Below are 57,671 nucleotides of genomic sequence, written 5' to 3' on the forward strand. Positions count from 1 at the left end.
CTGAGCTATCGTTCGTATTGAACAGTATCAAGATAGTCATTACCTTCGGGATAACACTTATATGTTGCCACATATTTTTAATGTTACCAAGAAAGACTCTCCTGATTATTATATGGCTTGGTAAGGCTACAAGCTATCTTAGGCCCTATCAACCTCCTACAGAAAGACAAGCAGAACCCAAGTATTATAAGTGGCAGTACGGTAGCAGTACGGACTTACATTGAAGAAGCCTTGAACTCAGTATGGTAGGATTAGGAATAAGCTACGCTCAGAACCGAAAGTTAGCTTGTTTTTGTTGTTTATATGGCTGACTTGGGAGTAGATAAAATAGGATCCAGGATGTTTTGTCCTGGATCTGCAGTAGATATGGAGTCATCGAATCCTTAAGTTAAGCAACTTTTTCTGTTTTATAAAGGATGGCTGAACCATCAATAATGCTGGCCGAATCGGCAACAAAACGGTCGATATGTGGCTGGGCGTTGTGCAGGTCTAATCCTTCCTGACTTTCCCAGATCTCATGAAATATAAAAAGGTTTTTGTTTTCCTGATCCTGATGAAGGTCGTATTGAATGCAAGCATTTTCTTTTCTTGATTCAGTAAGTAATTCTAATAATAAGCCCTTCATAGCTGCTTCATTTCCTTCGGTACTTTTTATAATCGCAGTTAAATTAATATTCATCTCTTTCTGTTCTTTTTAATAGAACAAAAGTAATCAGCTTTCTGATATTATGAAAATAACACAAATCATAATGAACTATCATAATTATGAGGATTTGATTCCTTATTCCAAAAGATTAGTTTCATTAATTTAAGGATTTCGTTATAATGTTCAGCGATTTTGGCAAAGCAAAGATATTTAAACTAAATCTGAGTAGGTTTAGTTAACCGGCTCTTCTGTAGGTAGCTGAGCGGGAGAAATTTTCACACACATGAAATTATTTTTTTCTATTCTCTTCTTTTTATTTGCTACAATTGGCCTTTCTGCACAAGTAAAGCCCACAGGGATCAATTGGCCAGTCTTTATGAAACGGCAAACTTTAAACTGGGACAGCATTGGCAATAGCTATTATAGCGGAATTCTTTTGGGAAATGGTCTACTGGGTACAAATATTTATAAGGAAGATGAGCGAACGATCCGGTTTGATATCGGCCGGACAGATGTTACTGATCAGCGGGAACACGAAGGGACCGGGCTTTCAGAACCTCTCATTTCCAGACCACGATTACCAATAGGTCGGATGACCATCAAAACGGTCGGAAAAATTACCGGTGCCAACATGAGTCTGGATATTTACAACGCAATTGCTGAAGGCACAATTTTTACCACTAAGGGAAGCCTGAAATTTAGTTCATTTGTACCTGCCAATACCAATGTGATCTACATTTCCGCGAAAGGAACAGCATCAGAAAAAGATATTGATTGGCAGTTTATTGCGGAAAAAAGTAAAAGTCCGCGGATGAACCAGAAGAATGCTGGAAATCCTGCAGTGTATCCAGAAAACCCAGAGTATCAACTTTCAAAAAATGGTGTGTTTGAAGTTTGTCAGCAGCTTTTACTCAATGGGAGGGGAGGATATGCTACAGTTTGGACAGAGAAGAAAACTGCAAATGAAAGTAAAATGCTGATTTCGGTAGGCTATGATGCCAACGGGAAATTCGATGAGGTTAAAGAAGCCATACAAACGATTCAGCGCTTTGCAAAAGTAAAATACCCGGTGGCTTTTGCCGCACACCAGAAATGGTGGCACCAGTTTTACCAGCAGAGTTTTATTTCTATTCCTGATCAACGGATGGAGAGCTTTTATTGGATTCAACTCTATAAACTGGCTGCTGCGACGAGGGAAAATCTTCCGATGATGGACCTGATGGGACCTTGGTTTAATAGTAAAACCCCATGGCCAGGGATTTGGTGGAACCTCAACACCCAGCTCAGTTATTCCCCAATCTTTACAGCCAACCATCTGGAACTTGGAAAATCTTTGTTCAATACGCTCAACCGGAATCTTCAAAATTTGATCAATAATGTGCCCGAAGCATGGCGGAAGGATGCTGCAGCAATTGGCAGGATCTCTGGTTACGATTTAGTGGCGCCACTTGAATCAGGAAATCAAGCAAATGGACAGTTTGAATTGGGAAATTTAACCTGGACTATGTTCTACTATTATCAATACTATGCCTATTCCAAAGATCATAAAGAATTAAAGCAACACATTTACCCTCTATTGAAAAGATCAGTGAATCATCTTTTGTATCATTTGAAAAAGGATGAGCAGGGCATACTGCATTTACCTTCCTCTTTTTCCCCAGAGTACAAATATGCAGAAGATGCCAATTATGCATTGTCTAGTCTGCGTTGGGGACTGGAGACTTTAGTCAATTTGAATAAAAAAGAAGGAATTCAAGATGCTGATCTTGAAAAATGGGAAGGCGTATTAGAAAACCTGGTGCCTTATCCAGTAAATGAAACCGGATTTATGATAGGTAAGGAGGTAAGTTTAACAAGTTCTCATCGTCATTATTCTCATTTGATGATGATCTATCCTTATCATTTGATTACACCTTTAAATGCAGCAAATAAAGCCTTGATCGAACAATCATTAAATCATTGGCTTTCATTGAAGGGCGCTCTGCAAGGCTATACTTTCACAGGTGCTGCCTCTATCAATGCCATGATGGGTAAGGGCGATCAGGCTTACGAATTGCTCAATCAGCTTTTTGACCAATACATTCAGCCAAATACTTTGTATCAGGAATCCGGGCCCGTAATTGAAACCCCACTATCTGCGGCAACTTCTATTCAGGAATTACTCATTCAGAGCTGGGGAAATAAAATCAGGATATTTCCTGCAATCCCTGAAACATGGCGCGATGTTTCATTTGATCAGCTTCGAACTGAAGGAGGTTTTCTGGTTTCAGCTAGTAGGGCAAAGGGAGAGACGCAATTCATCAAGGTATATAGTAGTAAAGGTGATACCTGCCGATTACAAACTGACCTCAAAGTAAGCCTTGTCAGATCTGATAGAAGAAAAAATTTAGCTTTTTCTGTTTTCCAAAATGAAGGAAAAATGAACATTAGCTTTTCTACCTTACCCGGAGAAACAATTTTTCTTTCTGACGGCTATGAGGAGCATAAATTTAAAGCAGTTCCCGTAGTTTCAACCATTAGAAAAAACTGGAGCTGGGGATTAAAAAAGAAATTTTAATTTTTGTGTTAAAAATTAGGTACGGATTACAGCTTTTCTATTTCTTCAATTGGTAACCCTGTTGTTTTTGAGATGATCTCAATAGAAATCTTTTCCTGCATTAATTTTTGGGCGATAATGATGCTCTTTTTTATTTCTCCTTCCATTTTTGCATAAGCAATTGTCCCTACATAATCATTATAGGATAACCAATCCGCGTCATATCTCTTACGCTCCTCTGTGGTCAGTTTATTGAGTTCTGCCAGTTTTAAAAATTTAAAGAAAACTCCCTCCTGGAGGCTCTTGGGTACTTGAGCGGCCATTGTTTAGCAGGAACTGTCATACATCAAGGTTCTAGTCTAACTTCTATATTTAGAATCAATTAGGCCACTTAAAGTGTAATTATTTTAATATTAATTAATTATGAATGGCTTTATCTGCTTTTTTTATTTGTTTTTATAGTTGTTGTTAACCATAGGATTGTATCTTTAGCCAGGATTGTATTAAATTAGATAATTGAAAATCTGTACCCTTGAGGGGCGTGATTTTACAAAACCTTATGCTGTAAACTGTAATTAAGGGTTTTGTCAGCGTAGGATATCCAAAGTGATTTGTATTTAAAGGAAGAGCTATAAGTGATTTTGATTTTCAGTACCCAATAAAGTAAAATGGATAGGAAGAAAAAGAAACAGGCTGCGGGTAAAACAGCTGCAAATGTGGAGCAGCAGCGTAAGGCTTTGAAGGAGCGTTTTTTTTATCGTACCCGGGAAATCATTATCAAGATCGGTGGCGAAGCATTTTTGAAAAGGTTTCCACCTATTTTTTTGGAAAAAATTTATGAGCATCGTTACCCGGTATTAAAAGCCAAAGCAGCGCCTGATACAGATATTGATAAGAGTAGGATTGTACAGTTTAATAAATTGTTGTTGCAGTTTATGGAAGGTGCTGAAATTACACTGCCTAATGGGAATAAGATGCCCCTGAGTTGGTACCTCTCCGAAGGAATGACTTTGAGGGATTGCCTAGCGGAGTTGGAAACAAATGGTGATCCTGGCTTGGAAGAAATTAAACGTAACTTTTCTTTTTCTTTCCATGATGGTCCCTTTCATCATGAACTGCAAGAGTCGCTTATTGATTTAGTAACTGAGATCAGCACATTTCTGAGTGATTACAATGACCGTATTTATAGGGCTGATCTTTCGTTTACTCCTTACTTTGCGCAATACAACCCGGAAAATAACATCATCATTCACACTTTTAAACCAAAGAAAGAAAAGATAGATACGCAGAAAGGTCCGCGTACTGCTATTCGTCTGGGTTGGCTTTCTTCAGAATTTAAATGGGAGTATTTTAATGTTAAGCCCTCGTTGCTTGGCTTTAAGACTACTGGTCTTGATGTTCCATTAGAAGTATACATCAGTATGCATACTTTGGAGCGCTTGCAGGAAAGAATCAATATTACTCCTGGAATTATGCATCAGATATTGCTGCTTACCTTCTTAGAACCACAGATCGCTCACCGTTGGAATGAAGATGAAAGTCATGTTGATTTCTTGGTCTCAGGTCATAAAGCTGGATATCTTGTCGTAAAATTGGATGGCAGTAAACTGGTTATCCGTACATTCTTATTTCTAACCAATAATGATACTTTCGAAGGTGAAAAATTGGGGCGCCTGTTGAGCGTGGTGAAGGAAGATAAGAAGTATCTGGAAATTGATACACTTCCGGCTTTCAATTCCTATCATATTGACAAAAATGAAGAACTCAGCAAGTTATTTAAGGATGCAGGTTGTGGTTCTCTGTTGAAATTGGGGCATATCCAGGAATTCACCATCAATCAGATTGCAGACAAGGACCCAGAATCCATTCTACATTATTTGGCCGATGCACCATATTTTATGAAAAAAAATGATCAACCCGATTAGATTGTTGTAAGTATTAAATTGATTAAGCTGGATAGGTGTTGAAAGGCCAAAATTCCTTAATCATTTGACAGAAAAATTCAGTTTATTTTCAGTAAATCTGACGTTCTTTGGGTAAACACACCTGAAACCCTTAAAAAAATGAAGCTTTACCGGAATATCGTCCAGGTTGCCCTCAGCAACTCCTTTCTCCTTGCGCTCAGCACGGGGGCTTTCGCTCAGTCTTCTGATGTCAGCATTTACTTTAAAAAACCGGCAGTTACTTTCCAGGAGGCACTGCCTTTAGGAAATGGTCGCATTGGTGCATTGATTGGCGGAAACCCGAACAAAGACAAAATTACCCTGAATGAGATCACTTTATGGTCGGGTGGAGTACAGGATGCCGATAGAGAAAATGCACATCAATATTTGAAACCTATTCAGGACTACCTGTTGAAAGGTCAGAATAAAGAAGCGCAGGAGCTGTTGCAAAAACAGTTTGTGGCCAAAGGAGCAGGTTCCGGAGGTGGGAATGGGAAAAATGACCCTTATGGTGCCTATCAGACCATGGGAAACCTGTTGATCAATTGGAAAGACACTACGGCTGCTTATACCGATTATAGTCGGGTGTTGAATTTAGAAAAGGCCATTGCCACTACAAAATGGAAACGCAATGGCGTAACTTATAGTCAGGAAGCCCTGGTCAGTATCCCGGGGAATGTGATGATGATGAAAATCAGCGCATCGGAAAAGGGAAAGATCAGCTTCAGTACCAGTATCAATAGAAAAGAAAATGCCACTGTGAAAGCGGAAGGGCAGATGTTGATGATGAATGGGCAATTGCCAAATGGAAAAGCAGCCGGACTTCGCTTCGCTGCGGGCTTGACGGTAGAAACTAAAGGCGGACAAAAGATTGTCAAAGGAAATGAAATAGAGGTGATTAATGCAGATGAGGTTATTTTACGCTGGACTGCCGCCACAAATTATAACGTAGCTGATTACAATAAGCCTGGAGCAGATCCCGTAGCTACGGTAAAAAATAACCTGATGAAATCCGGGAATTTAAGTCCGCAGCAAATTGAAAAGGCACACCTAAATGCTTTCGGTAGCTTTTTCAATAGAAACAGGTTTTTACTAAAAGGAGCACCTTCGGAAGTTGCAGCACTAAGCACTCCGGAACGTATGGAGCGTTATGCTAAACAATTGCCTGATCCTCAGTTTCCTGTTTTGTATTATAATTTCGGTCGTTACCTATTGATTTCTTCTTCTCAGCAAGGCAGTTTACCTGCAAATTTACAAGGACTTTGGGCGGAAGAATACCAAACACCATGGAACGGAGATTATCATATGAATATTAACATTCAAATGAACTACTGGTTAGCAGAACCGACTGGTTTAGGTGATCTTGCCGATCCTTTACATCAATTTATTGCAGGTCTGGTGAAACCAGGATCGAAAACTGCAAAAGCATATTACAATGCACCAGGTTGGGTAGCACACGTAATCGCGAACCCATGGGGATATACTTCTCCAGGAGAGGGTGCAGAATGGGGCTCTACTTTAACTGGTGGCGCCTGGTTATGCGAACACCTTTGGGAGCATTATAAATTCACTAACGATAAAGAATTCTTAGCAAAATATTACCCTGTATTTAAAGAAGCAGCAACTTTCCTTTCGGCAATCCTGATTGAAGAACCGAAACATAAATGGTTGGTTACAGCACCTTCAAATTCGCCGGAAAACACTTATATCATGCCAGATGGCTTTAAAGGGCAATCGGCAATGGGACCAACAATGGACATGCAAATTTGCAGGGAAATTTTTGGTTATAGCATTGAAGCAGCAATAATTTTGGGAAAAGACCAGGAATGGGCTAAGGAGTTGTCAGCGATCAGGAATCGCCTTGCACCCAATCAAATTGGGGCTGCAGGTGACATCAATGAATGGTTAGAGGACTGGAAAGATGCAGAACCAACACACCGCCATGTATCTCAACTCTATGGTTTACATCCGTATGAAGAAATTACTCCATGGGACAGTCCGGAATTGGCTAAGGCTGCTCGTGAAAGTTTGATTCAACGTGGTGATGGTGGTACTGGCTGGTCAAAAGCCTGGAAAATCAACCATTGGGCGAGATTAGGAGATGGAGACCATGCGCTAAAATTATTCAAGCAACTGGTTACTTTGGTAGATCCTTCCAGAAAACTAAATATGCATTCAGGTGGAACTTATCCGAATCTGTTTTGCGCACATCCTCCTTTTCAGATTGATGGAAACTTCGGTGGGACTTCAGGAATTGCCGAAATGTTAATGCAGAGTCATGGTAAGGACAATGTGATCCGATTGCTGCCTGCATTGCCATCCGATAAAGACTGGAAAGATGGCTCGATAAAAGGAATGCGTGCAAGAAACGCTTTTGTAGTTGATTTCGACTGGGAAAATGGAGCATTGAAACAAGGAAATGTACTCGCGTTAAACGCTGGGATTTGTAATATTAATTTGCCGGCAAATATGTTAGTCAAAGATAAACAAGGTAAGGTGCTTGGCAGAACCAAAGATCAGCAGGGAGTCGTTAGTTTTAAAGCTTTAAAAGGCGCGAATTATCGCTTCGAAAAAGCATAAAAAAGAATAGAACCAGGTCTAATGTCATATTAAACTACCCTGGAGTGTATGCTTCCGGGTAGTTTTTATTTATAGCTCAATTTACGCAAGCGTTTGCGCGGAATTAGCAGGGGCAAACACGCAGTACAATCATTATATTCGTTTATAACCAAAACAAAGATAAATCAAGTCTAACCAACACAATCAACATCATAAAAAACCACAAATGAAACCTAATCGTAGAAAGTTTTTACAACAACTAGCTATTGGCTCCAGCGCGGTAGCGATGGGCTTACCAGCATTCTCAAAATCACCTACATCCAATGAAACATTATTAAACGAAACGCCTTCACTGTATCCAAATACCAGTGCAGCGAGATTTAATATGTCGGGTTATGCAGCACCAAAAATCGATAAAGTAAAAATCGGTTTTATCGGTCTGGGGATGCGTGGTCCGGGTGCAGTAAGTAGAATGACCTTTATTGAAGGAGTAGAGATTAAAGCACTTTGTGATAAGATCCCAGAGAGAGCTTCAGCAGCCCAAAAATATCTGGAAAAGAAAGGCTTGCCTAAGGCAAAGGAGTATTCTGGTGAAAATGGCTGGAAGGAAATGATCGAAAAGGAAGATCTTGACCTTGTTTACATTTGTACACCATGGCATTTACATACGCCAATGGCGGTTTTTGCAATGGAGCATGGTAAGCACGCAGCAACAGAAGTAGCTGCAGCACTTACTATTGATGAGTGCTGGCAATTGGTAGAAACATCAGAACGTACGCGTAAGCATTGTATGATGTTGGAGAACTGTTGCTATGATTTCTTCGAAATGTTAACCCTGAACATGGTGCGTCAAGGTATGTTTGGCGAATTGATCCATGCAGAAGGTGCTTATATCCACGACCTTTTAGACTTAAACTTCAGTAAGAACGGTTATGATGAGATGTGGAGACTAAAAGAAAACATTGATTATAATGGAAATGTTTACCCAACACATGGTTTAGGTCCGATTGCACAATGCATGAACATCAACAGGGGAGATAAAATGGACTATTTAGTGTCTATGTCTTCTAATGATTTTATGATGGGAGCAGAGGCGAAGAAAAGAGCGGAGAAAGATGCTTTCTACAATCAGTTTGTAGGAAAGAACTTTAGAGGTAACATGAACACTACTACCATCAGAACCAATAAAGGGAAGACGATGATGTTGCAACATGATGTGACTTCTCCTCGTCCATATTCAAGAATTCACGTGTTGAGTGGTACAAAAGCTTTTGCTAGTAAATATCCTGAGCCAGAACGCATTGCTTTTGGACATGAATTTGTAAAAGATGCAGAACTGAAAAAATTATATGATACTTATACTCCTCCATTGATCAAACATGTAGGTGAAATCGCTAAGAAAGTAGGCGGACATGGTGGTATGGACTTCATGATGGACTGGAGATTAATCGATTGCTTACGCAACGGTTTACCTTTAGATCAGGATGTTTATGATGCTGCGGCATGGAGCTGTATTGTTCCTTTGAGTAAGAAATCGGTATCGAAAAGATCAACAAGTATTGATATTCCTGATTTCACCAGAGGAAACTGGACAAGCAACAAACCGGTAAACCTTACCTTGGATGGTGGAGGTACTACCAAATTTAGATAAACGCTTAAAACGATCTCTTAATCGTCATTAAGATATCATAATGAATAGGCTGGGTTAGCGCAAACGTTTGTGTTAACCCAGTTTCATTTCTCTTTTCCTATCTTTGCAGCAATGAAGCTTGTGTTGCAAACCCCAAAATATCTGATAGTTATCGGTCTGGCAGTCTTTCTGTGTATCGCTGGCGTTACCTTTTTTACTGGCCGTTTTCTGGAGAAACGGATCAATACTATCGCTGATTTTGCAGGCACAAATGTGTACCGCCAGAAAGTACTGGTTTATCAGTATGAGTTCGGTAACATTCTAAAAGGCACGCAAGTGGCCGCCACACTTTTTCCTGAATTAAGAAAAGACATCACCGAGGAGAGCTTAATGCAAACTCTGGGAACGGTATTAATGTCGGATGAAAAGGTGAAAAAAGCATGGTACGCCATCATTAAAGGAAAAGATACTTCTTTTGTATACCTGATTCGCAATTCTGCTTCTTTCCAGAAAGTACCGATGCCCAATTATGTAAAGAATTGGGCAAAACAGCAGTTTTTAGCAAATGATACTAGTAATGTGATAGGATCACAAACTCAGGTTTCTCCAGCTTTACATTTGCTAACTGCTAGCAATACCGTAGAATCGGAAAGAGGTCGCCTGTTAACCGGTGTGGATGTTGACCTGCTGGAATTGCAACGTGCTTTTTCTTTTGTTGATGTGAAAGGTCAATCCTATGCTTTAATTGTTGATGAAAATGGGATTTGTATCACCAGTCCTAATGAAAAACAAATCGGCCAGCAATTGTTCCATCCTAAGCAGGATACGCTTTTTAATCAGATCCATCCTTATGGAAAGACAAAGCATGAATTGGTGGAATCCGATTATTTGGGTATGCCTGTGACCAGATATTATATTCCCAATGTGATCAATGGCTTGAACTGGACCATTATCGTCGACGTTCCGGTTATTGTATTAGAGGAAGATTTCGAGGACATCAGAACCTATTCTATTTATATGGGACTGATCTCTGTTACTATTATTTTAGGGTTAATCTGGATTTACCAGCGAAAATGGCAAAAAGAGTTTTTGATGCGTAGAGAAGTAGAAATCAACCGTCAGGAATTGTCTATGGAAAAACAGGAATTAAAGCTTCTTGCGGAAACCCATGAGAAAGACAATGCCATGTTGCAGCTTAGTAAATTAAAAGAAAAGGTGAACCCTCATTTTCTTTTCAATTCCCTAAGCTCTTTAAATGCACTGATTGCAGAAGATACAGAGCTTGCTAAGGCATTTGTAGTGAAGCTTTCGAGAGTATACCGCTACGTGTTGGAGTCTTACCCTAGTGGCCTTGCTCCGGTAGCCGAGGAACTGCGCTTTATGAAGGAGTATTTCTTCTTGTTGAAGATCCGTTTTGGTGATGCCCTGGAGCCATTGGATATCCATATTGAGGAAAACTTGCTAATGGGCGAAATTCCTTTCATGAGCTTACAAACTTTGATTGAAAATGCGGTTAAGCATAACATACTTTCTAAAGAAAAACCACTGAAAATTATCATTCGAAATCAGGGAAACAGGATTGTTGTGAGCAATAACCTCCAATTGCGCACAGATGTCAAAGATTCCGGAAAACAGGGTCTGAACTATCTGAAAAGCACTTATTCCTATTTTGGAAATCAAGGCTTTACCTATGAAAGTGATCAGGAACACTTCAGGTGTTATTTACCTGTTTTAAATTTAACTGAATAGTAATCAGGACAGAATATTAAGTTAACAATAAAAATTTCACTCCTTAAAACCGCGCTTTCACTAAGTATATTGTACGAGTTCACTCCCGAAAATTTCATAATCTGCCAATTATCCCCCACTTTGGAACATGATTTTGAATAAGACTTCATTTTTTTTGGCTGTTTTAGCAGGCTTGTTTACTACACAGGTAAACGCACAAACTCCTAAAAAATTTCCAACTAAAACCACTAAGAAAGTATTAGCGGATTCGCTAAAGAAGAAAAATGCTGCTGACACTACTAAAGGTAAGGAGCTGAAAAGTTATGCCGATTTGCTAAAGAAAGCGAAAACGGTAAATGGACTTTTTAAAGTCCACCAGGTAGAAACTGATTACTACTTTGAGATCCCACTTAAATTAATGGGTAAGGATTTTCTAGTAGTCAACAAAATATCATCCGTACCATTAGCACTTAATGAATCCGGATTAAACAAAGGGATGAACTTTGAAAACAAAGTGATTCGCTTTTCTCAAAATAAACTGGCGAAAACCATCTGGGTAAAAACAATCGTTCCTCAGGTAGAATCACCAGCAACAGATGCGATCACACGCTCTGTAAATGACAACTTCATCGGTTCTGTAATTGAATCTTTCAAAATTGAAGCCTATAGCCCGGATTCATCCGCAATAGTGATCAAAATGAACAGGGTTTTTGACGGTACTGATAAAAGCTTTAATGATGTTTTTACCGATATTGGTTTAGGTACAACTCCTAAAAGTGCATTATCGGCGATAGAGCAGATTAAAAGTTTTCCTCAAAACGTAGTGGTACGTGCTTTATTGAGTACGAGAGTAACGGAAGGTCAAAACAGTATTCCAATCAGTATGGCGGTAACTACTAACATACTTTTATTACCGGAAACTCCAATGAAAGCTCGTTATGCTGATGATAGAGTAGGATTCTTTACCACACCAAGATGGTATTTCTCCGATACGCAGCATAAAATGGAAAAAAGGGAACTGTTAACCAGATGGAGAATGGAACCTAAAGCGGAAGACCGTGCCCGTTACCTTGCTGGAGAACTGGTAGAACCAGAAAAACCAATCATATTTTATATTGATCCATCAACGCCTCCACAATGGAGACAGCAAATCATTGCTGGTGTGGTAGACTGGCAAAAAGCTTTTGAAGCTGCAGGTTTCAAAAATGCAATTCAGGCATTGGAAGTAAAAGACATCGCTGACTATGATGGTGATGACATCCGTTATTCGGAAATCACTTATGCAGCTTCGCCAAAATCTAATGCAATGGGCCCAGCGGTAATCGATCCGCGTTCTGGAGAAATCCTGGAATCAGATGTGATCTGGTGGCACAATGTAATGACCTCTTTGCAAAGCTGGATGAGAGTTCAGACTGGCGTTATTGACGCAGGTGCAAGAGCTAATAAATTTACTGATGCACGTATGGCACACGCCATTCGCTTTGTATCTTCTCATGAAGTGGGTCATACTTTAGGTTTGAAACACAACATGGGTTCTTCTTTTGCTTTCCCTGTAGATTCTCTGCGTTCGGCTTCATTTACTGATCGCATGGGTGGAACAGCTTCCTCCATCATGGATTACGCACGTTTCAATTACGTAGCGCAACCGGAAGACAATGTAACTAGCATTACGCCTAAAATTGGTCAATATGATAAATATGCAATTGCATGGGGATACCGTTGGTTGGATACGAAAGATCCACATGAGGAGATTCCAGTATTGGCTAAATGGATCAAAGACCATGAAAATGATCCCTTGTATTTCTATGGGGAGCAACAAAGTTCTAATGTAATCGATCCAAGATCTCAATCTGAAGATTTAGGTGATGACGCGGTTAAAGCAAGTCGCTATGGTTTGTTGAACTTAAAACGTCTGATTCCTCAGATTTCTACATGGGCAGCTAATCCTGGTGAAGATTATTATCAGGCAGGAAAGCTGTATATGGCGGCTATTTTCCAATGGTTGACTTACGCAGAACACGTAACCGCAAATATTGGTGGTTACTATCTGGAGAAACCAGTAGCTGGCGATAAAAAGAATGCTTATACACCGGTTCCAAAAGCAATGCAAATCAAAGCCCTTGAGTATTTAAAACAAGAGGTAATGGAAGTTCCGGATTGGTTGTTCAACAAAGATTTATTATTGAAAACATTCCCAATCAAGGATTCTCCGGCAGGACCATACGAATATGCTCCATATAATGTAAGACGCGAATTCCAATACGGTGTATTGTATAGCTTGGTAAGCCAGGAGCGCTTGTTGAGAATGATGGAGATGGAAGTGTTACTAGGTAAAGACAGCGTGTATACTGCTAATGAATTGCTAAAAGAAGTAAGAGAAACAGTCTTCGCGAAAACTCAACGTGGTAAAACACTTTCGATTACCGACCGCATGTTACAACAAAACTACGTAGATGTATTATTGGTTAGCACCGACAAAATGTTGGAGAAGATCACTAAAACATCACTACAAGACAATAAACTAAAAATGCAAAATCAATTGCAAGTGTGTGATTTCAGTAATGATGGTAAATCAGTTGTAGGGGCTGAGGAAACTTCATTAAGAAATATTCAGGTGAGTTCTATGAGCAGAACCTCTGATGTAGCAGCTGCGAAACGCAGTGAGTTACTTCAGATTCTTACGATCCTGGAAAAAAACAAAGGCAGAGGCGATGATGCAACAAAAGGTCATTACTTAGACTTGATCCTTAGGATCCGTCAGAGTTTAAGAATGAACTAAGACAACCAAACAACTATATAATATTTTAAAAAGGGGACATGAATAAACAATTAATGCTAATTTTAATCCTGCTAGGTTTCGGCTTTGCGGGTTTTAGCCAGACCACCACGACCATCACTGGTCAGGTGCTGGACGAAAAAGATGGTTTGCCAATACCTGGCGCTTCGGTATTTGTAGACAAAGCCATGATTGGCGAGCAAAGTGGTGTTCCTGGAGTGATTCAGAACACAGTTGTAGGGACTGTAACTGATGGAGATGGTAAATTCTCTTTGAAAGTACCTGAAGGAACCACTGCATTGAGAGTAACCTATTTGGGTTATGAATCAGCTCAAATCAATATCATTAATAAATCTCACATCACAGTTTCTTTAAAGAATGCTGACAATACCTTGGGGGAGGTAGTAGTGAATGGTTATACTGATATTGCAAAGCGTAAAAATACGACAGCAACTGTAAAACTGGATTACGAAAAAGTACGTCAGACCGGTGTATCTGGGATCGACCAGATGTTACAAGGACAAGTAGCTGGTGTTTCCGTAGGAAATGTTACAGGCGGTCCTGGTGCTGCTCCGCAGATTAGAATCCGTGGTACATCTTCATTGAATGGTACTCAAGATCCTTTATGGGTTTTAGACGGGCTTCCTTTGGATGGTACTGATTTGCCAAATACGATTAAAAAGGACGAAATTGATGCCTTACGTAACTTGCCGATCGCAGGGTTAAACCCTGACGATATCGCTGATATTACTATTCTTAAAGATGCTGCAGCTACCGCTATTTACGGTGCAAGAGCTGCAAACGGAGTAATTGTGATCACGACCAAAAAAGGTAAAAAAGGTCCAATGGCGATTAATTTCTCTGCAAACTCTTTCGTTGCACAACGTCCGGATTTAGGCAAACTGAACCTGATGAATTCAACTGAAAAAGTTGATTTTGAATTGGGATTGGCTTCTAGATCTGATCTTACTTATAGGGATAATCAGGGTGCTATTGCCAGGATTTTAAATAAAAGTGGTGAACTAAGTCAGTTCAGAACTGGTGGTTTTTCAGCATTGAGTCCAGCTACTCAGGAATCAATTAACGGCTTAAGGGAGCAGGGGACTGATTGGGGTAAAGAATTATATCAGAACGCCATCAATCAACAATATACTTTGGGTTTATCAGGCGGATCAGATCAGGCTTCTTATTATTTCTCTGGTGGTTATTATAATGAAAAAGGTACGACTAAGCAGACTGGCCTGGAACGTTACAATATTACGTTGAAAACAGATTACAACCTGACTCAAAAGTTGAAAGCAGGGGTAGCCCTTTTTGGTTCTAAAACCAGACGTGATAACTACCTAACTGATGCAGATGCAATTACCAATATCAGCAGCTATACCAGAAATGTAAACCCTTACTTAACTGTGAGAAATGCTGATGGTGGTTTTAGTTATGATCCGGATATTTTCGGAAACGTGAATGGTGATGTTTATCTTCCTTTTAATATGTTGGAAGAGCGTCAAAATACCCGTTATACTTTGGGAAATAAAAGTTTGAAAGCGATCATGGATTTGAGTTACCAGATCAATAAAGACTTGAATATTCGTACTGAATTTGGTCTTCAATTTGAAGATACAGACGTAGAAAAATATGCTGGACAAGAATCATATTACAACCGTAAAATGAATCAGGCCAGTAGATATTATAATTCTACCAGCAAAGAATTTGAATACTTCATGCCAGTAGGTGGTGTGATTCAAAATCAAGGTGCTTCTGCTTTCCAATACAACTGGAAATCAATATTAGAATATAAGAAAGTTTTTGCTGAAAAGCATGAGATTGAAGCTTTGGCTGGTTCAGAAATCAGAAGAAATACAAATGAAACGATTGCTACGAAAGGATTTGGTTTCAACGAACGTACTTTGACGAACCAGAACATCATCTTTCCAAATGCAAATTTCGCTAAGGAATCAACTTGGCGTACATATCAGAAGCAAAGAACTGAGAATGCTTTTGCATCCTTCTATGGTACCTTATCCTATACGTATGATAGAAAATACACCTTATATGGAAGTATTCGTTATGATGGATCTGATCTGTTTGGGGTAGACCCTAAATACAGATACCTTCCAATCTATTCGGTATCTGGTGCATGGAATGCAAGTGAAGAAAAGTTTATTAAAGACATTAGCTGGATTTCAAGTTTACGTGTACGTTCGTCTTTTGGCTTACAGGGAAATATAGACAAAAACACTTCTCCTTTTGTGGTAGGTGATTACAGTAATTCTCCGATTCTCCCAGGTGGTAACCAACCAACCATTTCTGTAGGTAGTCCCCCAAACAATAAGTTGAGATGGGAAAAGACTTCTACCTTTAATGCTGGTGTAGATTTTGGTATCTTGAACAATGCTGTACAAGTTACTTTTGACTATTATAACCGTTTAAGTAAAGACCTGATTGGGATAGAGGAACTACAATTGGAAAATGGATTTAATTTCACCAATTCCAACTTTGCACAAATCAGAAACAAGGGTTTAGAATTAACTGTTTCCACAAGAAATATCAGCACAACTAATTTCCAATGGTGGACGGATTTCAATATTGCCCATAATAAAAGCAAGGTGTTGAAAGAAAAGGCACGACCAAATCAGTTTACTCCATCAAGAGAGGGATATCCTGTAAATGGAATCTGGGTAATCAAAACTGATGGTTTAGATAAAGACGGAATACCTCAGTTTAACAGAGATGGTAAAACAGTCTCACTGGAAGAGTTTTATAAGTTATATGATCCATACGCAGATTTCCTTCCAGGTGAATTGGTACAAAGTGAATTGGTTGGAAAAGATTTCCAGAGCTTGTATACCTATATGGGTAATGGTGATCCTCAGTTTACGGGTGGCTTAACCAACCGTTTCCGCTATTCAAACTTTGATTTGTCGATCTCAGCGATATTTAACATCAATCAATTGGTGAAAACTCAACCAGTTTACAATCCTTCTCAGGTAGACCGTGGTAGAAACTACTCAAGAGAGATTCTGAATGCATGGTCTCCATCAAATACTGGAAGTTATTTACCTGCGATCTATGGTAATGACAGTTATGATGGCGAAAGATGGATGGCTAATAAATGGCAGAATGGTAATGACCCTGCTAATACTTATAAGGATCTTGACATTTTTGTAAAGAAAATGAGCTATGTACGTATCAATAGCATGCGTTTAGGTTATACTATGCCATCGGCTATTGCTGGTAAGATTAAGGCCAATTCGTTGCGAATTAGTTTGGAAGCAAGAAATCCTTTTGTATTTGGTAGCAATTACAAAGGATACTTTGATCCGGAAACTTATGGTAATATTTATGCACAACCAATCACTAGAAGTATTTCTATTGGTTTAAATGCCACTTTTTAATTAATAATCTGATGAATAAGATCATAAAATTAACAGCATTGTGTCTCCTGATGATCTCAGCGAGCAGCTGTAAGAAATTTCTAGATATAGAACCGGTAGGAAGAGTAATTCCTACCACTGCCGAGGATTTTAGAGCATTGTTAAATTCAGGATATGCAGGATTTGCAGAGCATAAAGCTTATTTAGCCTTGCGTACTGATGAATTGGTATTGAATGAATATGCACAGGATGCACCTGCATTTCGCGATATGTATAAGTGGAATGATGCCGCTCCGGATGCCGCTTCTTTTCAATATCCTTATATTGACTTTTACAAGTCGATTTTCTATACAAATTCAGTGATTGCAGATATAGAAACACGTGCTGGTAAAACAGCAGAAACTGCGCAAATTAAGGGTGAATCCTATTTACTACGTGCATATAATCATTTTGAATTGTTGAATGTATATGCAAAACCATTTAATCTAAATACAGCAGCAACTGATCGTGGTGTTGCCATTGCTTTAGGAATTGATCTGGAGGCTAATTATAAACCAGCTACGATTGCCGCAGTTTACGCGCAGATCTTTTCAGATATTGCTGCAGGACAAGCATTATTGAATGTAGAGAATTATCCTTCAGGTACGAATTACCGATTTACTAAACGTGCGGCTTTTGCTTTTCTAGCCAGAGTACATGAATTTAGAGGCGAATGGGCTGAAGCTTTAAAAGCAAGTCAGGATGCTCTCGCTTTAGGGGATCAACTGGAAGACTTAAATGCTGTCACCGGTGTGGTATTGCCAAACCATTATCAATCGAAGGAAAGTATAATGGCAATGGAAGAAACAATCAATAGTAGCGTAAACGGAGTTGCTTATGTATCTCCTCATTTGATCAGCACTTATGATCAATTGAATGATAAAAGATTTGCTCTTTATTTCAGCAAATCCGGAAGCCGTTATGTAGGTAAAAAGGGAGCTAGTGATGCGCTTAAAGTGTCTTTCCGTAATGGAGAGTTATACCTGATCCAGGCAGAAGCTGCTTTACAATCTGATAACCTGAATCTTGCTTTATCAAGTCTGATGGCATTAAAAGCTAAGCGTTTGACACCTGCGTATTATGCAACGGAACAAACCAGAATTTCAGCATTGAATAAGGCTGATTTGTTAAAGGAAATCTTAAATGAAAGAGAACGAGAATTGGCATTGGAAGGTCACCGTTGGTATGATTTAAGACGCTATGGACAACCTACTTTGACTCACGAAACCGATGGTCAAGTATATACTCTGGAGCATAATGATCCAAGATATACTGTGCGTTTCCCTAAAGATGCGATTCAGAACAATCCGAACCTTCAATAGCATTAATAATATAAAGAACGATATTGTGGTTGATTAACTCCGGTCTGTTTTACAGACCGGAGTTTTTTTTTACTTTTGCATCCAAGCAAGATCAGGATGAAAGTAGCAATTATAGAGGATGAGGAGTTGGCGGCGGTTACATTACGGAAGATGCTGGTCCAGTTGAATCCGGATATTGAAGTAATGGCTACTCTAGCTACCGTAGAGGCAGCGGTGGAATGGCTGAGTACCAATAATCCCGACCTCTTGTTTATGGACATCCATCTGGGGGATGGCGAAAGCTTCCAGATATTTGAACAGGTAGAGGTAGACTGTCCGGTGATCTTCACCACAGCTTACGATCAATACACCCTCAAAGCTTTTAAAAACCAAGGCATCGATTACCTGCTCAAACCTTTTGATGAAGAAGATGTGGCAGCGGCATTAACGAAATTGAAAGGTATTCGCAAGATCTCTGAGATCGGCCTTCCGCAGTTTAGCTACCAGACACAAGGACCTTCTCCTAAAATCCGTAACCGTTTCATGGTGAAATTAGGTAAGTTGATCAAGACGGTACAGTCTGAGGATGTGGCTTATTTTATGGCCGAAGGTAAATACCTGTTCCTGGTAACCAATGATAAACAGAATTACATCATTGAAGAAACAATAGGCAGTCTGGAACCCCAACTGGACAGCTCCGACTTTTTCCGTATCAACCGCAAGTTCATCATCAACATCAAAGCTGTTCGTGAGATGTACAAGCTTTCCAGAAACCGGGTAAGGATTGTATTGGAACCTGCTCCTGTAGAAGGACTGGAAGTGGTTGTAAGCGAAGAAAGAGCAGATGCATTTAAGAACTGGTTGAATCAATAACAAATTCTCTAAGCGCTTCTTTTATATCCAATTTATCATAATCTCTTCTCTTGATTGTGTGTTTTCTATTTTTAATAATTGCATTTAAAATATCCATTCTTGTTTAGTTATTTCTCTTTGTGAGAAATAACTAATCTTATTTATTAGTAATAATTTCTTTTAATATGTTTTGTGAGTATATTTACCTTAACTGAGGGTGTGATTTTTCTATTTATTCGTAAATTATGCTCAATTCTATTAATCTAAATTAGAAGAGGCTGTTGCTTCATCATTATGAGCGAAACAAACCGAATAGAATACAAGCAAGAACTTACTGATTCATTAGAGAAGGAAGTCGTTGCCTTTTTAAATTATAAAGAAGGAGGTATAATTTACATAGGTATTAATAAAGCTGGTTCCACGAAAGGGCTTGCAGACAGTGATGGTGACCAGCTTAAAATAAAAGACCGCTTAAGACATAATATTGCACCATCTTGTATGGGCTTGTTTGATGTGGTAAGCCTGCAAAAGGATGATTTATCTATCATCAAAGTTATTGTAGCAAGTGGAACTGGGAAGCCATATTTCCTTAAAAAATATGGCATGACAGAGAAGGGTTGTTATATTCGGATTGGTACAGCATCAGAACCTATGCCTCAAAAAATGATTGATACTATGTTTGGAAAGCGAACAAGGGATTCAATTAGCAAAATCAAGTCTAATCAACAACATTTAAGCTTTGAGCAGTTGCAGATCTATTATGATGCGGCAAATAAAAGGCTCAATGAGAAATTTGCTAGCAATTTGGAACTTCTCAATGAGGATGAGCATTATAATTATGCTGCTTATTTGATGTCAGATAAAAATAGTACTTCAATAAAGTTTGCCAAATACAATGGTACTAGTAGGGTTAATTTGGTAGAAAGTAACGAGTATGGTTATGAATCTTTGGTTAAAGCGACTAAACAGGTTTTAGATAAGATTGAGTTAGAGAATAAAACCAACACCCAAATTACCTCCAGAGAAAGGAAAGAAACTAGATATTGGGATGCTATTGCTTTACGTGAGGCAGTAATCAATGCTTTTGTTCATAATGATTATACGTCGGAGGTTCCTCCAAAATTTGAATTGTTTGATGATAGGATCGAAATTACTTCCACTGGTGGCTTACCAGAAGGCTTGAGTCAGGAAGAGTTTTTCGAGGGTTTCTCCATTCCTAGAAATAAAGAAATTATGCGTATTTACAAAGATTTGGATCTTGTAGAGCAATTGGGCTCAGGGATTCCCCGTATTTTGGAAAGTTATGAGAAGGAGTGTTTCAAGTTCTCAGATAACTTTTTAAGAATGTCTTTTCCTATATATAAAGAGATTCTTGTTGATCTATCTTTAGGTGGTCCAATAGGTGGTCCAATAGGTGGTCCAATGGGTGGTCCAATAGGTGGTCCAATAGGTGGTCCAATAGGTGGTCCAATAGGTGGTCCAATAGGTGGTCCAATAGGTGGTCCAATGGGTGGTCCAATAGGTGGTCCAATAGGTGGTCCAATGGGTGGTCCAATAGATAGTCCAATCTCTGAATTAACCCAAAGGCAAATGGAAGTGCTTCGTTTGGTAAATGAGAATAATAAACTAACAAAAAGGGACTTAGGTAAACTGTTAGGTGTGAATGTTTCAGCAGCTCAAATGCATATAGACATCTTAAAAGAAAGGGGATATATAACCCGCATTGGTGGGACAAGGGGTCATTGGCAAGTTCTGAAGTGAAAAACCGGCTGAATCAATAATTCTTGAGGGTTTTTGGTAGGGAAGATAATTTTTATATACTTTTACCCCTAACCGAATATTACAATATACTGCGATAAAAAGCAGAATCTTGTGCAAGAATAATAAAATGAACCACTATAAACTATTGCTTCTGGGCTTGCTGTTTTCCTATCTAGGGAGTACTGCGCAACAAAAAAGCATTAGCTTTAATCACCTTACTGTAGAGAATGGCTTATCGCAAAGTAGTGTTTTATCGATAACACAAGACAGTTTGGGTTTTATGTGGTTTGGCACTAAAGATGGACTCAATAAATTCAATACTCAGAACTTCGAGGTTTATAAATACCATAAAAAAGATACGACTACTTTAACGAGTAGTATGAACATCAATGCTTTGCTGACTGATAGCAAGGGGAATGTATGGGTGGGGACGCAAAAGGGCCTCAATTTATACCTGCCGAAAACGAATTCTTTTAAGCGGTTTCAATACCATTCTAAACAAAAGCATAGTCTGAGTAATAACATTATCAGGAGTATCTATGAAGACCGACAAGGTTTTATTTGGGTGGCTACGGACAGTGGCTTGAACAAACTGATTACTCCTGATAAATTTGAGCGTTTCATGACTTCTAATGATCCGCAAAAAGGACCAGTACATCATTTGATTAAGTCGGTATATCAAGACCACAATAATGTAATGTGGGTAGGCACTCTGCAAGGATTGACCAGTATGGTGTTGAAAAATGGGAAATATGTATATCGGTCCTATGTTCATGACCGGAATCAGCCGGGAAGTTTAAGTGATAATGACATTAGTTCCATCCTTGAAGATCACAAGCATAATTTATGGATCGGAACACATAGCGGCGGACTAGAACTGATGGATCGTGCAAGTGGTACATTTAAGCATTTCCGTTTTAAAAAGGGACAGCCAAATAGCATCAGTAGTAATGTGATCCGAAAAATGATGCAGGCAAAGGATGGTAAACTTTGGGTCTCGACTTTAAATGGTATCAATATTATTGATGTAGAAACCTATGCGATTAAAGTGCTGAATCATCTTCCAGATGATCCTTCCAGTTTGAACCAGAATTCTATATACGACCTGATGCAAGATGCGGCCGGTTCCATTTGGGTAGGTACTTATTATGGGGGGGTAAATGTTTATCATGCCAATTCTACTCCTTTTAGAGAGTATAAATCCAAGATTGGGAAAAATGGATTGAGCAGTAATGTAGTCAGTGCAATCGTAGAAGATTCAAAAAATAACCTTTGGATTGGAACCGAAGCAGAAGGACTCAATTATTACGATCGTAATTCAGGTAAGTTCAGCAGTTTCAGACATGATCCTGAAAACCCCTCTTCGCTCAGTTCGACTCTGGTAAAAGCTGTCTCTATAGACCAAAAGGGAAGAGTCTGGCTCGGTACTTATGAAGGTGGATTGGACTTGTACCTCCCCGCCACAAAAAGCTTCCGTCATTATGCGCCAAATCCAACAGATTCTACTGCTTTAAATTCTAACAGGATTGTGTCTTTACTACATGATCGTCAGCAACGATTCTGGATAGGTACCCGTGCGAGCGGCCTTTTTCTTTATGATGAGGAAAAAGATAACTTTTATCCGTTTTTAGGTGGACAGGATAAGCACGATTTAAAAGTAGTGAGGTGCTTATTCCAGGATTCAAAAAATAACATTTGGATCTGCTGTAATTCCGGAACTTATATTCTGGAACCCAATGCGACGAAGGTTAGGCGGTTTAAAAATTATGATGACCGGATGTTGTTCAATGACATCAATTTTGTGCAGGAAGATTCCAGAGGCTATATCTGGTTGGGAGGTTATGAATCTGGCCTGATCCGGTATCGATCTCAAAATAAAACGATCCGTTCTTTTAAAAAGGAAGATGGCTTACCCAGCAATGTGGTTTTGGGAATGCTGGAAGATGATAAAGGGAATCTATGGATCAGTACAGACAATGGCTTATCAAAATTTGACCGGAAGACTTTTAAAACTTATACTGTAAGGGATGGTCTTCCAGGAAATGTATTCAATTACAATTCTTTCTTTAAAGACAGTAGGGGAGAGTTTTTCTTCGGTGGCTTTAATGGATTGGTTAGCTTTTTTCCAGATCAGATTAAAGACAATAACAGGATACCAAAAGTGGTATTCACACGTCTTAAACTTTTCAATAAGCCAATTGCGATCAATGATGAAACGCAATTGTTGAAAGAGAACATTAGTTTAACGAATGAACTTACCTTCTCTTACCACCAGAATATTTTTACGGTAGATTTTGCCGTGTTGAATTATATCAAGTCGGAGAAAAACAGGTATGCTTATAAACTCGAGGGTTTTGAAAAAGACTGGAATTATGTGAACAGTCCTTCCGCTACTTTTACCAATCTTCCATCTGGTACTTATACTTTGTTGATCCGTGGCTCTAACAACGATGGGGTTTGGAATCCTGTGGCCAGTAAACTCCTGATCCATGTGAATCCACCATTCTGGAAAACCTGGTGGGCTTACCTGATTTATTTATCGGTTTTTGTAGGCTTGTTGTTCCTATTCTCCAGGTTCCTGTGGATCCGGGCGCTCCTGAAACGTGAGCAGGATGTATATCAGATGAAACTGGATTTCTTTACCAATGTTTCTCATGAGATCAGGACGCCACTTACGTTGATCGAGGGGCCTTTAGAAAGCCTGATCAATGAAACGCAAGAGTCACCGGCATTAAATAGAAAACTACTTACGGTAAGAAGAAATGCAGGACGCTTAACCAGATTGGTGAACGAGTTATTGGATTTTAGAAAAGCAGAATCCGGAAAGCTAAGCCTCAATATTTCGCCGGGGAATATCGTGTCCTTCGCAAAAGAGATTTACCTTTCTTTTACAGATCTGGCCATTAAACAGCGGATCGATTATCAGTTTTTATCTGAAGAAACCCAGATTGAAGTCTATTTTGACAATGAACAACTGGAAAAGGTATTGTATAACCTCTTATCAAATGCGTTTAAATGTACACCGGATGGAGGAAAGATTCGTTTATCGGTATTAAAAACAGCTGATGGTTTTGTAGAACTCCGTACTTGCGACAATGGAAAAGGTATTCCGGAAGAAAGCAGAGAGAAGCTGTTTACCAATTTTTATCAGATCAAAGATCCGCTATCCAGAAACAGTGGTACGGGAATAGGATTGGCCCTTTCTAAAAAGATTGCCGAGCTGCACCATGGTAATTTGTTTTTAGCGGAAGAAAAAGATATTCCAGAAGCTGGTATCCGTACCTGTTTCTGTTTGAAGTTGAAATTGGGACAGTCGCATTTTTCAAAAGAAGAACTGGTAAAGGACTTCTTGAATAGTGAAAATCCAGCGCATTATCAGTCTGCCGATAACCCAGTAGAAGAGCAAGTACCGCTATTGCAGAATGTCGAAAGCAGAGATGAGCAGGTGACCATTTTGATTGTGGAAGATAACCATGAGGTCCGAGAGTTTATCGTACAATCCTTGCGCTCGTTTTACCTCGTACTGGAAGCATCGAATGGTGCGGAAGGTGTAGAAATGGCTATAGAGAAAATACCAGATCTGATTGTGAGTGATGTGATGATGCCGGTAATGGATGGATTGGAATTGTGCCGGACTTTGAAAACTGATGTCAGGACGAGTCATATCCCTGTGATTCTTTTAACGGCGAGAACTGGAAATATCCATGAAGTGAATGGCTTGAAAACTGGAGCAGAAGCTTACCTGACCAAGCCTTTTAGCATCAGTAGTTTACAACTGACGATCTCCAATCTGTTGATGCTTCAGGCAAATATGAGGCGTAAATTTAGTCAGCAGATTACCTTGCAACCTGCCAACATTCTCATAGAGTCTTCTGATGAAGAATTCCTGAACAAGGTCATGACTTTGATTGAGCAAAATTTTACGACGCCCGATTTTAGCGTTAACACCCTGGCTTCAGACTTAGGGATGAGTACGCCCATTCTTTATAAAAAGATAAAAGTGTTGACTGGCCTTACCGTTAATAATTTCATTAAATCTGTCCGCTTGAAAAGGGCGGCTCAGCTCCTCCGACAAAAGGTGTACACTGTTTATGAGATTGCTTATATGGTAGGCTTTAATGACCCTAAATATTTCAGTAAAGAGTTTGTGAAACAATTTGGCAGAACCCCTTCTGATTATGTCCTGGAGGAATAATTGTGGGCCATTTAAGAATTTCCCCCCTTAAACTTAAGAATTTCCCCCCTCAGAGAATAGTAGTCACACTACATTAGCAAAACCAAGTATAATTTATCTGTAAGACCAATTGATCTAATGAACGAGCATTCTATGATTTCTTGTCCTGTATTTTCCGCCTATTGGGATGTTTTTCAGGATTCTTCAAAGCCACTGTTGCCATTGCTACTCAGGTCTCTTGATTTTAGGGTTAACATTTCTTGGATTTCAACTAAATAACTATTGATTATGAAAGCACAATTACTAAAAGTATCGATGGCTCCTGCTCAATCATTTAGTGTCAGACAGGATGTCGAACCCTTTGTGAATAACAAATGGCATTACCACCAGGAGCTGGAATTGATTTACTTTAATGAAGGTAAAGGCACTCAGTTTATCGGTGATAATATTCAATCGTTTAATTCCGGAGATATTGTTCTTGTTGGCGCACACCTGCCACATTACTGGAGATTTGAAGATGCCTATTTTGAAGGCGGTTCAAAGAGTGGAACAGCCGACGTAAAAGTGGCTCATTTTAGCGAAGATCTTTGGGGAGATTTCTTTTTGAACCTACCGGAAAATAAGGCACTCAAAGATGTAATGGAGAAATCCAGAAGAGGCGTTAAAATCACTGGAAAGAATAAAGCGCAAGTCGCGATATTGCTGGGTAGAATGCTGGAAGCGGAGGGAACGGAAAGGATCATCCTGTTGATGCAGGCTTTACTGGAAATTTCCAAATGTGTGGAGCTGGAAACTTTGGCATCTGTAGGATTTCAATACGACCTGGAGCAGGTAGAGAAAGACCGAATCAGTGATATCTACGAATATACTTATGCCAATTTCAGGAATAAGATCTGTCTGGAAGAGATTGCTGATGTGGCCAAAATCAGTCCTAATTCTTTTTGCCGTTATTTTAAATCGCGCACCAGAAAAACCTATTCTCAGTTCCTGACGGAGATTAAAGTAGGGCAGGCCTGTAAGTTATTAATTGAAGCGCACCTCAACCTCAAACAAATCTGCTACAATAGTGGCTTTAATAATTTTGCCAGTTTCCATAAGTGTTTTAAGAAAGTAACCGGGAAAAGTCCACTCTGTTATCAGCGGGAATTTGTAACCGAATATATGAACTAAATCTGGAGCCAATTCTGTTGACAACTACGCCAAACCGACCGACTGATTCCTGAAAAATAATGCGTCCCTTAGCTTAACCAAATATAAAACTTAAACGAACCAACAATGAAAATGACCACCACAAAGAGCCATTGGGGATATATGGCTGCTACCTCCTGATCAGCATGATGACCGGATTCCCGGATTAATAAGCTGAAGATCAATTAAAATATTTACTCATTTTTAAAACTGAAGTATGAAGGAAATTTATACTATGAACCTCTATTTGTCTGACAAATGGAAAGTGTACACGATCAGGAAGGTTGGCATAATTGTTTTACTAGCCATAGGGATATTGTTTTCCCCTTCTGCATTTGCACAGAAAGTAATTAACGTGAAAGGCGTAGTGAAGGATGATAAGGGTGTGCCACTTCCGGGTGTAGGGGTGAAAGCCAAAGGGACTACCATCGGTACTTCTACAAATGGAGACGGGGCATACAGTCTGAACGTACCTAGTGAAAGTACAGTGCTGGTATTTAGTTATATCGGTTATTTGTCGCAAGAAGTAACAGTAGGCAGTAAAACAACCATGAACATCAGTCTGAAAGAAGATTTTTCAGACCTGGAAGAGGTAGTGGTAACTGGTTACGGTGGGATTGCTAAAAAGAAAGATCTGACGGGGGCCAGTTCTTCTGTAAATGAAAAAGCCATTAAAGAACGACAGCCAATTAACCTTTTTGATGCTTTGCAAGGCCAGGCAGCAGGGGTTTTAATTGTGAATGATGGTGGTGGCGCTCCAGGGGCAACGGGTTCCATTCAGATTCGTGGTACTTCTACTTTGAATGGTGGAAACGGGCCTTTATATATTGTAGATGGCGTGATTGATCCGAATGGGGCAAACATTAACCCTGCTGATATGGCCGGCATCGAGGTATTAAAAGATGCAGCTTCTGCTTCTATTTACGGTTCACGAGCTGCAAATGGGGTGATTTTGATTACCACTAAAAGAGGGCAGGAAGGAAAACCTTCTATAGACCTGACTTATAACCATGTATTTGGACGTTTAGCACATAGCATTCCGATCAGTAACTCGGCGGAAGTACGCGCATTCAGAACCATTCAAGGTAGAACAAATGCTACAGATTCGTTGAATCCAAGTTTCAATGCAGATAATGATTTACAGGAAATTCTTTTAGGGAACCTGGCACAGAAGAAAGAGATTAAACTAGGAATCAGTGGTGCTAATAAAGGATTGAATTATTATACCAGTTTAAACTATCTGGATGATAAATCGATCATCATGAACAGTTGGGCCAAGCGCTTACAGTCGAGGATTAACATTGGTTACCAGGTTTCTCCGAAGTTCAAATATTCGAACAATATGTCATTTGTATGGTCGAAAGGAAATGCAATTCCAGTGGGCAATACGGTAAGGGTGGTAATTGACCGACCTGCTTATTCCTTATTGTATTATCCTGACGGTACTTTAACGAGTTATATTGCGTCAAAAAGGAATCCTATTGCTCAGGCTTTATACGAGCGGGATGAAGATGAAGTGTATTCTGCACAGCTGAATAACCAGATTGACTATTCCTTTACCAAAGATCTGAGGTTTACCACCTTGTTCAATGCAACATTCGACAATGCTCAGAACATGTATTTCTCACCACGATTACTTTCTGCCAATAAGGATCAGAATTCGGGAAGGAATGAGATGACTAAAACATTTCGCTGGGAATATCAGGCTTACCTGAATTATAACAGAACGGTGCTGACCAACCATAATTTTTCTGGTTTACTGGGTTTCAGTGCAGACCGTAGGAAATTTGATCGGGTACATACCGAGTATTTAAACAGTGTGAACGAGGAGATCTTTGTAACGCTTCCGGATTATTTGAATGCTTCAAAAAGTTATACCGATGGAACGGCAAACTCTACTGCTTCTATTTTTAGTCGTTTGGGTTACAATTATAAAGGACGATACATTTTACAGGGAACTTACCGTAGAGACGGATCTTCAAGATTCGGACCGGAAAATCGTTGGGGTAATTTCTTCTCTGCATCTGCGGCATGGCGTTTCTCAGATGAGAAATTCATGAACTTTGCTAAACCTTACCTGGAAGATGCGAAGCTGCGCTATAGTTTCGGTCAGCTAGGAAATGATAAAATTGGTGATTACGAGTCCTATACGAAATACGGATTTTCAGGTAATTATAATGGGATTGGTGCAGCTGTGCCGATTTCAAACTTTGGAAACCCTTATATCAAATGGGAAACTACTACACAGAACAACATTGGTATGGACCTGAGTTTCTTTAAAGGAAGGCTAGGATTTACTGCAGATTATTATGTAAAGGAAACCACCAACCTATTGTATCCAAGAGAACTGGCAAAGGAAACGGGATATAATACGGTACAAGTGAATTTAGGAACGATTCAGTCTAAAGGTTTGGAATTTGTGGTAAATGGAACACCAATCGCGTCGAAGAATTTTGAATGGAATGTGATGGGGAACCTTACTTTCGAGCGTGGAAAAATTAAGAAACTGGCAGGAGGCATCCCTCTATTTGTAGGGAATAAATGGTATGTAGAAGAGGGGGGTAAAATTGGTAATTTCTATGGCTGGAGAAATCTAGGTGTATACCAGTGGAATGAGTCGAATGCCTATGATGAAAACTGGAAGAAACTTACCGTCGTTTTGGAAAATGGGGCACCTAAAATCGAGAATGGTAAAGCCGTATATACTAAAGATGGACAGCTCTACACCGGTAATGTGTTGAGTAAAAAAGCACCAGATGGGAAATTAAAAGGTGGTGATGCAGAATGGGAAGAGGTTAAGGAAGATGGGGTAATTGATGATGAAGACCGCCAGATTCTGGGGAATGCCACTCCTGATTTTTATCTTGGCCTGACCAATAATCTGCGTTACAAAGCTTTCTCTTTATCCTTTACTTTCAATGGTTCTTTTGGCGGAGAGGTGTATAATACCTTATTGCAAAGTCAGAACAATCCTTCTAATACTGGTGCGGGTTCTCCTGATATCGTTTACAACTCCTGGAGAAAACCTGGGGATGTGGCTAAGTATCCTTATTACATCGAGAAAAACAACCGTGGGAATTTGAAAACCAATCAGAACAGTCTTTATATAGAAGATGCTTCTTTTTTCAGGTTATCAAGCGCACGCTTGTCGTATCAATTAGATGAGAAATGGTCGAAGGTAATTCACCTGAGAAGAATCACGACTTATGTATATGGGACTAACCTATTAACATGGACCAATTACCGCGGTTATGATCCAGAGTTTAGTACGAGTAATCCATTAACTCCGGGTGATGATGTGGGTAAATATCCAAGAAGAAGAGAGTTTGGTTTTGGTATCAATGTTAATTTCTAATAAGATGATGATGAAAAAAATAATCGCGATGTCTGCATTGGGCGCAGCGCTGTTACTGGGTGGTTGTAAAAAGTTTTTAGATGAACGACCTTTCAATCAGGTGCCTATTACGGATTTTTATAAAAACAGATATGATGTGGAAGCTGCAATTGCAGGGATGTATTCTGGATTTCAGCAGGAGATGGTGGGCAAGGACCAGTACACAGAAAAATATATGTATTGGGGAGAATATCGCTCTGATAACTTTGATAGGTTTATTACTTATACCAAAGATTATGTAGATGAGATTGCATTGAATAGTTTAACCCCTACCAACCAATTTTCGGATTGGAGCGGTTTGTATGCAGTGATCGGTAGGGCCAATAATAACATTAAATATATTCCACAGGCGGCAAGTCTGGATCCTTTGTTGACTAAGGCAATGGTAGACAGTTATCTTTCTCAGACTTATGCGATGCGTGCCATGAGTTATTTTTACCTGGTTAGGGTTTGGGGAGATGCCCCGGTTAGATTAGAACCCTATGAAAGTTTGGATCAACCTTCGGAAGAGCAAAGGATACCAAAAGATAGAGTGATCAATGAAGTGATCATTGCGGATTTGGAGAAAGCTTATGCCTTAGTGAAAAAGGGTGATAAATCTGTAGTTTTTAACCTTGGTGAAGCTGCTATTTGCGCGACTATGGCTGATGTTTATATGTGGAAGAAGGATTATACGAATGCGATCAAATGGATTAAGCTTTTATTTGCAGCAAAAGGTCCTACTGGTGCAGTTTATACAGGAGCTACTGAGGCGAATTTACAACCTTCTGCAAGCTGGAAAACTGTGTTTACTGCCCCTGCAAGCAGTATGGAGTCTATATGGAGCATTCATTGGGATTACCTGAAAAATGGTTGCGCCTGTATGCAGACTTCCTGGACTTCTAATAACAAACAGATTTCTATTGATGAGGGTATTTGGAATACCTGGTTCCAGCCGCAAGTATCGATCGGCACAAGATCAACAGATATCAGACCCAGACAAACGGCAGATGTATTCTATGGGCAGAATAAACCAAATAGGGATCGTTTTATTAAATGGTATCCAACTTCGGCCAATGCAACTGCTACAGATCCATGGCCAGCCACAAACCAAACCTTACCTGTTTACCTGACGATGTACCGCTTGGCAGATATTTACCTCTTGTATGCGGAAGCACTGAACGGTAGTGGAGATTTGCCAAATGCCTTAAAATACCTGAACTATGTACGCAAGCGTGCCGTAGTGCCTGAGTATTTGGCAGGAGATCCATTGGTTTCTACTCAAATTGCGATGGAAAATGCGATCCTCAATGAAAGACAATTGGAGCTTTTTGGAGAAGGAAAACGATGGTTTGACCTGGTACGTACCAATCATGTGAAGCAGGTGATGGATCCAATTCTTAAAAGAAGACAAACGGCTGCAGGGAATGTGGAGACGCCGGGCTTCCTGAATCCTGAGTTCAAGGCATATTGGCCAATTCATAGAAATGTACTGAACTCTAATTACAAATTAACCCAAAACCCTGGTTACACGGATTAAAAGATAGGATATGAATAAGCTCAATATTATACTGAAAAGGTACGCCTTTATATTGCTTTTGCCACTGGCTGCTGGTTGCAACATGTTCGGTATGGAACTGCAAAAGAAATACGATTATAACCCTCAAACCCTGGATCCTAATATTCAGATGTCGGCCAGGCAGTTTTTAGAAACCCGTTCTTATGAAAGCACGACTAACCTGAGTGATACTGTTTTTAAGTTGATGAGAAAAGGTTTAGAATATGCAGAGATCGATCTTGCGATGTATGACAAGCCAGGGATGACCTTTATGTTTTTACACAATGATGCCATCAGGGCCTGGGATGCCAAAGCTAAAAAGGTAACCGGTGGGATGTGGGTAGATTTTCCTGTTGTAACCTTGGTGCCAGGCACAGAAACGATTGCAACCAGTCGCCCGGCCACAAAATGGCAAGACTATTCGAAGGCGGATGTGAGGAATTATTTCCTGTACCTGATGTTACAGGGGAATTATAATTTTAATAATGTTCGTTTAACCCCGATAGATGCCCAAACTATGTTGCCTCCGGGAACATTGGCAACTAAAACTTCTTTGTTGGGCTTTATGAATGGAGGGAAAGGATTCGATCAGGAGGGGAAGATGGGCCTGACCATTCTGAACAACGATGATCTTGCGCCATTGGTGATTAATAGATTAACGAAAAACAGATCCGGTGGTTATGTAACCACAAATGCCATTGTTCATGTATATGGCGCCACAGTTTATCCTTTCCGACCAGAATAAATTTTATGAGAAGACTTACTTTAGCCATTTTTTGCACGATCCTATTTAATAATGTATTTGCACAGCAAAGTCAACGATTAACCCAGAACTGGGAATTTTTGAAGGGTGATCTTGGTGGTATTTATGAAGCCATCAGACCGGTGAAAGCCGGAAACCCAGAGAGTGTTCCGGTATGGGAACAGGTAGTTCTTCCGCATTGTTTCAATGCGAAAGATGCCGTAACTCCAGACGTAAATTATTACCAGGGACCGGGTTGGTACCGGACGCAGCTGAGCATCAATAATCCATATAAAAATGGGCGGACACTCCTTCATTTTGAAGGGGCAGGGCAGAAAACTAAAGTTTATATCTATGATGTTTTAGTAGCCGAACATACGGGCGGTTACGATGAATGGACTGCTGACATTACCGATGCGGTTGCAGCATTCCGTAAAAATCCTTTATTTGAAAAACAGTTTAAAGGAAAGATCCCGGTGGAAATCCGTTCGGATAACTCCCGGGATCTTGAAATGATCCCTTCGGATCTTTCAGATTTCAATGTGTATGGCGGTTTATACCGTTACTTGAACCTTCGCTATGTGCCACAGGTATCTGCCGAAAAGCTTTTTGCTACGGCTAGTGTGGATGCGAAAGGTGCTGTAGGCACATTGAAGATTAGCGCTCGCTTATTGAATCCTGATGGGGTAGATACCCTTATGGTGAAATTCCAGGTAAAAGACCCTCAGGGGAAATTGGTTGCTAGTTTTAATAAGGAATGGAAAGCCTTTTATGGCAAAAAAGACCTTTGGGAAACTACTATAAAAAGCCCTAAACTTTGGTCTACTGAAAATCCAAACCTGTATACGGTAGAGATGAGTATTATTGCTAAGGGTGTTTCTTCGGTTCATTCGGAGAAAATAGGGTTTAGAAATTTTGAGTTCGTTAAAAAAGGACCTTTTATGCTGAATGGCAAAAGGCTTTTATTGAGGGGTACGCATCGTCATGAAGACCATGCGGGTGTAGCGGCAGCGATGACAGAGGATCAGATTCGCGAGGAAATGGTGTTGATGAAAAGTATGGGTGTTAATTTTATCCGTCTGGGTCATTATCAGCAATCCAGAATTGTATTGGATTTATGCGATAGTCTTGGGATTCTGGTATGGGAAGAGATTCCATGGTGTCGTGGTGGTTTGGGTGGCGAAAGTTATAAGAACCAGGCGCGTACTATGCTTCGCAATATGGTAGAGCAGCATTACAACCATCCTTCGATTATCATCTGGGGACTGGGAAATGAAAATGATTGGCCGGGAGATTTCTCGGAATTTGATCAGCATAAGATCAGAGAATTTATGAAAGAGTTGAATGACCTTTCTCATGTGTTAGATCCTTCCAGAAAAACAGCGATCAGAAGGTGTGATTTCTGTAGGGATATCGTAGACGTGTATTCGCCCTCGATTTGGGCAGGTTGGTACCGTGGAATTTACACAGAATATAAAGAAGTATCTAAGCAGGAATTTGATAAAGTAGACAATTTTCTCCATGTAGAGTGGGGAGGAGATAGCCATGCAGGGCGTCATTCGGAAAGTCCGGATAATGCTTTGAGTTTGGTGACAAAAGGTAAAGGTGCGGATGAGCGTGCAGGTGATGCTTCCTTATTTGGTGGCAGTGCCCGCGTTTCTAAGGATGGCGATTGGAGTGAGAGTTATATTGTGAACCTGATCGATTGGCATTTGAAGGAACAGGAAACTATGCCCTGGTTAAGTGGTGCGGCTTACTGGCCTTTTAAAGATTTTTCGACCCCGGTTCGTCCGGATAACCCGGTTCCTTATATGAACCAAAAGGGGGTGGTTGAACGTGATTTTACTAAGAAAGAAGCGTTCTATGTGTTCCAGTCGTACTGGACAACTGCGCCAATGATCCACATTTACGGGCATTCCTGGCCGGTAAGGTGGGGAGATGCGGGAGAACAGAAAATGCTGAAGGTATATGCCAATCTGGATGAGGTTGAACTCTTTCTGAATGGCGAGAGTTTGGGTAAGAGAAAGAGAAATAGTCAGGATTTTCCTGCTGCAGGCTTGAGGTGGATGCTGACATTTAAGGAAGGTAAGAATACGATCAAGGCAGTAGGCAAGAAAGATGGAAAGGTGTTTACTGATGAGATTACTCAGGAGTATCAAACTGCAAAATGGGATAAACCAGCAAAATTGGTTTTAGAAAAGGTAGCTGAAAAAGATGGCATTGCTACCATTCAGGTTAAAGTGCTGGACAAGAATAATGTCCTGTGTCTGGATGCACAAAACTATGTGAGCTTTGGGATTACCGGTGATGGAACATTAATCGAGGATATGGGTACTGCCCGTGGTTCCAGGAAAGTACAAATGGGTAATGGTTCTGCAAAGATTAGTATTCAAATGAATAAGGGAAAGAGTGTAGCGAGCGTAAAAGCTGATGGCTTGCCATCTGCATTTGTCGAAATAAAATAATTGAAATGAAGAAACTGTATGTCTTTTTAGGAGCCCTGTCCATTAGTATAAATGCCGTTGCACAACAGCCTTTAAAATTATGGTATGACCGCCCAGCTAAAGTATGGGAAGAGGCTTTGCCTTTGGGTAATGGAAAAACCGGTGCTATGGTGTATGGACGTGTAAACCGGGAAAGAATTCCCCTGAACGACAATACGCTTTGGTCTGGTTATCCTGATCCGGGAAATAATGTGGCAGGTCCAACTGTATTGCCGCAAGTTCGTAAAGCAATTGACGATGGTAAATATGAGGAAGCGACTCAGCTTTGGCGGAAAATGCAGGGGCCTTACTCAGCCAGGTATCTTCCTTTAGGAGATTTGTATTTACAGTTTCATCAGAAAGACAGCATTCCTACGCGTTATAATAGGTCGCTTGAGTTGGATAATGCTATTGCTACAGTGGATTATTCCCTTAATGGAGTGGATTATAAAAGAGAGGTGTTTACCAGTTTCCCGGGTAAGGTATTGATGGTTCGTATTACGGCTAGTAAGCCGGGCTCGATCAGTTTCAATAGCGGCCTGATCAGTAAGCTACGGTTTAAGACTGCTGCGGTAGGGACTAAAGAGTTGGTATTGAAAGGGAAGGCGCCAAAATTTGTAGCCAATAGGGATTACGAACCGAAGCAGGTGGAGTATGATGACAAAGAGGGGATGACTTTTGAGATCCGTATGCGGATTAAGAACGAAGGAGGAACGCTAAAGGCAGTTGGTGATCAATTGGTTGTTCAAAATGCGAATGCGGTAACGATTTATTTAACGGAGGCCACCAGTTTTAATGGTTTTGACAAATCTCCTGGGCTTTCCGGTAAAGATCCTTCTATAGCTGCACTGGCAGATATGAATGCGGTGTTTGGGAAGAGTTATACGGTGCTGAAAGCACAGCATGTAAAAGATTATCAGCAGCTTTTTAACCGTGTGAAGTTTGAGTTGAAAGGGAATCCAGTTGCTGAAAAGCAAACTACGGATCAACGTTTGAAGCAATATGCGAGTACTAAAAATGATCAGGGTTTACAGGCTTTGTATTATCAGTTTGGACGGTATTTAATGATTGCCTGTTCCCGTCCTGGATCTCGACCATCCAATCTTCAGGGAATTTGGAATGACCATGTACAACCACCATGGGGCAGTAATTATACCACCAATATCAATACGGAAATGAATTACTGGCTGGCAGAAAATGCCAACCTTTCAGAATGCCATCAGCCACTTTTCGATTTCATGAAGGAGTTGGCTGTAAATGGGGCACAGACTGCTAAAGTAAATTACAATATAGACAAGGGTTGGGTAGCGCATCATAACTCAGACCTTTGGGCAAAAACTTCTCCTCCGGGAGGCTATGATTGGGATCCTAAAGGGGCACCAAGGTGGACGGCATGGCCGATGAGTGGGGCCTGGTTCAGTACCCATTTGTTTGAACATTATCAGTTTACGGGCGACAAAATATTCTTAAGTAAAACGGCTTATCCATTGATGAAAGGTGCGGCAGAGTTTATGTTACAATGGTTGATTAAGGATGATAAAACTGGTTATCTGGTGACCAACCCTTCAACTTCACCAGAAAATACCGTTAAAATTCAAGGCAAGGAATACCAGCTTTCAAAAGCTTCAACGATGGATATGTCGATCCTCAGGGAGTTGTTTACGGACTTGATCCGTACCACTGAGGTATTAAATATAGATGCAGGTTTCAGAAAGGAATTGATGACTGCGCGTGAAAAATTATATCCTTTTCATATTGGCCAATATGGTCAGGTGCAGGAATGGTTTCAGGATTGGGATGATCCTAAAGATACTCATCGTCATATTTCTCATTTGTTCAGCTTATTCCCTGGCAATCAGATTTCTGTTTTTGAAACTCCTGAGCTGGCAAGTGCTGCAAAGCAAACTTTAATTTTTAGAGGGGATGTGAGTACTGGCTGGTCTATGGCCTGGAAGATCAATTGGTGGGCAAGGTTGCAGGATGGTAATCATGCTTATAAAATTCTGGAAGACGCTTTTACTTATATCGATCCGACCTTAACAAAAGCGCAGATGAGTGGTGGTGGAACCTATCCGAATCTATTTGATGCACATCCTCCTTTTCAGATTGATGGGAACTTTGGCGCTACTGCCGGAATTACAGAGATGTTGCTGCAAAGTCAGGATGGAATGATCAGCTTGTTGCCAGCGTTACCAGATGCCTGGTCTTCCGGGAGTATTGAAGGGATTAAAGCCAGAGGGAATTTTGTTATAGGAATGAATTGGAAAGACGGAAAGCTACAGGAGGCAACGATCAAATCAGCAGTCGGAGGGAATTGTAGGTTGAGGACTTTACAGCCGGTGAGAATTGTGGCTTTTGATGTTTCTGATCTTAGGGGTTCTGGTCCTGGAACTCCTGTTGAGCTGAAGGCTGCAACAGGGAAGAATAGCAACTTATTAACTCAAAAACCTTACTTGCCTGCTTTTATAAAGGGTTCGGAGGTAATGTTGAAAAAACTGGAGGTTGATACTGGGTATGTTTTTGATTTTAAGGCGGATAAAAATAAGCTTTACAAAGTATACACCCTATAAAACAGTTTAAAATTATGTTTAAAAGCTTTGTGATTTGTGTTGCATTTTTATTGAGTTGTCTTTGTTTAAATGCGCAAAATATTGCCTGGGAGCTGGTGGCTCCGGGGGTTTGGAAAGGAACGGTTGGCCGTCCTGAAAGTTATAATTTATCAACGGCTTCCGGAGTGAAGCCATACTTAGAGGGGCTGAATAAATTGGGTTCGGCTACATTCCCTATGTTGCAACAGGAAGTGGTTGCCCAGTTGAGGGATGGAAAGACTTATTTGAGTTTTCCTTTGAAAAAGGAAGAACAGTTGTTTGGTTTCGGTTTGAATTTCCAGACGGTTCATCAGCGTGGAAAGATTCTGGAATTACATGTGGATCATTTTGGGAGCAAAGACAATGGACGTACGCATGCGCCTACCCCGTTTTATGTGTCTTCTGCTGGGTATGGGGTTTTCGTTAATTCTGCCCGGTACCTGAAAGTTTATGCGGGAACAGGGGTTCGGAGAGACAGTAAAAATGCTCCCGTGGCCAGGGATCGCAATACGGATAAAAACTGGGCTTCCCGTCCATATTCTGATGCGGTAGAATTTCTTGTTCCTGCAGAAGGGGTAGAGTTCTATGTTTTTGCAGGTCCGACGCCATTAGATGCGGTGAGTCGTTACAACTTATTTAATGGCGGTGGCCCATTGCCTCCGCGTTGGGGATTGGGTTTTACGCAGCGTGTGAAAACACTTTTTAGTGCTGGGGACGTGGAAAAGGAAGCGGCAACATTCGCCGAAAAAGGTTTCCCTCTGGATTTTATTGGTCTGGAACCAGGTTGGCAAAGTAAAGCTTACCCATGTTCTTTTGAGTGGGATAAGGGTAGATTCCCTGATCCTGCAGGGTTTGTGAGCGTTATGCTTAAAAAAGGAATCCGATTGAACTTATGGACCAATCCTTATGTTGCGCCGGAGTCTCCGATTTATAAGGAGATTAAACCTTTCACCGCCGACCATACGGTTTGGTTAGGGGTTATCCCCGATCTTACGATACCCGAGGCACAGAATCTATTGTTTGGTCAATTGAAAAAGAGCCAGGTGGATATTGGTGTGAGCGGATATAAATTTGATGAGGTGGATGGTTATGACCATTATTTATGGCCTGATGTGACTACTTTTCCTTCCGGGAAAAGTGCAGAGCAAATGCGTCAGACTTACGGTTTGCTGACTCAACGTTATAGTGCTGATCTTTTTTATAAGCGAAATCAGCGTACTTATGGGCTGGTTCGTGGCTCGAATGGCGGAGGTACATCCTTTCCTTATGTGATTTACAATGATTATTACAACCATGAAGATTTTATTACGGCTTTAATCAACAGCAGTTTTGCAGGTGTATTGTGGACGCCGGAAGTGAGGGCTTCCAAAACAGGAGAAGAGTGGTTGCGCAGGATGCAATCGGTGGTATTCTCGCCCATGGCGATGATCAATGCCTGGTCTAGTGGGACAAAACCGTGGTCTTATCCTGAAGTAGAACAGCAAGTAAAAGATATGGCCATCTTACGTATGCAGATGATGCCTTACTGGTATAGTGAGTTTGCGAAGTACCATTTTCAGGGAATTCCTCCTTTCCGTGCGATGAATCTGGAGCCGGGCTTTAATTCAGGAATTGATAAAGATGTTACCAATACGGATCTGGAAGAGAATCCATATGTAGATGCGGTGGCTAAAGAAGTGAAGGATCAATATATGGCCGGTGAGTATTTATTGGTAGCGCCTATGTTTGCAGGAAAAACCACACGTACAGTGATCCTTCCAAAAGGAAAATGGTTTGATTTCTATACTGGTGATTTTGTAGGTGATGGAACTGTGATTACGATCACACCAGGTTTAGACCGGATTCCTGTGTATGTGAAAAATGGAGGGATTATCCCGATGGGTCCGGCTTTAATGCATGCGCCGAAACCAACAGATAAGATCGATCTGGAGATCAGGTATTATGGTGATAAACCGGGTACTTATCAGTTGTATGATGATGATGGGGAGAGTTTCGATTATGAAAAAGGTGCTTTTAGCTTCAGGGAAATTCGAATGGAACGTGCTAAAGATGGGAAGTTGAAAGCCTCTATCAGCGCTGCTGTTAAGGGAAAACCAAATACACTGAATAAAATCAGTTTTAAAGCAATGACTACTAAAACCCAATTATGAAAAGATTGACCCTAATGGTTTTTACGGCAATTTTTCTACTGGCAGGCCTTCCCCGGTCTGTCAGTGGAAATCCGCTGAATGATACAATAAAACAGCAGGCGGAGCTGACTTTGAGAAAAAAGGTGATGTCCCGGGCGAAATGGGCGATGCAACAAAAGCCGGTTACGGTGACGGCAGAAAGCTCTGTAAGAAGCGCTGGAGGTATTCATGATTTTTTCTCTGAAGGTGACTATTGGTGGCCGGATCCTAAAAATCCTGAGGGGCCTTATATACAAAAGGACGGAATGACTAACCCGGAGAACTTTGTTGCGCATCGCCTGGCGATGATTCGTTTTAGTGAAATTATTGGTGTGCTGGCTTCTGCTTATCGCTTAACCGGAGAAGAAAAATATGCGAAACAGGCAATGCTACATTTGAAGGCCTGGTTTATCAATGAGGGGACCTTAATGAATCCTCATCTTAAGTTTGCACAAGCCATTAAAGGTCGATTTACCGGGCGCGGGATTGGGATCATCGATACCATCCAGTTGATGGAAGTTGCTCAGGGGGTATTGGTAATGTCTGATGCCCTGGATACCGCAGTATTAAAGGGAGTAAAAGATTGGTTTTCTGAATACCTGAACTGGTTGATGACCCATCCATATGGTAAAGATGAGATGAAGGCGGAAAATAACCATGGTACTTGTTTTACGATGCAGGTGGCTTCTTTTGCGAAGTTGACAGGTAATCAGGAACTGTTGAGATTTTGTGCTGACCGTTATAAGAAGGTATTGCTACCGAATCAGATGGCTGCAGATGGCAGTTTTACGAGGGAGTTGGCGCGCACGAAGCCTTATGGGTATTCTGTTTTTAACCTGGATGCGATGAGCACACTTTGTCAGATTCTTTCTACTGCTCAGGATAACCTTTGGACTTTCGAAACAGCGGATGGGAGATCCATCAGAAAAGGACTGGAATATTTTTACCCATTTATAAAAGATAAAAGTAAATGGCCTTTAAAACCGGATGTGATGTATTGGAATAATTGGCCGGTAGCACAGCCTTTTTTAATATTTGGGGCAGATGCTTTTCAGCAACTGGACTGGATGAAGACCTGGGTACAATTGGATCATGACCCGAAAGTGGAAGAGGTGATTCGCAATTTACCGGTAAGAAATCCGCTGATTTGGTTGAACTGATCTATTGAATTTATAGAAGTTAAATGATGTTTAGGAAAGCTTTATAATTTAAACCTCTTTTTAAATTGATACAAAATGAAGTATTGTAAGTCGGCATTTTTGTTGTTGTCCATGTTGCTTAATGCGGGTTATGGTTATAGCCAGGTGGCCGGTGATGAGGATAAAGAAATGTTTAACCAGGCAAAGCTGCGTGATGAAGGGGCAATTAAGGAGGCTAAAAATGGTTGGTGGACCGCTTCTATGACGGAACATGAGGCGCGGATGAAATGGTGGAGAGCGGCAAAGTTTGGCATGTTTGTTCATTGGGGAATCTATTCTATTCCGGAAGGAGAATGGAAAGGAAAGGTCGTGAATGGATATGCGGAACACCTGATGCGTAAAGAAAAGATTAGCAGGGCTGATTATCTGAATCTTGCTCATGAGTTCAATCCATTGAAGTTTAACGCAGAAGAATGGATCTTGGATGCGAAAAAGGCAGGGATGAATTACTTCATTATTACGGCTAAGCATCATGATGGTTTTGCGATGTTTGATTCTAAAGTTTCGGATTTTGATGTGATGGATCAGACTCCTTTTAAGCGAGATCCGATGGCGGAGTTGGCTGTTGCGGCAAAGAAACATGGGATGAAGTTTGGCTTTTACTATTCTCATGCTTTTGATTGGGAACATCCCGATGCACCGGGCAACGATTGGGAATATAAGAATCCTGGAGGTGATCAATTGATCGGTGGTGCCAACTGGTTTGATCAGCATCCGGAATGGTTGCCAAAAGCACAAAGATATGTAGAAGAGAAAGCAATCCCTCAGCTCAAAGAATTGATCAATAAGTATCATCCTGATATTTTATGGTTTGATACACCTCATAAATTACCTTTCTCTGAAAACCTGAAGATTCTTCATGCGATTAGAGAAACTGATCCGAATATTGTAGTGAATGGTCGTTTGGCAAGAACTGCGGCAATGAATTTTGGTGATTACCAAAATACGGGAGATCGTCCGGCAGAATTCCGTACGGTAGCTGGAGATTGGGAAGCGATTCCGACTACAAATGAATCTTATGGCTATTCTAAACATGACAATAGTCATAAATCTGCTCAGTTTTTTATTCGCCTGTTGGCAAATTCGAGTTCCCGAGGGGGCAACCTTTTGATGAATATTGGTCCTAAAGCGGATGGTAGTTTTGATCAGAAGGACCAACGCATTCTGGATAGTATAGGCCCATGGCTGCATAAAAATAAGTCTTCCATTTTTGGAAGCAATCGCTCGACCTTGCCGATTCCGGCCTGGGGGGTAACCACTCAAAAAGGGCAGCGGATATATCTGCATGTGTTTGACTGGCCTAAGGATGGGGAGTTATTATTAGGCGGCTTAAAAACTCAGGTTAAACAGGCTTATCTGTTAAATGATCCTGCAAAAAAGAAATTACCTGTAAAGCGTTTAGGGCCTGCGGTACTGCGTATTGCTGTACCTGAAATTTGCCCGGATCCTGCTGATGCAGTGATCGTATTGGAACTGAATGCGGCTGTAAGTGTAGATCCAATACGTTTGCTGGCCAATAAGGAGATGAGTAACAGGTTGCTTGCTTTTGATGCAACGTTACATGGGAAAGGTTTCGGATTCGGGGATGGAAAAACTGACCGTTATTTTGTGGATGGGTTAAAGTCAGAAGATCAGTTTTTTACCTGGAATGTTAAAACCTTAGCCAAGGCCAGATATCAGGTGATCGTTAAGTATCTGCCGGGAGCAGATCCCGAAGGAAGGTATCGGGTAGAGTTGGGCTCATTTAATATGGAAGTTCCTCTGGCTAGTCAGAAAACTGGTGTTGTTAGTCAGGATTTAGGCAAAATCGAATTCCCTGCGGGAACCTATCAGCTAAGGCTGAGTGCTGCAAAGGCGCAAGGCATAGAGCTGATGAAACTTTTGGAAGTTCAGTTGATTCCATTACCACCTTACTCTTTTAATAAGTAAATGCAATTACCCATATAATTTTTAGAATAATGAAAAGATACTTTTTTACTGTACTAGCTCTTTCTTTGCTGCATACCAGCACTTTTGCTCAGCAACCGAACGTTAAAAAAGCGTTTAAGCTGGCTGCCAAACAAACCGAGTTTATGTTGAAGGAAGTGGAAGCGGCGAAGCTTCATTCGGGAAATCCAGCCTTGGTATCTCCAAGAACCATTGAAAACGGGAAGCTAAAACTAGTGGCTTCGAAGGATTGGACCAGCGGGTTCTTTCCCGGTGTATTGTGGTTTTTATACGAGTATAACCATCAACAGCCCTGGATGAAGGAAGCTAGGAAGTTTTCTGCAGCAATTGAAAAGGAAAAGCTGAACGGTACGACTCATGATATGGGGTTCAAAGTGTATTGTAGCATTGGTACGGGATATCGGATTACGAATGATGCACATTATAAAGCGGTGGTTTTAGAGTCGGCAAAGAAATTGGCTACGCGCTTTAACCCTAAGACCGGGGTGATTTTATCCTGGGATCATAGTCGGGATAAATGGGTGAATCCAGTGATCATTGACAATATGATGAATTTGGAATTGTTGTTCGAGGCGACAAGGTTAAGTGGTGATTCTTCATTTTATAAGATTGCAGTGAGCCATGCCAATGTGACGATGAAAAATCATTTCCGCCCGGATTATAGCTCTTATCATGTGATTGATTATGATCCACAGACTGGTGCTGTATTGAAAAAACAGACCCATCAGGGATATAGCCATGAATCTGCCTGGTCAAGAGGACAGGGTTGGGCATTGTATGGATATGCGATGTGTTACCGCTTTACTAAAGATCCTGTTTATTTGAAGCAAGCGGAAAACATTGCTGCTTATATATTGAATCACCCGAATATGCCAAAAGATTTGGTTCCTTACTGGGATTTTAATGCACCAAATATTCCTAATGAGCCACGTGATGTATCTGCAGCTGCGGTTATTGCTTCAGCCTTGTTTGAGCTGAGTGGTTATAGCGATCAAAAGAAAAATTATCTGGATAAGGCCAATGTGATGATGAACAGCATGGCGAATACTTATACGGCGCCAGTGGGAACGAATAAAGGCTTTATTCTGATCAGTAGTACGGGATCTAAACCTTCGAATTCGGAAGTGGATGTGCCACTTTCTTATGCGGATTATTACTACCTGGAAGCGCTGTTAAGGGCAGATCAATTGAAATAAGTTTTTTATTGGAGCCTGTCGCAATTGGGCAATCACAAGAATCAACCAAATACTAACCATATATAAATTTTATGAAAAAGAATCAATTGATGATTGCAGTATTGATGAGTGGGAGTTTGTTATTGTCCAGTTGTGAAAAGGATAAACCTGCTGTAGAGGATCAGAAACCTATTGCGCCGACCGCGGAAATTGTTCCCGGGGATGTTCAGGCTGCATCGGTTTTATTTAATGGTGATGCCAGTAATGGCGCCGACAATGTCTGGAAAAACATTAATATTGAGGGTACGGGAGCATTATCTACGGTGACAGATGAAACGGGGGTATTGACCTGGAAGTTTCTGAAACCATTGGGGAGTCACCGTACAGAAGTACGTGGAGCCAAGAATTTTCAGGCAGCCGAAGGCGATGAAATTTACATCGGTTTTACGAGTAAACTGCTTATCCCTTCCAGTTTAAAAACAGAGGCGATTTTTCAATGGAAATCTTATCCGACTACAGGATCTCTGCAAAATCATCCTTTGATGCTGAGAACAAAAGGAGGAAAGTTGGAACTGCAACATTTTGACGATAGTCATGTGGCCACGGTGCCATGGTCGATTACTTTGCCGGTAAGTACCTGGATGAAGTTTGTGATTCGTATGAAAGTTTCAAGGGATCCATCTATCGGGTTTATTGAGTTCTGGTATAATGGGGTGAAACAAACCTTGTCTAATGGTACGCAGCGTCTGACTTGCAGAACGCTTGATGTGCAGGATTGTGATCCAAAATGGGGTGTTTATGGAGGAGATGAAGCAGCGGTGACGCATTACGTGAAAAAGATCAGGATCGGAACAACTTATGCTGATGCCGCACAATAAAGAGGATTTCTAAAGACACTATTTTAGGGGAACAACTTTGTCAATATTGCTGAAAGATCGGCCAATTGAAGAGTGTTCCCCTTGTTAAATATGCAGTACATTAGAAGACCAAACCAATATAAACTACATATGCGTAAAATATCATTATCACTAATCATAGCATTATCTTTTTTTGTTCAGTTTGCTCATGGCCAGCGTGCCCTGACTAAAGATGAACGGATGGCCTGGTGGAGAGAAGCCAAATTTGGGATGTTCATTCACTGGGGAGTCTATGCACAGTTTGCCGGGGTGTATCAAGGTCATGAACAACGTCGTGGCGGAGCAGAGTGGATTATGAACCGATCTAAAATCCCTGTTGCAGAATATCAGGAAATGGCGAAAAGCTTTAATCCGACGAAATATGATGCGGATGCCTGGGTGAAAATGGCTAAAGATGCGGGCATGAAATACCTGATCATCACTGCTAAACACCATGATGGTTTCGCTTTATTCAACTCTAAAGCCAGTAAATGGGACATTACAGATGCGACTCCTTATGGCAAGGATTTGTTGAAGCCATTGGCTGAAGCTTGTAAGAAAAATGGCTTGAAATTAGGGTTTTACTATTCTCAGGCACAAGACTGGAACAATCCAGGTGGATCAGCTGCGCGCAAAGAAATGAAAGAAGGGTGGGCAAACCCGGATTCTACAAAGATTGATGCCTATACATTGGCCAATAAAGGACATTGGGATGCGGCACAACAGACGAAGACTTTTGACCAGTATATTGATGAGGTAGCTGTACCACAGGTAAAAGAATTGATGACCAATTACGGTGATGTTGCGGTGCTTTGGTGGGATACGCCAACAAATATGACCGATGAAGCGGCATTAAAATTACAAAATGCGCTAAAAACACAACCGCAGATCATTACCAATGACCGTTTGAAAAGACCTAATTTTCCTGGGGATACTAAAACTCCGGAGCAAAAGATTCCTAATCAGGCAGAACTGGATGGGATGGACTGGGAAACTTGTATGACCATGAATGGTACCTGGGGATTCCGTACTTCGGATCATAAATGGAAATCCAGTGAAACTTTGATTCGTAATTTAGTGGATATTACTTCTAAAGGAGGCAATTATTTATTGAATGTTGGCCCTAAACCTGATGGTACTTTTCCTGAGGAAAGTGTACAAAGGTTGAATGATATTGGGAAATGGATGAAGGTGAATAGTGAAGCGATATATGGGACAAAAGCGAGTCCTTTAGCGCCATTAGATTGGGGTCGTTGCACAAAGAAAGAAACTAAGAAAGGAACTGTGCTTTATTTTTCTGTGTTCAACTGGCCTAAGGATGGGGTATTAGTGATTCCAGGTGTTAAAAATAAAGTAATTTCAGCTTCGCTTTTGGCGAAAGGTAAGGGTAAGGTGACTACGGCAAGCAAAGGTGGTGACCTGTTGATTTCTGTGCCTGCTGAGGGCCCTGATGCTGTGGCATCGGTAATTCGTGTGGAGTTTGAAGGGACTGTTGCTCATCAGGTAACTGATCAGCCTAAAAAAGAAATGAAAACCGGAGCATTAGACTAAGGAAATGAAATCGATACTTTTTACTGTTTTTCTGTTATGGATTGCTGCTGTTGGGCAGGCAAAGGACTATCGCATTCGTTCTGCAAAAGAACTGGAAGCTTTGGTTTTGGCTCCCGGAGATCGGGTGATAATGGAGGAAGGGGTATGGAAGGATCAGAAGATCGTATTTAAAGGCAATGGGAGCAAAGCGCGTCCCATTGTTTTATTGGCTGCCAATCCTGGGAAAACATTGTTGACAGGGAGTTCTTCTTTGGAGATTGATGGTTCCTGGTTGTTGGTGGATGGTTTGTCTTTTGCTAATGGTTTTTTGACGGAGGGAGAGGTGATTAATTTTTCTGAGCAGTCATCCTTTTGCAGATTGACAAATACGGCAGTTGTAGATTATAACCATCCCGATGAAAAAGTCGATTACCGTTGGGTTTCTTTAAGGGGGATTCGCAATCGGGTAGACCATTGCTTTTTTAAGGGTAAGCGGCATCAAGGGGTAACGCTTATTGTCTGGCTTTCCGAAAAGCCAAATTACCATCAGATTGACCATAATTATTTTGGGCCACGTCCGGAGCTGGGAAGAAATGGGGGCGAAACGATTAGAATCGGGACCAGTACCTGGTCTTTTCATGATTCGTTGACCATGGTAGAAGATAATATTTTTGAGCGTTGCAATGGGGAGTTAGAAGCCGTTTCTAATAAATCATGCAAGAATGTAATAAGAAATAACCTGTTTTATGAATGTAAGGCTACGCTGACTTTAAGACATGGTAATGATGCAGAAGTTTATGGAAACTTCTTTCTTGGCAATGGGAAGCCAGGAACTGGTGGTGTTCGCATCATCGGAGAAAACCATAAGGTACACGACAATTACTTTCAGGACTTAACAGGAAGCAGTGTGAGTGCTGCAATTTCTGTGATGGCAGGATTACCAAATCCAATTTTAACCAGTCACTGGCAAGTGAAAAATGCGGTGATTACCGGTAACCTGATTTTGAATTGTAAGGAGCCTTTTGCTATTGCTGCGGGGTATAATCCGGGTCGGTATTTACCGGCTTTAAACACGATTTTTGCAAAGAATATCATTGTGGCCGATGTATCTCCGTTGAAATGGTACGATGAAAAGGTCGTTGTTCATTTTGAGGATAACCTGATCCTCAGTAAATCTTATGCAGGGACACCTGAAAAGGGTTTTGAATTGAAGAATGAAGCGCTTAAAAAGATGCCGGATGGTTTGTATTTAAAACCGGGGCAATCGGCGTTTAAGCCCTTTTGGGAAAGGGAAAAAATTGGGCCTAATTGGGCTACACTGAATACTTCTTTTCCAGTGTTATCATTCTGATGCGTTATATTTCGTTTTTCCTTGTTATCATTCTATTTAATCTATTTGTTCAATGAAAAGATCAATGCTTATTTTCCCTTTGTTATGTATGATGGCAGCTGCCGGGAAAGCACAACACCTATCCCCGCTTTGGACCGACTTTGTGAAGGCAAAAGCGCAAGGTAAGACACCGATACTTCCAGATTTTTCATATGCCGGCTACCATTGGTCGGAAAAGGAACTGCCAACTTTGGCAGAGAAAAAGGTATTTAAAGTTGCGGATTATGGAGCGATTGCCAACGACGAGTTATTTGATGATGCGGCGATTCAGAAAGCTGTTGATGCTGCCGAAGCGAATCCGGGAGGAGGAATTGTTTTCTTTGAATCGGGTAAATACCTGATCGCTCCAGATGAGGATGCGAAGAAACAGATCCGGATTTCTAAAAGCGGGATCATTTTGAAAGGTTCTGGGAGTGGAGCTGGAGGGACTGAAATCTACCAGGCAAATATGCGGATCCATGGCAGACAGTTTTTATTTCAACCGAAAAATGTTACTGGGAAAAAACTGAGTACCATTGTTGAAGATGCTGGAAGGGAGACTTTCTCGGTAAAGCTGAATGACGCTTCGATGTTAAAGGTAGGACAGGATGTGGTGATTCGACACCGAACGGAAGAATTTACCAGGTTGTATTTCGCACCATTGGATTTAAAACCACAATGGTCGAGATTGTTTGGCGATAAAGGAGGGATGCAGATTTATGAGATTCATACGATCGCAAAGATTACAGGGAATCAGGTTGTTTTTAAGAACCCGATTCATCTGGATATTAAATTAGTGAAGACTGGGACATGGGATATAGAAAGCTATACTGCGCTATCAGAATGTGGTATTGAAGACCTTCGCTTTTCCAGTAACTGGAAAAATTACCCGGAAGCTTTTATTCACCATAAGAATGAGATCCATGATTATGCGTATGAGGCGGTTGGAATGGAGTACTTAAAGGATAGCTGGATTAGGAATTGTGAGTTTCATGACCTTAATGAGGGTATTTTTATCCGTTCTGGCTATAGAATGACCATAGAAAACACTCATTTTAGAGGAAAGAAAGGTCATGCGTCTGTCCATGCACGTACCGGATATGGCGTATTGGTTAAAAATTGTTCCTTCAATGGCGCGCAACATCATGGTGCCGGGACGGGTTATAGTGCCGTTGGAACCGTGATTACAAAGTGTTCTTTAGGCATAGATCAGAACTTTGATATTCACTCCGGACAACCTTATGCCACACTTTATGATGAGGTACAAGGTGGGGTATTTTATAATTTAGGTGGGCCTGAACCCGGGTATCCGCACCACGGTAAGCAATTGGTGCTGTGGAATTTTCATCACAGATCCCTTAAAGATCAGCATTATGATTTCTGGGATAGTTCAAGAAGAAGAAACTATACCATTGCTTTGCCTATTCTGGTTGGTTTTACTGCGGATAAAGTTGTAACTTTTGAACATGCGGGGAGGAATGAATCACAAGGAGAAGCAGTGCTGCCGAGTTCATTATTTGAGGCACAGCTTCAATTGAGGTTAAAAGGAATTGATCTGGCGAATGCCAAATAAAATTAGATAGTACATGAGAAAAGTCTTTAAGCTCCTCTTGATATGGCTGGTTTTTATAACTGGTTCTGAAGGTTATGCGCAGTCGAAAATGCGTATTGTATGTGTAGGTAACAGCATTACTTTTGGCTCCGGACTGAAAGACCGTGCCCGGGAATCTTATCCTGCGCAGTTGCAGGCATTGCTTGGAGTTGATTTTGAAGTGCTGAATTTTGGGGTCAGTGGTGCAACAATGCTTAAAAAAGGAAACAAACCTTATTGGAAAACGCCGGAATATCAACAGGTGTTGAGTAGTAGGCCGGATCTGGTTTTCATTAAGCTGGGGACGAATGATAGCAAGCAAATCAATCGTAAGGAGATGGCTTCTTTTGTGACTGATTATAAAGATATGGTACATAGTTTTCAGGGATTGGCGACTAAACCTAAGGTGGTTTTACTACTCCCTGTGAAGGCTTTTTCTGATACACAATTTGGAATTTCGGGCACTTATATGAAGGATAGTCTGATTGCCATGGTACAAAAAGTGGCTTATGATGAACGATTGGAAATAATTGATTTGTACAGTTTGTTTGCAGATAAAGAATCTTTATTGGGGGATAAAATCCATCCGAATGCAGTAGGAGATGGTTTTATTGCGGAACGTTTAAGGTCTTTTGTGCTTCAGAAAAACAAACCTTCAAAAGATCTTTCCAGCAAGATTAAAACGCCTTTGAAGCGGAGTTCTTTTAATGGTTATGAGCAGTTGAACTTTTCATTCAAAGGGCATGATGCGCGGATCGTTAGTCCGAAGCGGGTGGCGAAAGGGATGCCTTGGGTATGGAGAGCCAGATTTTTTGGCCATGAGCCACAAACTGATGTCGCTTTGCTGGAACGTGGTTTTCATATCGTGTATTGTGACGTAGCGGAGTTGTTTGGCAATGCGGAAGCGATAGGGGTCTGGAATGATTTTTATCAGGCGCTACAAAAGATGGGCTTGGCTAAGAAAGCGGTGATGGAAGGGATGAGCAGGGGTGGTGTTTATGTGTACAACTGGGCTGCGGCCAATCCAGATAAAGTAGCTTGTGTTTATGCCGATAATCCGGTATTGGATTTAAAAAGCTGGCCGGGAGGAAAGGGTAAAGGACCTGGAAGTAAAGAGAACTGGGCAGCTTTCTTAAAGGCTTATGGTTATGCCAATGATGCGGAAGCTGCTGATTTTAAAGGTAGCCCGATGGATCAGATTTCGGCGATTGTGAAGGGGAAGTATCCGATGTTGCATGTGTGCGGGGATCTGGATGAGGTAGTACCAATGGCAGAAAACAGCCTTCCTTTTGCGGAGAAAATTAAGGCTGCGGGCGGGGATATTCAGTTGATTCATAAGCCTGCTGGCAAACATCATCCACATAGTCTTCCTAATCCGCAACCTATTGTTGATTTTATTCTAAAAGCTACAGGATATTAGTTTCCCGTAGCTTAATTGTTAGTTTGTAACTTTTAAATGGGCGGCTTTTAACTGCGCAAGGAATAAAGATGGGGGTTGTAAATTTTGCTGATCCTGGGCTTCCCATTCTCCATCAGGTTTTCCAGGTAATCTTCCTGATACTTTTTTTCCTTTCAGGCCTATGGCATAATTTTTACCGGATGCCCATGGGTTTTGAATGGCTGCGGACTCCACTTTACAGTTCCAGATCACTTGTGTAACTCCGGCCCAGCCATGTCCGCTACCCCAGTTTCCACGATCTTGTACGTTGATTTGTCCGTCGGTGTCGATGTTGTCATATAGTGTTCCTGTTGCCCAGCGGTGGTGGGGGCCGATATCTGCATGTGTATTTCTTGATTTACAGTTGTAGAAGACATTGGGGCCTGCTGTTTTTGCTCCGGTTACGTAATCATGTCTGCCTTCGGTAGTTTCCAGATTCATGAAGAGGTTCTGTTGTCCGTTGTTGTTGAATGAGTATCTTCTGCCTCCGGTAATGATGGATTTGGCATCCAGACATTTGGAGTCTTTAACAGTGATGTTTTTTGCTCCGGTATTCAGGCTAACTGCCGCATAAATGAAAAATCGTGCAGTGATGTTTGTTGCCCAGCCGTTTTCGATATGGTCAAAATCGATGGCAATGTTACCGTGGTCTTCATCTATATCATTTGCATATTCTGATTCAAAAAGTATGTTTTCTACGCCAACTTCTTTTAACCTGCCTTTATAGCTGTATTTGTAAATGGCTCCGGTGCTGTATTTCTGGTCTATGGCCATTACCACAGGGTTGTCTATGAATACGGTATTGCCGATTATTTTTGTGATTTCTCTTTCATAGCTTAGGTTGTAATCTTCGGCTTGCCATTGCTTGGTGCCTTGTCTGGAGATGATCTGGTCCATTTGTATGTCCTTGATCCAGTTGCTGCTACCTGGTCTGAACAGGATAATTTTATCGCCCATTTTGAATCCTTTTGCATCGTTTACTTTAAAGGATTTTGCTCCTGTAGGCAGGTATTGATCGGTGATGTTGACCCTTGTTCGGGGAATTTCTGTGACTTGACCGGTACCCATAATTTGTAGCAGGGAGCGGGAACCTTTCCCGGTAGCAATGAGTTTAGTGCCATTGGCTGTGTTTCCCTCGCCTTTAAGTACAATGCCATCAGATTTGATGTGAATGGTTCCGGCAATAGGGTAAGTTCCTTTTGTTAATAGAATGGTTCCTCTATGGCCATTTTTATCAGCGGGTAATGCGGAAAGTTCATCAATTGCTTGTTGGATCATGGTTCCTGCATCTCCATTGATGGGTTTTAAGGTTTTGAATATTTTAAGTTTTGGGATGGGTATTAAGCCGTGATGGTAGCCAACCAGACTGAAGTCCGGGATGATATTTCCTTGTTCATCGGGATGGTAGGTGATGGTTCCATCTTTGTTGAGGTCAAGGAACTTCGACTTCCAGGAGATGGGAGCTTTGATAAAGGAAAAAAGAACTGTGCTGGTCAGAAGGGCCAGCACAGTCCAGGTAAATTTGTGCTTCATTTGATGGTCAGTATTTGGTTTATGACCATGCAATAGCGTTATAATATTCTAAATTTTAATCGTTTAAATTGGCAGGGTAATCAAGTTCCTTGGCAATTATATCTTCATTCGTTGGATACGAACTGCATTTAAAATGGCGAGTAAGGCCACACCTACATCTGCAATTACGGCTTCCCATAGGTTGGCTATGCCACCTGCACCCAGAATCAGTACGATTACTTTGATGCTCATGGCAAGGATAATGTTTTGCCATACTACGTTTCGGGTGAGTTTACCTATTTTAATGGCTGCAACTATTTTAGAAGGCTGATCGTTTTGAATCACGATATCTGCAGTTTCAATTGTAGCATCGCTACCTAAGCCCCCCATGGCAATTCCAGCGTCAGCCAATGCCACCACCGGCGCATCGTTTACACCATCTCCAACAAAGGCAAGTGTTCTTCCTGCTGCTTTAAGTTCTTCTACTTTTGTCACTTTGTTTTCAGGAAGCAGGTCGCCGAATGCCTGGTCGATGCCCAAAAATGCAGCGATTTTATTCACTACGCTTTGTTTATCTCCACTGAGCATTACTGTTTTTATATTTAAAGCATGTAAGTCTGTAATGGCTTGTTTGGCATCTGCTTTTACTTCATCTGCAATGGTTACATAGCCTGCATATTGCTGTGCTATTGCCACCACTACTACTGAATCGACGATGGCATCGATTTCTGCAGGATAAAGGATGTTGAACTTTTTAAGGAGTTTTGCATTCCCTGCAAGCACTTCTTTGCCATCAATCAGCCCTTTTAAGCCATGTCCTGCAATTTCTTCTACATGACCAATCATTGCCTGGTCTGGCGTCGTTCCAGCGTATTCAGCGATTGCTGTGGCGATCGGGTGTGTAGATTTACTTTCTATGGCTGCCAGTAACTGGATGAATTCTTTTTCCTGGATGCCTTCGGTATTTACTTTTTGCACCTGGAAAACACCTTTGGTTAGCGTGCCTGTTTTATCCATCACTACCGTATCAATTTTAGTCATGATGTCCAGGAAATTGGATCCTTTAAACAGGATTCCATTTCTGGAAGCGAGTCCGATTCCTCCGAAATAACCTAAAGGAATAGACACTACCAGCGCACATGGGCAGCTGATCACCAGGAATACCAAACCACGGTAAAACCAGTCCTGGAAATTATAGTCTGTTACAAAGAAATAGGGCAGTGTAATCAGCATAACGGCCAATAGGAATACGATTGGGGTATATACCTTTGCAAAGCGGGAGATGAAAAGCTGGGTCTGTGATTTTCTGGCAGTGGCATCTTGTACCATTTCCAGGATTTTGCTCAGCTTACTGTCTTTGAATAAAGATTTTACCTGTACTTGCGCCAGTTGATTCAGGTTGATCATTCCTGCAAGAACCTGGTCACCTTTATTTTTGCTGTCAGGTTTACTTTCACCGGTCAGGGCTGCGGTATTGAATGTTGCTTTTTCAGAATAAAGAACACCATCCAGAGCTACTTTTTCTCCGGGTTTTACCTGAATGATTTCTTCGATGGCTACTTCTGCCGGGGCAACATTGATCACTTTTCCATTGCGGATGACATCTACGCTGTCGGGTCTAATGTCTAATAGGGCTTTAATGCTTCTTTTTGCTTTGTTTACGGCACTATCCTGGAACCATTCTCCGATAGAATAGAAGACCATAACGGCCACACCTTCACTGTAGGAACCTATGGCAAAAGCTCCAATGGTAGCTACGCTCATCAGAAAGAACTCATTGAAGAAATCTAGCCTGATGGCTTTTCTGAAAGCAAGCGCTAATACATTGTATCCGGCCAATAGGTAGGCTGGAACATATATGAATAGCTGAATAAGCTGGCTGAAGGTGATGTTAAAGCCGTATTCCAGCGTTAGCATAATAATTATGACCGCAAGGGAGGTAAGGAGTGGCCAGTGGCTGGTCCAGGACTCCGGTTCTCCGGATCCATGGTTATGACCATCGTCGTCGTCATGGCTTTCATTCGCAGCATGTTGGTGGCCTTCATGCTGATGTCCGGCATGTGAGTGATTATGATTTTTTTTTATAGCGGTTTTATCGGCTTCTTCTGTACTGCAGCAGTCTTTGATTTTCATAAATTCTGGCATCTTGTTTAAAATTAATATACAAATTTACCAGCAAATACGATGCAATGCTATTGCAAAGTTAGTTCTGAAGTTTTGAGGGATGAAAAGGAATTTAATCGGGATTACAACGATCGCATATGCCTTTTATCACCAGATTCATTTCTTCAGACCGAAATTTTTCCGGGAGTGAGATTTGAGGGATTTTAGTGTTTGGCAGACAGAATGTCTCCTTGCAGGTATTACAATAGAAATGTACATGGAGGTCCTGATGATGATCACCATCACATTCCTCCATGCACAAAGCATATTTTGTAGTGCCTGTTCCATCATCAATATGGTGAACCAGGCCTTTTTCTTCAAAAGTTTTAAGGGTACGGTACAGGGTAATCCTGTCGGAAGGCCCCATACCTTTCTCCAGATCAGTCAGACTAATGGCTGCATTTTGCTGCATCAGGAAATCCAAAACCAGCAATCGCATAGCAGTCGGGTTGATGTTTTTGCTTTTGAGTCTTTGTTCTATTCCTTTTGTCATATAAAGATCTTTAGGAGTTAATCAATTTTTAGAATGATGAATCATTTTTTTGATGATTGTAAAAATACCAATTTTTAATGGGAGTGAGCTGTAGGTGCCGTAGATTTAGACTGCAGGTAAAACGCTCCTTTAATTACTAATTTCGTGTTTTCAGGGAGTTTTTCCAGTGGTGTGATATTGATAAAACCTAATTCAGAAACTCCAGTTACCACTTCTACTTTTTTGAAATGGGTACCATGTTCATGTTGTTCTTCTCCTTTATGGCTTTCTTTTTCAGTTGCTCCCGGTTTTTTAGGCTCCGCTACTTTTTCATGTTCATCTGTTTTCGCTTCTTCTTCCACAATGAAAATATATTCCTTTCCTTCGGCCTTTACGACTGCATCAATTGGTACTGCCGGGGACTTTTCTGTACCTACACTGATCAATCCGGTTACATACATACCTGGGATCAGGTTGGGTAATGGTTTGGTGATCACGGCATGAACAATTACCCCTTTGGTATCATCTTCAAATGATTTGTTGATTCCGATCAATACTCCTTCAATCTGTTGATTGTCCTGATTGGTTAATCTGAAGCTCACTTTCTGACCAATTTGAACTTTGAAAAGGTCTTTCTCATATACGAGTAAGTCGGCATGGATTTTTGAGTTGTCAACGATGTCCATTAAAGAAGTTCCCGGTTGTACAAAAGCACCGGTAGTGACTTGAATGGTTCCGATGGTTCCTGAAATAGGAGCTGTTACACTGGTTTGAGCGGTAATATTTCCTGCAGAAACGTTTTTAGGAGAGATCCCTTGTTGTTGCAGCTGGCGTTCCAGTGCTTTAATTTTAGAAAGCTCCGTATGGTAATTTGCTTCTGCCAACTGAAAGGATCTGCCGGTTCCGGCATCAGCTGCTTTTAATTGTTGCTGACGTTTATATTCGGCATCGACAAAGGAGAAACCATTTTTTGCAGACAGGTAGTCTTGCTGTAGTTTAATCATCTCCTGATTTTCTACTATGGCTAAAACCTGTCCTTTTCTTACTTTCTGACCTTCGAGTACATTGATTTTGCGGATGATCCCACCGGAAAGCAGGTTTACTTTAGCCTCATTTTGTGGTGGTACTGCCAATTGTCCGCTTGCTTTGACTACGGCAGTAAGGTTTTTCTCTTGAATGGTGCCGATTTCAATGCCTACCGCTTTCATTTGTTGTTCGCTGAGTTCGATTTCATCGCTATGCGTGGCTTCGTCTTCATGTACTTCTGTCGCCTCTTTTTCTGCAGGTTTTTCTTTTGTGCCATTGCAGGCGATCAGGGAGCTGCTCAGCATTAATGCGATAATTAGTGCTGCTGGTAAGTTGTTTCTATATAAGTTCATTTGATTATTCTCCTTTGATAAATGCCAATTGAATGGTGGTTTGATTTAATTGATTTAGTGTTTCGAGGTAAGTGATATTGCTTTGAATGGCCAGGGAGATGTTTTGTACATATTCCATATAGCCGATTTCTCCAAGATCAAATGATACTTGCGCAATACGCAATTGCTCTTTAGCTTGTTTTAAGCCCACATTGGTGTAATAATCCAGGATCTGTTTGTTTTTCAGGTATTCCTGAAATATTTGCTCGTATTGGATTTCAAACTCACGCGCTGTATTCTGATATTCGGTTTCAGCGATTTGTACAGCAATTTTCTCTGCTTTCACTTTTGCGCGACCAGCACCATTAAACAGGGGTACTGCAAGGCCGACTTGCAAACCTGCAATTCGGGTACCGGGTGTATAACTCCTGTCGATATTGGCAGGATTAAAAGATTTGATCACCATCTGCTGACTATAACCAAGCGTGAAATCAGGCATGGCTTTAGCTTTCTGCAAGGCGATTTTCGCATTGGCAATCGCGACCTGCTGTTCCTGATAACTCAGTAATGGGTTCAAGCTTTTACCCACTGAGTCGAGTTTAACCGCAGTTAATAGAGGTAAATCCGTCGAAGCCAGAACGATTGGGTTTCGGGTATTCAGCAGTTGTTGGATATTGAGTTCCTGGATTTTCAATTCTGCCTGTGCCGCGTTTTTAAGGGCTTGAACATCCTGATATTTATTTCTGGCAGTCATGAGTTCCAGGTTAGAGGTTTCGCCGGATTTATGCCTTACTTCTGCTTTTTTAATGAAATTCTGATAGATGCTATCCTGGAAGTTCAACACTTTCAAGGTCTGGATATAATACAGGTAATTGTAATAAGCGGTTTTAGTATCTCTGACAATTTCTGCACGGGAATAGTTGAATGCTTTTTCCGTTAATGTGCTTTCCATTTTCAGTACTTTATTCTGATTCTTATACAATCCTGGCCAGGAAAAAGTCTGGGTTACATTAAGAGAATTGTCATTACCGCCACCACTTGTAGGATCCTGTGATAATGAAAACTCTGTTTTTGCGGGATCAAATCCTGATTTCTGTAAGGCTTTAGACTGTTCTATACCTAGTTTTGCGGATTTCAGTTTCAGATTATTCTGAACTGCCATAGCGATTATGCTATCTAAGCTGAGTGGTTTAATTTGTGCAGTAGCCGTATTTATACTGCTAAAGCTGGTTAAACCAAGTATTCCGATGATCAATAAGCTTTTTATCATTGGATTAAGATTTGATTTTTCGGTTTTATCTTTTTTTCGGGAAAACAATAAATATAGACAAGGGAGTACGAACAGGGTTAAGAGGGTAGCCGAGAGTAAACCACCAATTACCACTGTTGCTAAGGGTTTTTGTACTTCGGCACCGGCACTACCAGAAAGCGCCATTGGCAGGAAGCCAAGGGAAGCTACAGCGGCAGTCATGATCACCGGGCGCAACCTTACTTTTGTGCCTTCCATGACACGTTGGTAGATATCGGTCATGCCTTCTTCTTTCAATTGATTGAAATAACCGATCAATACAATTCCATTCAGGACGGCCACACCAAAGAGTG

At 40.9% G+C, this 57,671-nt stretch carries 33 protein-coding genes (1 of these 33 running past the window's edge); 26 read left to right on the forward strand and 7 right to left on the reverse strand.

The annotated features are described in order from the left end of the window. Positions 1-388: 388 nt before the first annotated feature. Positions 389-679, reverse strand: a complete 291-nt coding sequence (locus R2S10_RS21385) for a putative quinol monooxygenase (protein WP_316842455.1) — start codon at positions 677-679, stop codon at positions 389-391. A 250-nt stretch (positions 680-929) separates the two neighbouring features. Here R2S10_RS21385 and R2S10_RS21390 point away from each other — a divergent pair, with 250 nt between their 5' ends. Next, the gene (locus R2S10_RS21390) at positions 930-3,203 is read left to right on the forward strand and encodes a glycosyl hydrolase family 95 catalytic domain-containing protein (protein ID WP_316842456.1); all 2,274 of its coding nucleotides are present in this window, start codon (positions 930-932) and stop codon (positions 3,201-3,203) included. Positions 3,204-3,229: 26 nt separating this feature from the next. Here R2S10_RS21390 and R2S10_RS21395 read toward each other — a convergent pair whose 3' ends face one another. Then, positions 3,230-3,505, reverse strand: a complete 276-nt coding sequence (locus R2S10_RS21395) for a hypothetical protein (RefSeq protein ID WP_316842457.1) — start codon at positions 3,503-3,505, stop codon at positions 3,230-3,232. A gap of 345 nt (positions 3,506-3,850) precedes the next feature. On the opposite strand from R2S10_RS21395, the gene R2S10_RS21400 reads away from it, so the two are divergent. From R2S10_RS21400 to R2S10_RS21520, 25 genes are all read left to right on the forward strand, one after another. After that, positions 3,851-5,107 (forward strand): hypothetical protein, encoded by a 1,257-nt coding sequence (locus R2S10_RS21400; RefSeq protein ID WP_316842458.1) that lies wholly within the window; start codon positions 3,851-3,853, stop codon positions 5,105-5,107. Positions 5,108-5,245: 138 nt separating this feature from the next. After that, entirely contained in the window at positions 5,246-7,705 is a 2,460-nt protein-coding gene (locus R2S10_RS21405) for a glycosyl hydrolase family 95 catalytic domain-containing protein (RefSeq protein WP_316842459.1), read from the forward strand. A gap of 205 nt (positions 7,706-7,910) precedes the next feature. Continuing rightward, positions 7,911-9,335, forward strand: coding sequence for a Gfo/Idh/MocA family protein (locus tag R2S10_RS21410; protein ID WP_316842460.1), 1,425 nt, complete (start codon positions 7,911-7,913; stop codon positions 9,333-9,335). 111 nt (positions 9,336-9,446) lie between these two features. Then, positions 9,447-11,063 (forward strand): histidine kinase, encoded by a 1,617-nt coding sequence (locus R2S10_RS21415; RefSeq protein ID WP_316842461.1) that lies wholly within the window; start codon positions 9,447-9,449, stop codon positions 11,061-11,063. Between the two features lie 154 nt (positions 11,064-11,217). After that, entirely contained in the window at positions 11,218-13,821 is a 2,604-nt protein-coding gene (locus R2S10_RS21420; protein ID WP_316842462.1) for a zinc-dependent metalloprotease, read from the forward strand. Between the two features lie 38 nt (positions 13,822-13,859). Continuing rightward, the gene (locus R2S10_RS21425) at positions 13,860-17,213 is read left to right on the forward strand and encodes a SusC/RagA family TonB-linked outer membrane protein (RefSeq protein ID WP_316842463.1); all 3,354 of its coding nucleotides are present in this window, start codon (positions 13,860-13,862) and stop codon (positions 17,211-17,213) included. A gap of 11 nt (positions 17,214-17,224) precedes the next feature. Beyond that, positions 17,225-18,553 carry a RagB/SusD family nutrient uptake outer membrane protein gene (locus R2S10_RS21430; protein WP_316842464.1) on the forward strand — a complete coding sequence of 443 codons (1,329 nt, stop codon included), beginning with the start codon at positions 17,225-17,227 and terminating at the stop codon, positions 18,551-18,553. A gap of 96 nt (positions 18,554-18,649) precedes the next feature. After that, on the forward strand, positions 18,650-19,405 hold the full coding sequence (locus R2S10_RS21435; protein ID WP_316842465.1) for a LytTR family DNA-binding domain-containing protein: 756 nt from the start codon (positions 18,650-18,652) through the stop codon (positions 19,403-19,405). Between the two features lie 273 nt (positions 19,406-19,678). Further along, a complete protein-coding gene (locus R2S10_RS21440; RefSeq protein WP_316842466.1) occupies positions 19,679-21,145 on the forward strand; it encodes an RNA-binding domain-containing protein in 1,467 nt (488 codons plus the stop codon). A gap of 127 nt (positions 21,146-21,272) precedes the next feature. Further along, entirely contained in the window at positions 21,273-25,340 is a 4,068-nt protein-coding gene (locus tag R2S10_RS21445) for a two-component regulator propeller domain-containing protein (RefSeq protein WP_316842467.1), read from the forward strand. A 267-nt stretch (positions 25,341-25,607) separates the two neighbouring features. Beyond that, positions 25,608-26,489, forward strand: a complete 882-nt coding sequence (locus R2S10_RS21450; RefSeq protein WP_316842468.1) for an AraC family transcriptional regulator — start codon at positions 25,608-25,610, stop codon at positions 26,487-26,489. 235 nt (positions 26,490-26,724) lie between these two features. Then, positions 26,725-29,862 (forward strand): TonB-dependent receptor, encoded by a 3,138-nt coding sequence (locus tag R2S10_RS21455; RefSeq protein WP_316842469.1) that lies wholly within the window; start codon positions 26,725-26,727, stop codon positions 29,860-29,862. A gap of 10 nt (positions 29,863-29,872) precedes the next feature. Next, positions 29,873-31,420: a RagB/SusD family nutrient uptake outer membrane protein gene (locus R2S10_RS21460; protein ID WP_316842470.1), complete on the forward strand. Its 1,548-nt coding sequence runs from the start codon at positions 29,873-29,875 to the stop codon at positions 31,418-31,420. A gap of 10 nt (positions 31,421-31,430) precedes the next feature. Then, complete coding sequence (locus R2S10_RS21465; RefSeq protein WP_316842471.1) at positions 31,431-32,183, forward strand: hypothetical protein; 753 nt, start codon at positions 31,431-31,433, stop codon at positions 32,181-32,183. Positions 32,184-32,188: 5 nt separating this feature from the next. Next, the gene (locus tag R2S10_RS21470) at positions 32,189-34,645 is read left to right on the forward strand and encodes a glycoside hydrolase family 2 TIM barrel-domain containing protein (protein WP_316842472.1); all 2,457 of its coding nucleotides are present in this window, start codon (positions 32,189-32,191) and stop codon (positions 34,643-34,645) included. A gap of 5 nt (positions 34,646-34,650) precedes the next feature. After that, a complete protein-coding gene (locus R2S10_RS21475) occupies positions 34,651-37,233 on the forward strand; it encodes a glycoside hydrolase family 95 protein (protein ID WP_316842473.1) in 2,583 nt (860 codons plus the stop codon). 14 nt (positions 37,234-37,247) lie between these two features. Beyond that, complete coding sequence (locus R2S10_RS21480; protein WP_316842474.1) at positions 37,248-39,401, forward strand: TIM-barrel domain-containing protein; 2,154 nt, start codon at positions 37,248-37,250, stop codon at positions 39,399-39,401. Then, positions 39,398-40,579, forward strand: coding sequence for an alginate lyase family protein (locus R2S10_RS21485; protein WP_316842475.1), 1,182 nt, complete (start codon positions 39,398-39,400; stop codon positions 40,577-40,579). Before R2S10_RS21480 ends, R2S10_RS21485 begins: the two co-directional genes overlap by 4 nt. Positions 40,580-40,654: 75 nt before the next feature. Further along, positions 40,655-42,547 carry an alpha-L-fucosidase gene (locus tag R2S10_RS21490; RefSeq protein ID WP_316842476.1) on the forward strand — a complete coding sequence of 631 codons (1,893 nt, stop codon included), beginning with the start codon at positions 40,655-40,657 and terminating at the stop codon, positions 42,545-42,547. 29 nt (positions 42,548-42,576) lie between these two features. Further along, entirely contained in the window at positions 42,577-43,761 is a 1,185-nt protein-coding gene (locus tag R2S10_RS21495) for a glycoside hydrolase family 88 protein (protein WP_316842477.1), read from the forward strand. Between the two features lie 71 nt (positions 43,762-43,832). Next, a complete protein-coding gene (locus R2S10_RS21500) occupies positions 43,833-44,618 on the forward strand; it encodes a heparin lyase I family protein (protein ID WP_316842478.1) in 786 nt (261 codons plus the stop codon). A gap of 129 nt (positions 44,619-44,747) precedes the next feature. After that, a complete protein-coding gene (locus R2S10_RS21505; protein ID WP_316842479.1) occupies positions 44,748-46,187 on the forward strand; it encodes an alpha-L-fucosidase in 1,440 nt (479 codons plus the stop codon). 4 nt (positions 46,188-46,191) lie between these two features. Then, entirely contained in the window at positions 46,192-47,517 is a 1,326-nt protein-coding gene (locus R2S10_RS21510; RefSeq protein ID WP_316842480.1) for a polysaccharide lyase 6 family protein, read from the forward strand. A gap of 52 nt (positions 47,518-47,569) precedes the next feature. Further along, positions 47,570-49,108: a DUF4955 domain-containing protein gene (locus tag R2S10_RS21515; RefSeq protein WP_316842481.1), complete on the forward strand. Its 1,539-nt coding sequence runs from the start codon at positions 47,570-47,572 to the stop codon at positions 49,106-49,108. A 13-nt stretch (positions 49,109-49,121) separates the two neighbouring features. Further along, positions 49,122-50,546 (forward strand): GDSL-type esterase/lipase family protein, encoded by a 1,425-nt coding sequence (locus R2S10_RS21520; protein ID WP_316842482.1) that lies wholly within the window; start codon positions 49,122-49,124, stop codon positions 50,544-50,546. An 18-nt stretch (positions 50,547-50,564) separates the two neighbouring features. On the opposite strand, the gene R2S10_RS21525 is transcribed toward R2S10_RS21520, so the two are convergent. The 5 genes from R2S10_RS21525 to R2S10_RS21545 form a co-directional block, all read right to left on the reverse strand. Continuing rightward, a complete protein-coding gene (locus tag R2S10_RS21525) occupies positions 50,565-52,097 on the reverse strand; it encodes a hypothetical protein (protein ID WP_316842483.1) in 1,533 nt (510 codons plus the stop codon). 96 nt (positions 52,098-52,193) lie between these two features. Further along, positions 52,194-54,209 (reverse strand): heavy metal translocating P-type ATPase, encoded by a 2,016-nt coding sequence (locus tag R2S10_RS21530; RefSeq protein WP_316842484.1) that lies wholly within the window; start codon positions 54,207-54,209, stop codon positions 52,194-52,196. A gap of 103 nt (positions 54,210-54,312) precedes the next feature. After that, positions 54,313-54,732, reverse strand: a complete 420-nt coding sequence (locus tag R2S10_RS21535) for a Fur family transcriptional regulator (RefSeq protein WP_316842485.1) — start codon at positions 54,730-54,732, stop codon at positions 54,313-54,315. Positions 54,733-54,806: 74 nt separating this feature from the next. Further along, positions 54,807-56,090 (reverse strand): efflux RND transporter periplasmic adaptor subunit, encoded by a 1,284-nt coding sequence (locus R2S10_RS21540; RefSeq protein ID WP_316842486.1) that lies wholly within the window; start codon positions 56,088-56,090, stop codon positions 54,807-54,809. A 4-nt stretch (positions 56,091-56,094) separates the two neighbouring features. Then, on the reverse strand, positions 56,095-57,671 hold the final stretch of the coding sequence (locus R2S10_RS21545) for a CusA/CzcA family heavy metal efflux RND transporter (protein ID WP_316842487.1). The gene runs 2,809 nt beyond the window's last position; 1,577 of the gene's 4,386 nt are visible here — the last part of the coding sequence; the start codon falls outside the window, past its right edge; the stop codon is at positions 56,095-56,097.

The organism is Pedobacter gandavensis (assembly GCF_032678745.1).
Classification (GTDB): Bacteria; Bacteroidota; Bacteroidia; order Sphingobacteriales; family Sphingobacteriaceae; genus Pedobacter; species Pedobacter gandavensis_C.

Bases quoted from the DNA above. Each gene is read 5' to 3' on its own strand.
- R2S10_RS21435 (WP_316842465.1), top strand. From the start codon at position 18,650: ATGAAAGTAGCAATTATAGAGGATGAGGAGTTGGCGGCGGTTACATTA.
- R2S10_RS21490 (WP_316842476.1), top strand. From the start codon at position 40,655: ATGAAGTATTGTAAGTCGGCATTTTTGTTGTTGTCCATGTTGCTTAAT.
- R2S10_RS21515 (WP_316842481.1), top strand. From the start codon at position 47,570: ATGAAAAGATCAATGCTTATTTTCCCTTTGTTATGTATGATGGCAGCT.
- R2S10_RS21540 (WP_316842486.1), bottom strand. From the start codon at position 56,090: ATGAACTTATATAGAAACAACTTACCAGCAGCACTAATTATCGCATTA.
- R2S10_RS21385 (WP_316842455.1), bottom strand. From the start codon at position 679: ATGAATATTAATTTAACTGCGATTATAAAAAGTACCGAAGGAAATGAA.
- R2S10_RS21410 (WP_316842460.1), top strand. From the start codon at position 7,911: ATGAAACCTAATCGTAGAAAGTTTTTACAACAACTAGCTATTGGCTCC.
- R2S10_RS21510 (WP_316842480.1), top strand. From the start codon at position 46,192: ATGAAATCGATACTTTTTACTGTTTTTCTGTTATGGATTGCTGCTGTT.
- R2S10_RS21450 (WP_316842468.1), top strand. From the start codon at position 25,608: ATGAAAGCACAATTACTAAAAGTATCGATGGCTCCTGCTCAATCATTT.
- R2S10_RS21485 (WP_316842475.1), top strand. From the start codon at position 39,398: ATGAAAAGATTGACCCTAATGGTTTTTACGGCAATTTTTCTACTGGCA.
- R2S10_RS21425 (WP_316842463.1), top strand. From the start codon at position 13,860: ATGAATAAACAATTAATGCTAATTTTAATCCTGCTAGGTTTCGGCTTT.
- R2S10_RS21520 (WP_316842482.1), top strand. From the start codon at position 49,122: ATGAGAAAAGTCTTTAAGCTCCTCTTGATATGGCTGGTTTTTATAACT.
- R2S10_RS21440 (WP_316842466.1), top strand. From the start codon at position 19,679: ATGAGCGAAACAAACCGAATAGAATACAAGCAAGAACTTACTGATTCA.
- R2S10_RS21480 (WP_316842474.1), top strand. From the start codon at position 37,248: ATGTTTAAAAGCTTTGTGATTTGTGTTGCATTTTTATTGAGTTGTCTT.
- R2S10_RS21460 (WP_316842470.1), top strand. From the start codon at position 29,873: ATGAAAAAAATAATCGCGATGTCTGCATTGGGCGCAGCGCTGTTACTG.
- R2S10_RS21405 (WP_316842459.1), top strand. From the start codon at position 5,246: ATGAAGCTTTACCGGAATATCGTCCAGGTTGCCCTCAGCAACTCCTTT.
- R2S10_RS21395 (WP_316842457.1), bottom strand. From the start codon at position 3,505: ATGGCCGCTCAAGTACCCAAGAGCCTCCAGGAGGGAGTTTTCTTTAAA.
- R2S10_RS21530 (WP_316842484.1), bottom strand. From the start codon at position 54,209: ATGAAAATCAAAGACTGCTGCAGTACAGAAGAAGCCGATAAAACCGCT.
- R2S10_RS21525 (WP_316842483.1), bottom strand. From the start codon at position 52,097: ATGAAGCACAAATTTACCTGGACTGTGCTGGCCCTTCTGACCAGCACA.
- R2S10_RS21430 (WP_316842464.1), top strand. From the start codon at position 17,225: ATGAATAAGATCATAAAATTAACAGCATTGTGTCTCCTGATGATCTCA.
- R2S10_RS21445 (WP_316842467.1), top strand. From the start codon at position 21,273: ATGAACCACTATAAACTATTGCTTCTGGGCTTGCTGTTTTCCTATCTA.
- R2S10_RS21500 (WP_316842478.1), top strand. From the start codon at position 43,833: ATGAAAAAGAATCAATTGATGATTGCAGTATTGATGAGTGGGAGTTTG.
- R2S10_RS21455 (WP_316842469.1), top strand. From the start codon at position 26,725: ATGAAGGAAATTTATACTATGAACCTCTATTTGTCTGACAAATGGAAA.
- R2S10_RS21470 (WP_316842472.1), top strand. From the start codon at position 32,189: ATGAGAAGACTTACTTTAGCCATTTTTTGCACGATCCTATTTAATAAT.
- R2S10_RS21465 (WP_316842471.1), top strand. From the start codon at position 31,431: ATGAATAAGCTCAATATTATACTGAAAAGGTACGCCTTTATATTGCTT.
- R2S10_RS21400 (WP_316842458.1), top strand. From the start codon at position 3,851: ATGGATAGGAAGAAAAAGAAACAGGCTGCGGGTAAAACAGCTGCAAAT.
- R2S10_RS21475 (WP_316842473.1), top strand. From the start codon at position 34,651: ATGAAGAAACTGTATGTCTTTTTAGGAGCCCTGTCCATTAGTATAAAT.
- R2S10_RS21495 (WP_316842477.1), top strand. From the start codon at position 42,577: ATGAAAAGATACTTTTTTACTGTACTAGCTCTTTCTTTGCTGCATACC.
- R2S10_RS21390 (WP_316842456.1), top strand. From the start codon at position 930: ATGAAATTATTTTTTTCTATTCTCTTCTTTTTATTTGCTACAATTGGC.
- R2S10_RS21535 (WP_316842485.1), bottom strand. From the start codon at position 54,732: ATGACAAAAGGAATAGAACAAAGACTCAAAAGCAAAAACATCAACCCG.
- R2S10_RS21415 (WP_316842461.1), top strand. From the start codon at position 9,447: ATGAAGCTTGTGTTGCAAACCCCAAAATATCTGATAGTTATCGGTCTG.
- R2S10_RS21505 (WP_316842479.1), top strand. From the start codon at position 44,748: ATGCGTAAAATATCATTATCACTAATCATAGCATTATCTTTTTTTGTT.